This is a genomic window from Chryseobacterium aquifrigidense (assembly GCF_006716485.1).
Taxonomy (GTDB): domain Bacteria; phylum Bacteroidota; class Bacteroidia; order Flavobacteriales; family Weeksellaceae; genus Chryseobacterium; species Chryseobacterium vietnamense.
Map to the genome: position 1 here is coordinate 641,148 of NZ_VFPD01000001.1, position 57,671 is coordinate 698,818.

General features: G+C 36.9%; 58 protein-coding genes, 1 tRNA gene and 1 pseudogene (2 of these 60 cut by a window edge). 26 read left to right on the forward strand and 34 right to left on the reverse strand.

The window, feature by feature from the left end; genetic code table 11:
• The 5 genes from FB551_RS02810 to FB551_RS02830 form a co-directional block, all read left to right on the forward strand.
• A protein-coding gene (locus tag FB551_RS02810; protein ID WP_142014765.1) for a CDP-alcohol phosphatidyltransferase family protein crosses the window boundary here: on the forward strand, positions 1-157 show its 3' portion. 449 nt of this gene lie to the left of the window's left edge; 157 of the gene's 606 nt are visible here — the last part of the coding sequence; its start codon lies beyond the left edge, outside the window; the stop codon is at positions 155-157.
• A gap of 128 nt (positions 158-285) precedes the next feature.
• On the forward strand, positions 286-888 hold the full coding sequence (locus tag FB551_RS02815) for a DUF2911 domain-containing protein (protein ID WP_142014768.1): 603 nt from the start codon (positions 286-288) through the stop codon (positions 886-888).
• Between the two features lie 3 nt (positions 889-891).
• Positions 892-1,419, forward strand: a complete 528-nt coding sequence (locus FB551_RS02820) for a GNAT family N-acetyltransferase (RefSeq protein ID WP_142014770.1) — start codon at positions 892-894, stop codon at positions 1,417-1,419.
• Entirely contained in the window at positions 1,416-1,787 is a 372-nt protein-coding gene (locus FB551_RS02825) for a cupin domain-containing protein (RefSeq protein WP_142014773.1), read from the forward strand. Before FB551_RS02820 ends, FB551_RS02825 begins: the two co-directional genes overlap by 4 nt.
• Positions 1,788-2,033: 246 nt before the next feature.
• Positions 2,034-2,414, forward strand: a complete 381-nt coding sequence (locus tag FB551_RS02830; RefSeq protein WP_142014776.1) for a PEGA domain-containing protein — start codon at positions 2,034-2,036, stop codon at positions 2,412-2,414.
• A gap of 63 nt (positions 2,415-2,477) precedes the next feature.
• On the opposite strand, the gene FB551_RS02835 is transcribed toward FB551_RS02830, so the two are convergent.
• Together FB551_RS02835 and FB551_RS02840 are read right to left on the reverse strand one after the other, a co-directional pair.
• A complete protein-coding gene (locus FB551_RS02835; RefSeq protein WP_142014780.1) occupies positions 2,478-3,221 on the reverse strand; it encodes a dienelactone hydrolase family protein in 744 nt (247 codons plus the stop codon).
• A gap of 196 nt (positions 3,222-3,417) precedes the next feature.
• Positions 3,418-3,849 (reverse strand): type I restriction enzyme HsdR N-terminal domain-containing protein, encoded by a 432-nt coding sequence (locus FB551_RS02840; protein WP_142014783.1) that lies wholly within the window; start codon positions 3,847-3,849, stop codon positions 3,418-3,420.
• A 7-nt stretch (positions 3,850-3,856) separates the two neighbouring features.
• Between FB551_RS02840 and holA the strand changes: the two genes are divergently transcribed.
• The 3 genes from holA to FB551_RS02855 all read left to right on the forward strand — a co-directional run bounded on the left by holA (position 3,857) and on the right by FB551_RS02855 (position 6,996).
• On the forward strand, positions 3,857-4,894 hold the full coding sequence (gene holA / locus FB551_RS02845) for a DNA polymerase III subunit delta (protein ID WP_142014786.1): 1,038 nt from the start codon (positions 3,857-3,859) through the stop codon (positions 4,892-4,894).
• A 320-nt stretch (positions 4,895-5,214) separates the two neighbouring features.
• Positions 5,215-6,156 (forward strand): thioredoxin-disulfide reductase, encoded by a 942-nt coding sequence (trxB, locus tag FB551_RS02850; RefSeq protein ID WP_142014788.1) that lies wholly within the window; start codon positions 5,215-5,217, stop codon positions 6,154-6,156.
• 462 nt (positions 6,157-6,618) lie between these two features.
• A complete protein-coding gene (locus tag FB551_RS02855; RefSeq protein WP_142014791.1) occupies positions 6,619-6,996 on the forward strand; it encodes a VOC family protein in 378 nt (125 codons plus the stop codon).
• Positions 6,997-7,222: 226 nt separating this feature from the next.
• On the opposite strand, the gene FB551_RS02860 is transcribed toward FB551_RS02855, so the two are convergent.
• On the reverse strand, positions 7,223-8,074 hold the full coding sequence (locus FB551_RS02860) for a pepsin/retropepsin-like aspartic protease family protein (protein WP_142014794.1): 852 nt from the start codon (positions 8,072-8,074) through the stop codon (positions 7,223-7,225).
• Between the two features lie 208 nt (positions 8,075-8,282).
• Between FB551_RS02860 and FB551_RS02865 the strand changes: the two genes are divergently transcribed.
• Positions 8,283-8,495, forward strand: a complete 213-nt coding sequence (locus FB551_RS02865; RefSeq protein WP_142014796.1) for a glyceraldehyde-3-phosphate dehydrogenase — start codon at positions 8,283-8,285, stop codon at positions 8,493-8,495.
• Between the two features lie 71 nt (positions 8,496-8,566).
• Here FB551_RS02865 and FB551_RS02870 read toward each other — a convergent pair whose 3' ends face one another.
• Complete coding sequence (locus FB551_RS02870; RefSeq protein WP_310022163.1) at positions 8,567-8,938, reverse strand: helix-turn-helix domain-containing protein; 372 nt, start codon at positions 8,936-8,938, stop codon at positions 8,567-8,569.
• A gap of 160 nt (positions 8,939-9,098) precedes the next feature.
• Here FB551_RS02870 and FB551_RS02875 point away from each other — a divergent pair, with 160 nt between their 5' ends.
• Positions 9,099-10,430: a pentapeptide repeat-containing protein gene (locus tag FB551_RS02875; protein ID WP_142014802.1), complete on the forward strand. Its 1,332-nt coding sequence runs from the start codon at positions 9,099-9,101 to the stop codon at positions 10,428-10,430.
• Between the two features lie 137 nt (positions 10,431-10,567).
• A tRNA-Ser gene (locus FB551_RS02880) sits at positions 10,568-10,652 on the forward strand.
• A gap of 63 nt (positions 10,653-10,715) precedes the next feature.
• On the opposite strand, the gene FB551_RS02885 is transcribed toward FB551_RS02880, so the two are convergent.
• Both FB551_RS02885 and FB551_RS02890 read right to left on the reverse strand, forming a co-directional pair.
• Entirely contained in the window at positions 10,716-11,696 is a 981-nt protein-coding gene (locus FB551_RS02885; protein WP_142014804.1) for a sterol desaturase family protein, read from the reverse strand.
• 11 nt (positions 11,697-11,707) lie between these two features.
• Complete coding sequence (locus tag FB551_RS02890; protein WP_142014807.1) at positions 11,708-12,358, reverse strand: lysoplasmalogenase; 651 nt, start codon at positions 12,356-12,358, stop codon at positions 11,708-11,710.
• A gap of 585 nt (positions 12,359-12,943) precedes the next feature.
• Between FB551_RS02890 and FB551_RS02895 the strand changes: the two genes are divergently transcribed.
• Both FB551_RS02895 and FB551_RS02900 read left to right on the forward strand, forming a co-directional pair.
• Positions 12,944-14,098, forward strand: coding sequence for a cation:proton antiporter (locus FB551_RS02895; RefSeq protein ID WP_226798602.1), 1,155 nt, complete (start codon positions 12,944-12,946; stop codon positions 14,096-14,098).
• 188 nt (positions 14,099-14,286) lie between these two features.
• Positions 14,287-14,739 carry an Hsp20/alpha crystallin family protein gene (locus FB551_RS02900; RefSeq protein ID WP_047433328.1) on the forward strand — a complete coding sequence of 151 codons (453 nt, stop codon included), beginning with the start codon at positions 14,287-14,289 and terminating at the stop codon, positions 14,737-14,739.
• A gap of 136 nt (positions 14,740-14,875) precedes the next feature.
• On the opposite strand, the gene FB551_RS02905 is transcribed toward FB551_RS02900, so the two are convergent.
• Complete coding sequence (locus FB551_RS02905; protein ID WP_142014810.1) at positions 14,876-15,664, reverse strand: PhzF family phenazine biosynthesis protein; 789 nt, start codon at positions 15,662-15,664, stop codon at positions 14,876-14,878.
• 327 nt (positions 15,665-15,991) lie between these two features.
• Here FB551_RS02905 and FB551_RS02910 point away from each other — a divergent pair, with 327 nt between their 5' ends.
• Positions 15,992-17,284: a hypothetical protein gene (locus FB551_RS02910; protein WP_142014813.1), complete on the forward strand. Its 1,293-nt coding sequence runs from the start codon at positions 15,992-15,994 to the stop codon at positions 17,282-17,284.
• Positions 17,285-17,337: 53 nt separating this feature from the next.
• Here the strand turns inward: FB551_RS02910 and arsB are convergent, their stop codons facing one another.
• The 7 genes from arsB to FB551_RS02945 all read right to left on the reverse strand — a co-directional run bounded on the left by arsB (position 17,338) and on the right by FB551_RS02945 (position 23,177).
• Positions 17,338-18,369 carry an ACR3 family arsenite efflux transporter gene (gene arsB / locus FB551_RS02915; RefSeq protein ID WP_142014815.1) on the reverse strand — a complete coding sequence of 344 codons (1,032 nt, stop codon included), beginning with the start codon at positions 18,367-18,369 and terminating at the stop codon, positions 17,338-17,340.
• Between the two features lie 2 nt (positions 18,370-18,371).
• Positions 18,372-18,983, reverse strand: a complete 612-nt coding sequence (locus tag FB551_RS02920) for an arsenate-mycothiol transferase ArsC (RefSeq protein WP_047431775.1) — start codon at positions 18,981-18,983, stop codon at positions 18,372-18,374.
• 19 nt (positions 18,984-19,002) lie between these two features.
• Positions 19,003-19,476, reverse strand: coding sequence for a DUF6428 family protein (locus FB551_RS02925; protein WP_142014817.1), 474 nt, complete (start codon positions 19,474-19,476; stop codon positions 19,003-19,005).
• A 75-nt stretch (positions 19,477-19,551) separates the two neighbouring features.
• Positions 19,552-19,881: an ArsR/SmtB family transcription factor gene (locus FB551_RS02930; protein ID WP_047375646.1), complete on the reverse strand. Its 330-nt coding sequence runs from the start codon at positions 19,879-19,881 to the stop codon at positions 19,552-19,554.
• A 174-nt stretch (positions 19,882-20,055) separates the two neighbouring features.
• Positions 20,056-20,997 (reverse strand): MBL fold metallo-hydrolase, encoded by a 942-nt coding sequence (locus FB551_RS02935; RefSeq protein ID WP_142014821.1) that lies wholly within the window; start codon positions 20,995-20,997, stop codon positions 20,056-20,058.
• 125 nt (positions 20,998-21,122) lie between these two features.
• On the reverse strand, positions 21,123-22,244 hold the full coding sequence (locus FB551_RS02940; RefSeq protein WP_142014824.1) for an agmatine deiminase family protein: 1,122 nt from the start codon (positions 22,242-22,244) through the stop codon (positions 21,123-21,125).
• Between the two features lie 69 nt (positions 22,245-22,313).
• Complete coding sequence (locus FB551_RS02945; protein WP_226798603.1) at positions 22,314-23,177, reverse strand: AraC family transcriptional regulator; 864 nt, start codon at positions 23,175-23,177, stop codon at positions 22,314-22,316.
• 127 nt (positions 23,178-23,304) lie between these two features.
• Between FB551_RS02945 and FB551_RS02950 the strand changes: the two genes are divergently transcribed.
• Positions 23,305-23,553 carry a hypothetical protein gene (locus tag FB551_RS02950; protein ID WP_047431762.1) on the forward strand — a complete coding sequence of 83 codons (249 nt, stop codon included), beginning with the start codon at positions 23,305-23,307 and terminating at the stop codon, positions 23,551-23,553.
• A complete protein-coding gene (locus FB551_RS02955; protein WP_047431760.1) occupies positions 23,554-23,961 on the forward strand; it encodes a YybH family protein in 408 nt (135 codons plus the stop codon). It begins immediately after the preceding gene.
• A gap of 135 nt (positions 23,962-24,096) precedes the next feature.
• Here the strand turns inward: FB551_RS02955 and FB551_RS02960 are convergent, their stop codons facing one another.
• The 5 genes from FB551_RS02960 to FB551_RS02980 all read right to left on the reverse strand — a co-directional run bounded on the left by FB551_RS02960 (position 24,097) and on the right by FB551_RS02980 (position 31,168).
• Positions 24,097-25,551 (reverse strand): sigma 54-interacting transcriptional regulator, encoded by a 1,455-nt coding sequence (locus FB551_RS02960; RefSeq protein WP_142014830.1) that lies wholly within the window; start codon positions 25,549-25,551, stop codon positions 24,097-24,099.
• Between the two features lie 61 nt (positions 25,552-25,612).
• Positions 25,613-26,752 carry a vWA domain-containing protein gene (locus tag FB551_RS02965; protein ID WP_142014833.1) on the reverse strand — a complete coding sequence of 380 codons (1,140 nt, stop codon included), beginning with the start codon at positions 26,750-26,752 and terminating at the stop codon, positions 25,613-25,615.
• A 252-nt stretch (positions 26,753-27,004) separates the two neighbouring features.
• Positions 27,005-27,979: a bifunctional helix-turn-helix transcriptional regulator/GNAT family N-acetyltransferase gene (locus FB551_RS02970; protein WP_142014836.1), complete on the reverse strand. Its 975-nt coding sequence runs from the start codon at positions 27,977-27,979 to the stop codon at positions 27,005-27,007.
• 215 nt (positions 27,980-28,194) lie between these two features.
• Positions 28,195-29,967, reverse strand: coding sequence for a flavin monoamine oxidase family protein (locus tag FB551_RS02975; RefSeq protein ID WP_142014839.1), 1,773 nt, complete (start codon positions 29,965-29,967; stop codon positions 28,195-28,197).
• Positions 29,968-29,980: 13 nt separating this feature from the next.
• A complete protein-coding gene (locus tag FB551_RS02980) occupies positions 29,981-31,168 on the reverse strand; it encodes an FAD-dependent oxidoreductase (protein WP_142014842.1) in 1,188 nt (395 codons plus the stop codon).
• A 706-nt stretch (positions 31,169-31,874) separates the two neighbouring features.
• Here FB551_RS02980 and FB551_RS02985 point away from each other — a divergent pair.
• The 4 genes from FB551_RS02985 to FB551_RS03000 all read left to right on the forward strand — a co-directional run bounded on the left by FB551_RS02985 (position 31,875) and on the right by FB551_RS03000 (position 36,193).
• Positions 31,875-33,581, forward strand: coding sequence for a sensor histidine kinase (locus FB551_RS02985; protein ID WP_226798604.1), 1,707 nt, complete (start codon positions 31,875-31,877; stop codon positions 33,579-33,581).
• On the forward strand, positions 33,559-34,212 hold the full coding sequence (locus tag FB551_RS02990) for a response regulator (protein ID WP_185150197.1): 654 nt from the start codon (positions 33,559-33,561) through the stop codon (positions 34,210-34,212). Before FB551_RS02985 ends, FB551_RS02990 begins: the two co-directional genes overlap by 23 nt.
• 478 nt (positions 34,213-34,690) lie before the next feature.
• Positions 34,691-35,098, forward strand: coding sequence for an ACT domain-containing protein (locus tag FB551_RS02995; RefSeq protein ID WP_142014845.1), 408 nt, complete (start codon positions 34,691-34,693; stop codon positions 35,096-35,098).
• Between the two features lie 147 nt (positions 35,099-35,245).
• A complete protein-coding gene (locus tag FB551_RS03000) occupies positions 35,246-36,193 on the forward strand; it encodes an alpha/beta fold hydrolase (RefSeq protein ID WP_142014848.1) in 948 nt (315 codons plus the stop codon).
• 76 nt (positions 36,194-36,269) lie between these two features.
• Here the strand turns inward: FB551_RS03000 and FB551_RS03005 are convergent, their stop codons facing one another.
• Together FB551_RS03005 and FB551_RS03010 are read right to left on the reverse strand one after the other, a co-directional pair.
• The gene (locus FB551_RS03005; protein WP_047431734.1) at positions 36,270-36,665 is read right to left on the reverse strand and encodes a VOC family protein; all 396 of its coding nucleotides are present in this window, start codon (positions 36,663-36,665) and stop codon (positions 36,270-36,272) included.
• A gap of 101 nt (positions 36,666-36,766) precedes the next feature.
• Positions 36,767-37,453, reverse strand: coding sequence for a Crp/Fnr family transcriptional regulator (locus FB551_RS03010; protein ID WP_047431731.1), 687 nt, complete (start codon positions 37,451-37,453; stop codon positions 36,767-36,769).
• A 369-nt stretch (positions 37,454-37,822) separates the two neighbouring features.
• Between FB551_RS03010 and FB551_RS03015 the strand changes: the two genes are divergently transcribed.
• Positions 37,823-38,548 carry a YoaK family protein gene (locus FB551_RS03015; RefSeq protein ID WP_142014850.1) on the forward strand — a complete coding sequence of 242 codons (726 nt, stop codon included), beginning with the start codon at positions 37,823-37,825 and terminating at the stop codon, positions 38,546-38,548.
• A 49-nt stretch (positions 38,549-38,597) separates the two neighbouring features.
• Here the strand turns inward: FB551_RS03015 and FB551_RS03020 are convergent, their stop codons facing one another.
• Complete coding sequence (locus tag FB551_RS03020; RefSeq protein WP_047431725.1) at positions 38,598-39,413, reverse strand: DUF4249 domain-containing protein; 816 nt, start codon at positions 39,411-39,413, stop codon at positions 38,598-38,600.
• A gap of 3 nt (positions 39,414-39,416) precedes the next feature.
• Positions 39,417-41,747 carry a TonB-dependent receptor gene (locus FB551_RS03025; protein ID WP_142014853.1) on the reverse strand — a complete coding sequence of 777 codons (2,331 nt, stop codon included), beginning with the start codon at positions 41,745-41,747 and terminating at the stop codon, positions 39,417-39,419.
• 412 nt (positions 41,748-42,159) lie between these two features.
• On the opposite strand from FB551_RS03025, the gene FB551_RS03030 reads away from it, so the two are divergent.
• From FB551_RS03030 to FB551_RS03045, 4 genes are all read left to right on the forward strand, one after another.
• On the forward strand, positions 42,160-42,753 hold the full coding sequence (locus FB551_RS03030) for a TlpA family protein disulfide reductase (protein ID WP_226798605.1): 594 nt from the start codon (positions 42,160-42,162) through the stop codon (positions 42,751-42,753).
• Between the two features lie 11 nt (positions 42,754-42,764).
• Positions 42,765-43,253: an SMI1/KNR4 family protein gene (locus tag FB551_RS03035; RefSeq protein ID WP_142014860.1), complete on the forward strand. Its 489-nt coding sequence runs from the start codon at positions 42,765-42,767 to the stop codon at positions 43,251-43,253.
• A 104-nt stretch (positions 43,254-43,357) separates the two neighbouring features.
• Positions 43,358-44,146: an SDR family oxidoreductase gene (locus tag FB551_RS03040; protein WP_142014863.1), complete on the forward strand. Its 789-nt coding sequence runs from the start codon at positions 43,358-43,360 to the stop codon at positions 44,144-44,146.
• Positions 44,147-44,410: 264 nt separating this feature from the next.
• Positions 44,411-47,896 carry a glycosyltransferase family 117 protein gene (locus tag FB551_RS03045; protein ID WP_142014865.1) on the forward strand — a complete coding sequence of 1,162 codons (3,486 nt, stop codon included), beginning with the start codon at positions 44,411-44,413 and terminating at the stop codon, positions 47,894-47,896.
• 59 nt (positions 47,897-47,955) lie between these two features.
• Here FB551_RS03045 and FB551_RS03050 read toward each other — a convergent pair whose 3' ends face one another.
• From FB551_RS03050 to FB551_RS03100, 11 genes and pseudogenes are all read right to left on the reverse strand, one after another.
• Positions 47,956-48,408, reverse strand: coding sequence for a hemerythrin domain-containing protein (locus FB551_RS03050; protein ID WP_047431712.1), 453 nt, complete (start codon positions 48,406-48,408; stop codon positions 47,956-47,958).
• A 61-nt stretch (positions 48,409-48,469) separates the two neighbouring features.
• Positions 48,470-50,713 (reverse strand): nitric-oxide reductase large subunit, encoded by a 2,244-nt coding sequence (locus tag FB551_RS03055; protein WP_142014868.1) that lies wholly within the window; start codon positions 50,711-50,713, stop codon positions 48,470-48,472.
• Between the two features lie 13 nt (positions 50,714-50,726).
• Positions 50,727-51,452, reverse strand: coding sequence for an iron-sulfur cluster repair di-iron protein (gene ric / locus FB551_RS03060; protein ID WP_142014871.1), 726 nt, complete (start codon positions 51,450-51,452; stop codon positions 50,727-50,729).
• A gap of 44 nt (positions 51,453-51,496) precedes the next feature.
• The gene (locus tag FB551_RS03065; protein ID WP_142014873.1) at positions 51,497-51,922 is read right to left on the reverse strand and encodes a c-type cytochrome; all 426 of its coding nucleotides are present in this window, start codon (positions 51,920-51,922) and stop codon (positions 51,497-51,499) included.
• A 12-nt stretch (positions 51,923-51,934) separates the two neighbouring features.
• Positions 51,935-52,498, reverse strand: coding sequence for an SCO family protein (locus tag FB551_RS03070; RefSeq protein ID WP_142014876.1), 564 nt, complete (start codon positions 52,496-52,498; stop codon positions 51,935-51,937).
• Between the two features lie 5 nt (positions 52,499-52,503).
• Entirely contained in the window at positions 52,504-53,268 is a 765-nt protein-coding gene (locus FB551_RS03075) for a formylglycine-generating enzyme family protein (protein WP_226798606.1), read from the reverse strand.
• Positions 53,269-53,384: 116 nt separating this feature from the next.
• Positions 53,385-54,407, reverse strand: a pseudogene (gene nirK / locus FB551_RS03080) (copper-containing nitrite reductase); the annotation flags it as partial.
• 52 nt (positions 54,408-54,459) lie between these two features.
• Entirely contained in the window at positions 54,460-54,915 is a 456-nt protein-coding gene (locus tag FB551_RS03085; protein WP_142014881.1) for a hypothetical protein, read from the reverse strand.
• A 275-nt stretch (positions 54,916-55,190) separates the two neighbouring features.
• Positions 55,191-55,967: a class I SAM-dependent methyltransferase gene (locus FB551_RS03090; RefSeq protein ID WP_142014884.1), complete on the reverse strand. Its 777-nt coding sequence runs from the start codon at positions 55,965-55,967 to the stop codon at positions 55,191-55,193.
• Positions 55,968-56,027: 60 nt separating this feature from the next.
• Positions 56,028-56,459, reverse strand: coding sequence for an RrF2 family transcriptional regulator (locus tag FB551_RS03095; RefSeq protein ID WP_047431685.1), 432 nt, complete (start codon positions 56,457-56,459; stop codon positions 56,028-56,030).
• A gap of 98 nt (positions 56,460-56,557) precedes the next feature.
• Positions 56,558-57,370 carry an AraC family transcriptional regulator gene (locus FB551_RS03100; protein ID WP_047431682.1) on the reverse strand — a complete coding sequence of 271 codons (813 nt, stop codon included), beginning with the start codon at positions 57,368-57,370 and terminating at the stop codon, positions 56,558-56,560.
• 132 nt (positions 57,371-57,502) lie between these two features.
• On the opposite strand from FB551_RS03100, the gene FB551_RS03105 reads away from it, so the two are divergent.
• Positions 57,503-57,671 carry the 5' end (the start) of a TolC family protein gene (locus FB551_RS03105; RefSeq protein ID WP_142014888.1) on the forward strand. Its footprint extends 1,154 nt past the window's final position, so 169 of the gene's 1,323 nt are visible here — the first part of the coding sequence; the start codon lies at positions 57,503-57,505; its stop codon lies off the right edge, out of view.

Consider the following 57,671-nt stretch of genomic DNA (forward strand, 5'->3'; position numbering starts at 1 on the left):
CAACCTTTGTTTCTGGGTTGGATTGCTTACCAGAGCAGAGATTATAGCTATTCTTTTACTATTGAAAACGTGGACGAATGATGTTCCTTCTGTTTTTCATTCCATACAACTCAGAAAAGGGAAAACGATTAAGAAAAGTAAAATGTTCAACAGTTGAAAATATACTTTTTAAACGAATTTGGTTAAAAAAATCCTTCATAGAAAAATATCGGTAAACCAAAATTTAACGAAGTTTATGAAAGCTATTTCGTTTTGAATTTTGTAATTTTAAACAAAAATTTACACGTGAAAAAGTTAATAATAGCAGTCTGTATTTCAGTTTCAGCATTCAGTTTTGCACAGGATTACTCTGTACCGGCAGCAAGCCCGCGCCAGAGGGTAGAGCAGCAGTTTTCAATGTCCAAAATCTCTATTGATTATGGGAGACCGGGAGTAAAAGGACGTAAAATTTTTGGTGAATTGGTTCCTTATGGCCAGATTTGGAGAGCTGGAGCTAACTCTTCTACGAAAATTACTTTCGGACAAGCCGTTAGCTTCGGTGGGAAAACAGTACCTGCAGGAACATACGGATTATTCATCGTTCCTACAGAAAAAGAATGGAAAGTAATTCTGAATAAAGATTTCCAGCAATGGGGAGCGTATACTTATGATCCTAAACAGGATGTAGTAGATGTTACTGTACCGGTTAACAAGCTGGCTGACAAGCAGGAATGGTTTGAAATTACTTTAAATCCTACTGATGAAAATTCAGGAAACCTGGTAATCAAATGGGATATGGCTCAGGCAGAAGTTTCATTGAAGCCATCTAAACTAGACACCGTCATCAAGATTTCTGACAAACTGAAAGAAATCAAGAAAATAGAATCAGATTCCACTAAAAAGAGTTAAACAATGAATTTTTCTGTTCAGCCTGTTTTAGAGAATGAAGAATTTCAATTAATCCCCTTACAGCAAGGGGATTTTGAATCTTTATATGAAGTGGCTTCTGATCCGAAAGTGTGGGAACAACACCCCAACAAAGATCGTTATAAGAAAGAGGTTTTTGAAAACTTTTTCACAGGGGCTATAGAGAGTAAAGGTGCTTTTAAAATTATGGAGAAAGCAACCGGAGATGTATTGGGAAGCAGCCGTTATTATGATTTTGATGAAGAGAACAATCATATTTTCATCGGATATACTTTCTACGGAACAAAATCATGGGGAAAAGGCATTAATCCTAAGGTTAAAAAGCTGATGCTGGATTATATCTTCCAGTTTGTAGACAAAGTTCATTTTCATATCGGAAAAGAGAATTTCCGTTCGCAGACAGCTTTGGAAAGATTGGGAGGACAAAAAATAGCTGAAGAAGAAGTGGCTTATTTTGGTGAACCTTCAAGAACCAATTTCGTGTATGAAATTAAAAAAGAAGACTGGGTATGAAAAAATATAAAATCCAGCAGTCACCATTTGTGGTGCCAACTACAGACGGAAAACTGATTGAAGAACATTGGGGCAGCTCTACAGGGAATTCCAATGTTTCCATTGCTCATATGGTAGCACCTGCGGATTGGAGCGAGCCTCACCAGACTCCCGAATTTGATGAATTTACCTATATCATTTCAGGGAAAAAGCAATTTGAAATAGACGGTGAAACTGTTACCCTGGAAAAAGGGCAGAGCATCCTTATTGAAAAAGGAGCAAGAATCCGTTACAGTAATCCGTTTTCAGAACCCTGCGAATATCTTGCAATCTGTCTTCCTGCATTTTCTATGGAACTGGTCCATCGTGAAGAGGAAGGCGTAGACTAAAAAACGATTAAAAAATATAGAAAAGCAAATCTGCAATACAGTGGATTTGCTTTTTTTTGTGGCAATTTTTCAAAATACAATCTAATCAGATGCTATGGAGTGTTTTGAGAAAGGATTTAAAAGTGACTTTACTGATAATGGCCATCAATACTTTATTTCGGGAGATTTTTTTTCTTTTTCATGCTTGATTGTTTTAATTTATTTTGTAAGTTCGCGGACTTAAAAAAAATGAACTAATTAAGATCTATGAAAAACAAATTATCAGTTGTATTCATGCTGGGAATCGCACTTTCTGCCACTTCATGTGCAACCATTTTTACAGGAACTCAGGATGCAATAGCTTTTTCTTCAAGCCCTGAAGGCGCAAAAGTATTTCACAAAGGAATAGAAAAATGTACAACACCTTGTACAACTAAAATCCCAAGAGCTTTGGGTAAGCAGATGGTTACCTTTGAAAAAGAAGGATTCGAGAAGAAAGAAGTAAAGCTGACAAAAACTTTTAATGCGGTGACTTTGCTGAATATTATTCTGGGAGGAGCAATAGGAGTAGGAATTGATGCTGCAACAGGCTCTCTTACCAAATATTCTCCAAAAAAATATGACGTTGAGCTGCAGGCGAAACCGTAATGAAGCTAACAATATAAACGTAAAAAGGCAAATTCGTGAACTGATGAATTTGCCTTTTTTATGTTATTTCAAAATTTCTTTCAGGAACAGCAATGTGTGGTTCCACGCTCTTTTAGCCATGGTTGCATTGTAATCCGGAGATTTCGGATCTGTAAATGTATGTTTGGAATGGGCATACGTGATGATCTGCCAGTCGGCATTTCCATCATTCATTTCTTTGATGAGGTTGTTGTAATCATCAGGAGTCACGCTTTTGTCATCTGCCGGATTTTCAACAAGAATTTTAGCCGTCAAAGCTTCATTTTTTCTGCTCTGATCTCTGCCCAGACTTCCGTGGATGGAAACAACACCCGCTACAGGAAGATGACCTCTTGCTGATTCCAGAGCTCCCGTACCTCCGAAACAGTAGCCGATAACTGCTACTTTATCAGAAATAGCTCCGTTTTTCTTCAGCTGCTCCAGCGCCAGTGAAATTCTTTTCTGGTATTCCTGATAATTCTGTTTATAATATCCTGAGGTCTTTGCTGCAGATTCGTTATCTGCGGGAATTTTTCCTTCCCCGTAAATATCAGCAATAAAAGCAATGTAGCCTTGTTTTTCAAGTTCAATGGCGGCTGTTTTTGCTTCTTCATCAATGCCTTTCCAGGCTGGAAGAATCAATACTCCGGGAAGTTTTTTTCCTGCATTGGAAGTGACGAGACCATTAAGTTTTTGTGAACCGTCCTGATAGGAAACAGATTTAAGTTTCTGACTGAAAAGATTTCCTGAAGCCATAATCATTGCGGTTAATAAGATGGAACGTATCATATTTTGTAATTTAAGTTAATACAGATTACACGAATCCTTTCACAAAAACCACAAACAACAATTGGTGTAATTCGTGTAAAAATTTGTGATGTTAGTGTTGAAAAGAAATCTTATCGAAATTAATAAAAATAACTCAGAAAGAGTATTAATAGAATATTATTTAAATCCTTTTCAGAATTATCTGATATTGTAAGCCTTACTCAGGTCTGTAAAACTGATACTGTCCGTTTTCATAGTACGCATTGATATGCTGAAGCCCGTTGGTCAGGATAATTTCCTTTGCTCCGATAATGGAATTGTATCGGGCAGTCTGTTCGAATGTTTTTTCTGTTAGTTTGATCTGCGGAGCTTTACATTCAATCAGAATAACGGGTTCTGTTTTTTCTGTAATCAGAAGGTCAATCCGTTTGGTAAGACCATTCAGGATAATTTTTTTTTCGGTAATCAACGCCGATGTAGAGTAGGATTTCACAGTAAGGTAATAATGTACCCAGTGCTGTCTGACCCATTCCTCAGGAGTGAGCAGAAGATAAGTTTTGCGGACCAAATCATAAATAAAAAACTTATCTTTGTCTTTCTTGAATTTAAAATCAAAAGTTTCCTGAAAATTCAGTTTTGGAAGTTCCATTAATAAGATGAAAGAATTAGATTTAATCCTCAAAAATATTAAAAATAAAGAAGTTTTACCTATTTATTTTTTCCACGGAGAAGAAGCTTACTTCATTGATGTTGCTGTAAAAGCCCTTGAGCATAACTTTTTGGAAGAAGATGAAAAAGCTTTTAACCAAACCGTTACTTACGGAAAAGATACTTCATATCAGGAAGTTCTTTCCCTGGCAAGACAGTTTCCGATGATGGGAGATAAGCAGGTGATTATTGTGAAAGAAGCTCAGGATTTACGATTCAATGAAGAGGAAAACAGAATTCTGGAATCTTACGTAGACAATCCTGTTCCTTCTACAGTTTTGGTTTTTGCCCATAAGCACAAGAAACTGGATAGCAGAAAAAAAGCTGCCAAAGCCCTGGATAAAGCCAAAGCGCTTTTCCTTAGTGAATCTGTAAAGGAAAGCAATCTGCCGAAATGGATTTCAGATGAATGTGCAAAGCTTAAAATCAATACAGCTCCCAATATCTCTCATTTGTTGGCAGAATATCTGGGAAATGACCTTTCAAGGATTGCCAACGAGCTGAATAAACTGAAAATGATTCTTAAAGAAGGAGAAACCCTTGACGGAACCATTGTTGAAAATCATATCGGAATCAGTAAAGAATACAATATTTTTGAGCTTCAGAAGGCTTTGGGAACTAAAAATGCCAATGCAGCTTTTAAAATTGCTCATTTTATGGGTAAAAATCCGAAGAATAATCCTTTTGTTATGATGCTGGCAAGCCTTTATAATTATTTTTCCAACGTTATTATCTATCAGACGATGGCCGGGCAGCCTCCACAGACGATTGCTTCACAGATGGGTGTGAATCCTTATTTTATCAAAGACTATGCGGAAAGTGCAAGACTTTATCCTCTTAAACATGCCACAAGAGTGATTTCTATTCTCCGTGAATTCGATATGAAAGGGAAAGGACTTGGAGCGGTGAATATGGGGGAAGCTGAACTGATCAGAGAGCTTGTGTATAAGATTATCAACGTAGATAAGATTAAGATGAAGGTGTGATGCGTGTTGCGGGATACGAGGTAGCGAGTTGCGGGATACGTGTTGCGGGATAGCGAGATAGGTGAGATACGAGATAGGTGAGATGCGCGATTCGAGGTTTGAGGGGTATTGGAGAAGAGTTTTGCGTTTTCTTACCCACCTAAACCCCGTAACGCAATAACCCGAACCCCAAACCCCGAATCCAGGACCACTTAACAGTTACTATCGAAATTCAACATATCAGATATTGACAAGTATCATTAAAATAACTTTAAAAAGAAATTAAAAATTCCGAAATTAGCGGTCTAATTCAAATTAAATCTTTTCGAACAAAGCAAATTATGGAGCAAAACATTTTAGATTGTGTGATCGTTGGATCTGGGCCTTCTGGTTTCACAGCTGCTATCTATGCAGCAAGAGCAGACTTAAAACCTGAATTGTATACAGGTTTGGAGCCGGGCGGACAATTAACTACAACCACGGAAGTGGATAACTTCCCAGGGTATCCAGCCGGGATTACTGGTCCTGAAATGATGATGGATCTGCAAAAACAGGCAGAAAGATTTGATACCAAAGTTCATTACGAAATGATCACTAAAGCTGAATTCTCTAAGGAAGTAGGCGGTGTTCACAAATTATATGCAGGAAACAAAGAGATCCTTGCCAAAACAGTAATCATCTCTACGGGAGCTACTGCAAAGTATTTAGGTCTTGATGATGAAAAAAAATATGCAGGAGGTGGAGTTTCAGCTTGTGCTACCTGTGACGGATTCTTCTACAGAGGAAAAGACGTTGTAGTAGTAGGAGCGGGAGATACAGCAGCTGAGGAGGCTACTTATCTTGCCAAACTATGTAAGAAAGTAACGCTGTTGGTGAGAAAAGATGTTTTCAGAGCTTCAAAAGCAATGGTTCACAGAGTGGAAAGTACTCCGAATATCGAAGTGAAATTTCACCATGAATTAATCGGGATTGAAGGAGAAAACAGCCTTGTGGAAAGAGCGGTAATCATCAATAATCAGACTCAGGAGAAATCTACAGTGGATGTGGAAGGGATCTTTATCGCCATCGGTCACAAACCGAATACAGATATCTTCGTAGGTCAGGTAGATCTTGATGAAAACGGATATATTTTGACTGAAAAAGGGTCTTCAAGAACCAATCTTCCGGGTGTATTTGCTGCCGGAGACGTTCAGGATCATATCTACAGACAGGCTATTACAGCTGCAGGAAGCGGATGTATGGCGGCAATGGATGCAGAAAAATATTTAGCTGAATTACACTAATACTATTCAGTTTATACATACAAAGCGTGCCCTATGGGTGCGCTTTTTTTATTAGGAAACACAAAGGAGAAGAGATATTCAAATGATTTTGAACCATTAAGGAACCTGAAGCTGTGAAGGAAAGTTAAGGAAACATCTAAGATGTTTTAGAAAGTGTTGCGTTTTATCTTAATATTCTTAATTATTTAAGTTTAATATTATAAAATGTTTCAGAAGATTTTCAACGGGAGGCTTAAAATATACGCGATCATCAATTTTATCGGAGATACAATCTTTGCGCCTTATAAACAGTCTTTTTAAGATCATTTGCGTCTTTGCGTTTTCCAACAAAAATATTTCTCCATATCCGATATTTAGTAGAAAATTCATGAAATATCTAATGAAAACATTAATATATTTGTGAAATTGCAAACAAACCCGAATTGCATTCCATTAATATAAACTTAAAAAAACGAATAAAAAATGAAAAGAGTAACCGCGATTGGAGGCATCTTCTTCAAGTGTAAAGACCCGGAACAAGTCAATGAATGGTATAAAACCCATCTCGGATTACCAACGAGCCCTTATGGCGCCAAATTCGACTGGAAAGATGAAGAATCCGATAAGAAAGGATATACACTTTGGAATCCTTTTAAAGAATCTACCCAGTATTTTGAACCTTCTGCTAAAGAATTTATGATCAACTATCATGTAGAAAATATCGAAGCGCTGGTAGAAGAATTAAAGAAAGAAGGGGTAACAATTCTGGATGAGATCGCCACCTATGAATATGGAAAGTTTGTCCACATCCTGGATCCGGAAGGTAATAAAATAGAATTGTTCGAACCGGCAGGGGAGTAGCCAGTTTGTTTTCCGGAGAATTTCTGAAAACTTTACCACCTATATAACAACTGAAGACGTACACATTCCCCTCCGCTGGAGGGGTGGCAAAAATTCAAAGAATTTTTGACGGGGTGGTTTTCCCAGTACATCCTTCCAGATTAATTTTCCGACGAAAGAAGAATCTTACTCAACTTCGAGATTCTTCCTTCGTCAGAATGACAGTTTTACTGTATTGATGTAATTTTTAATCCAAAATATAGATCTTTTTCTCTTTAAGATTGAACCCCAGTTTTTTACCCAGCCAGTTGATACTTGTTTTTCCCTCATAAATAAGGCCTTCTACAAAAAATACAGCCGGTTTTTCTACAGTGGCAAAAGGAGTGGAAATAGAGCCAATATCACTTTTGTAAAACCTGGTGGTTACATCAGGGTTAAATTCGCTTTTTTTCTCCACTACGTTCAGACCTTCTTTTTTGATATCCATTGCTTTCATCAGGCGTTCGTTCAGCCAGAAAGAATCTTTGCCGGATCCGGAATCCAGGAGAATATTGATCCTGTATTTATTGTTAAGCAGAACATATGTGGTAATATCCAGAGACTGGTCTGCATTGGTAGACAGCTGGATGTCCATTACCTTCTTACCATTCAGTTTTTCTTTAGGAAAGATAAGTTCTTTCGTGGTGTAATCGATGATAAATTCCGTATCATAAAGCATGGGAAGGGAAATTAAACCGTCAATTCCTTTGATTTCCATATCATGCGTGGAATACCAGGTATCTTTAAATTTTTTACCATTAAAAATAATCTCTTTTGATTTGTACAAAGGGATAGTCATCTTCTCTCCGGTTGCCCTGAAAGCGGTCAGGTAATTATATGTTTCTTTGGGCTCCAGAACTTTGGAAAAGTTTCCCAGAAAAAGATTGATTCCTCCTCCGGTATCAAAAATGAAATTTCCTTTTTTGCCATCCACTTCGGCACTCACTACGAGGTGACCGGAAGGAAGAACAGACATAGGCATTTTTTGGGCAAAAGCCATGGAGGAGAAAGCTAGTGAGGCGGCAATAACCGTACTTTTAATAAAGGATTGGGTAAGCATCTGAAAATAGTGTTATTAGTTTTTAATTTCTGCAAATATACTCTATTCTGATTCTGATGACTGTCCTTTTAGCTAAGAAACTTCTCGTATTGTAACTCCTGAAGAGTGTATTTCTGTATTCTTTTATACATATCCATTCGTATCTCTTCCTGAAACCACCTTATACCTAAAGTAAAATTCCTAAATTTAGCCTCAAATCAAAAATAAAATGGAAACAAAAATCATAAAGGTTACCCACGTTACCGGAACTTATATCATCGAAGTTCCCAATGGAGCACTTAATGACATGAAAACCCAATTGGACAAATGCCTCAACGATGAACAGGGTGCTATTGTAGTAAAGGGAGAAGATGGAGATCAGTTTGTATACCCGTCTGATCTTTTAAAAAACAGCTTCATCGCCATTGTTGATCGGGAATAGGGTACTTTTCACAGGTATAAAATAAAAACGGCTTCCATTGGAAGCCGTTTTTGTTCTTTATGTGGAGGCGATTATCCTTTTTTTAGTTTTTCATTTTCTTCTTTTAAAACCTTAATCTGTTCCTTCAGAAGATGAATATATTCCTGTTGGTTTTCCAATAAGTAATTTGGAACGTTGCAATTATAGATGCCAGACTGGTGAAATGAACTAGTGTCATTAAATGTTAGGTTTTCATTTTTCTGTACAACATTAGGTTCTCTTTCTTCTTTGATATCTTCTACAGAAACCTCAAAAGCTTTAGCCAGTTTTTCCCATTCGTCATCAAATATTCTGACATCTCCACTTTCTTTTCTGCTGTAGTTGGAGACATCGGTGGCAAGAAGATCAGCAATCTGCTGCTGAGTATAACCTTTCTGCTTTCTTAAAGTTCGTAGTTTTTCCATTGTCATAAGATACCTGTGTTTTTACAAATGTAGTGAAAAATATGTGTTTGTAAATAGAGTTTGGAAGTTTTTGTATTACGGGAAACAGTATTGCTTATATTAATATATTTTGGATATTAGGGAAATATTATATATAAACAAACTAATTGAAACTATAAACATGTCTAAAGATATAATAAATGAGCAGAGAGAATTAATCACTATTTTAAGTAGCATTATTAAAGTAAGTTATGTACACAATGAACATATATTTGAAATTGAAAATAAAATTATTGATTTTGAACTTCGTCTACCTTTAGAAGATTGGGCGAGAAAAGCCATTTTATCAAAAGATAATATGGCTTTAAGAAACCGTCCTAATTCAACGTTTAATTTTCATTTTAAAAATTGTGAGTTCAAAAAGGATATTACTATTATGGATAGGAAAAGTATAATTAAGAATATAAATATTATTAATGAAGATTCGAAAGATTACACTGAAGAAGGTAGCTCCACTTATGAATTCTCTGATTGTGAGTTTGATAATGAAAAAATAATAATAGGAAATACTAAAAGGAATATTATTTTTTCAGGGGAAGGAAAATTTACTAAACTTTTAAGCTTTCGCAATTCTAAATTGATGGGTAAGATTAGATTTAGAAAATGTAATTTCAATAAAGTAGACTTTCATAATACTAAATTTAACGATTTGGCAGATTTTTGGAGCTGTACATTCAATGAAAAAACAATTTTTTACAAAACAGATTTTTTAGGCAATGTTGTTTTTTCCTCTGCTACTTTTAAAGAAAATGTTTTATTTACTTATACTTTAATTGACAAATTAATAATTTTTAGAGGAACCGTTTTTGAAAAAGGATTAGATCTTTCAACTGCAATTATTACAGGAACAATTAGCTATTTTGATGTATCCTTGAAAGATTTTGAATCAGAAAAAGAGAATGGAAAAGTAGAGTATGAATCTTTTATTTCAGTAAATGCTATAATTCCATTAAAAAATAAAAGAGAAACTTATCGCATTTTAAAGAATAATTATGAAAAATTAAGTAATAATTCTGAATCATTGGAAATGAAGGAATTAGAAATGAAAACATTATTGGAAGAAGTTAAGGGCAGATTTATGAGTAAAATTTCTTTGGGAAATTTTTCAGAATATATTTTATTGTTGTTAAATAGGCTCTCAAATAATTATGGTAACTCATATTTGTATGGAATCATATTTACAGCAGTAGTAGCCTTAGTGTTTTTTTATCTGTCAGTAATTAATACCAATATGTTTTTTTTTGATTCAAAATTATGTATAGAAAAGGAGGCATTTATTGAAGGGTCAAAATATTTTTGGCAATTTATCCTTCCAATACATCGATTCGATTATTTAGGAAATGGATGTGGTCTAGAATATTATGCAGGGTTTTATTTATTTGATTTTTTAGGAAGAATATTTGTAGGTTATGGTATGTACCAAACAATCCAAGCTTTTAGAAAACATAAATAAAATTTTAATGAAAATAATTCCCTTGATTTCTAGTCTATTATTAAGTTTTGTTAAAATTTGTGACGGAAAAGTTTTGCAGAAATTAAAAATCGTTCTATATTTGCACCACTGAAAACAACGGTATAGCCGGGGGTTAGGGAGAGTTGGCAGAGTGGTCGATTGCGGCAGTCTTGAAAACTGTTGACTGTAACAGGTCCGGGGGTTCGAATCCCTCACTCTCCGCTTAGGGAGACGTTTATTTTTTAACGTCTCCTTTTTTTATGTCCTAAATGGCTTGATTTCCGGTCAATTCATCTTTTCTTCTAATTCCCGCTTCAAAGTAGAAATCCGCTCATCTTTATCATGATGATGCCAGCCCGGAGCATTGAATATATACCCCAGTTTCGCTTTCCATGTGGGTGCATTCCGGACATCCTTTATCATATTTCCAAACTCATCAAAGACGATATGAAAAACATTATAAGTATGAATGTTATGATAGATTCCGTAATCCGTCGTTTTCTTTTCTTCCGCTTTGTACGTGCCGAAAAGATGATCCCAAATCATCAAAATGCCCCCATAGTTATTATCTAAATCCTCAATTTTTCGGGAATGATGCACCCGATGGTTGGATGGAGAATTGAATACTTTATCGAACCACCCTAATTTTCCAATAGCATTGGTATGCGGCCAGAATTGAAAAATCAAGTTAAATTGATGCATCATTGCAATCATAATAGGATGAAAACCAATAATGATAAAAGGGATATACCAAATGTCCCGATATATGATTTCAAACCATCCCTGACGCAATGCAATAGCAAGACTCAAATGAGTAGCCGAATGATGATTGACATGACCTGTCCAGAATAATCTGATTTTATGACTCAACCGATGATGCCAGTAAAAGCCAAAATCCTGAACAATCATAACCAATAACCAAAGCCACCAGTGTTCTGCATGCCATTTTAAAGTGAAGAATTTATTGAAATCTTTGATCCCGAAAATATCGGTAAGTCTAAAATGATTGTAAATCCAAAAAAAGTACGATAATGAAATAGCTTTCATCCCAAAGTCTAACATTACCGCCCCAATCCCCAATCCTATACTCGATACATTATCTTTGATGAGTCTTTTGGTGAATACTCTTTGAGGAATTTGATACAAAAATATTTCCCCTGCTATCAACAAGATAAATACAGGAATAAAATAAGTAACAGGATCAGTAAAATCCAATGGACAGAATAGGGCAATACTATGAAAAAATCTGTTATCTTTTCTTTTCATAAGCCTTCATTTTATTGAATAATTCTGTTCTTTTTTTCAATACCAACCACTCCCGACACCAACATCAATTGGGCTAAAACATAAGTAATCATCACAACAAGTTCTTTCTCAGTACTATGCTGTACGAACATATTAATGGCCAATACAGAATCTGATATTACAAATAAAATAGCTCCCAGGATTAATAATGAAGAATAAGTACTGATACTAAAATACAGCATCGCAGCAATGGTAATTCCGTAAATCACCACGGGTATCTTCATGTCGTTTAAATAAGGATATATATAATAAAGAAATGAGCCTAAATATAGAAAAACAAAAGGTAGCCAACTCCATGCATTTTTCTTTTTGATCTTAAAAAAATAAACAATGTAACAAATATGAGCCAACAAAAAGCTTCCCAAACCGGGCATAAATCCCCATTCAAATAATAAAAACACATCACCCAAAAAGCTCAAAATTAATCCGGACAAAAACCATTGGTTGATCCGAAAGACATTTTGTTGAGAATAAGTAAAATAAAACCAGATAATAATAGGTAACAACAGTGGCTTGGTAAAAAACCGCCAAGAACTATGATCCATAGCTATAAATACTAAATCAAATGTAAAAACAATGGCAAGAAGGACTAATAACAATTTGATATTGACAGATTTTATCATGGTATTATTTTATTGCAATCTTTTAAGTATCTTTTTTCCTGTTGCAATATGGATATATCTCAGTTTGCACCAGGTCATTCTATATTTGATACTTAGCTCAGATTGTTAAATTACAAATAAAATGAAGATAAAATACTTTTGGAATATAAAAATACAATGCATCACACTTTAGTTTAGGAAATTAAACAGTTATTGCTTGATTTCCTGTCGGCTATATCTCCGGGTAGCTTGGTCTGGATTTTGTATTCAGGTTTGAAAATAACTAATAACCAGAATGTGTAATAAGTTAGAGTTTATTATTATTAATTTTTTATGATAATTAATGAAAATTTTTTACTGGAGTTCGATGTAGAATATGGTGGCTTTTTTTCTAAAGAAGCCATATGCAATAAAGATGGCGACCGTCTTTATTTTTTCCAAATTAAAAACGGTAGAGTTGAATTGATGGTTTACCAGAATGGTAGTATTGGGTTCAATAGCCTTCCAACAGGAAGTCTGAGGAAATCCGGCATCATTCAATAATAAGACAACAGATCATAACTAATATTAAAAAACGAAATTATCTCAATCTAAAACGTTATCAATATGCTTTGGACTGTATGTATTTTGTGTATGACTATCTTAGGACTGATGTTTGTACTGAAAAAAATTAATCAGCCCTATCTTATTGCCTATATTATTGCCGGGGTGTTATTAGGTCCTTATGTACTAAAGCTATTTAACAAACCGGAAGAAATAGAAACGATTGGCGAAATAGGAATATTACTGCTGATGTTTTTTATAGGAGTTGAAATCAATATTCCCAATAAAAAGAGCCTTATCATTAAGCCATTATTGGCTCAGGGAATGAAAGTACTCTTAAGTTGTATATTTGCGTATTTTGTGGGTGAGTTACTCCATCTGAATATTGAAAGTGTGCTCCTCATCGCCATTCTGTTTATGTTCAATAGTACTGCAGTTGTAGTCGAGTTCTTGAAGAAGCACGGAACGCTGCATACTGCCTTTGGAATTATTATCCTCAATATTTTGTTATTACAGGATCTTCTTCTGGCTCCGGTGCTCACGGTGTTGAAATTCTGGAATAGCAAAGAGTTCAGTGTATGGAATATGATGCTTCCCGTTGCCATATGTCTCGGTATTTTTTTGATATTCCGGAAAATCAGACATCTCAAGGAAATTAAATTCTCAAGTACATTCCTTGAAAATGACCATGAGCTTCAGGTATTTTCCGGCTTACTGATCTGTCTTGGCTTTGGTCTTATAGCAGAAACCGTCGGTATGAGTGCTGCCCTGGGAAGTTTTATTGCAGGGGTCTTAGTCGGAAAAATTCAGGCATTTCGATGGCTGGAACATTCTCTGCTTCCATTTAAGGTTTTCTTTGTGGCACTGTTTTTTGTGTCCATTGGTTTACGGCTGGACATCAATTATCTGTTATCCAATTATAAGCTTATCACAATAGGAACTTTAATAGTCCTGATAAGCAACAGTATTATGTCTGCTCTCTTTTTCAGAATGCTGAATTTTAAATGGCAGGATAGTTTTTATGGGGGCGCTCTGCTTTCTCAAACAGGTGAATTCGGAATACTGGCGATTTCTATTGCTTACAAAACCGGTATGGTAGAGTACGATCTCTATAAAGCCGGGCTGGGTATTACCTGCTTATCACTTTTATTGTCCACAATATGGATTAGTTGTGGTACATTTTTCAGATTTCGTAAAAAAAAATTGTATTTAGAATAAAGAATAAAAAACAAACGGGTGGTGAATGTTCGCAGTATCATGATTTTGTGTCAGTGGTACTGAAAAAATGACATAAAACCGGAAAAAATTTCACACTCGGTCAAATGGTATTTTTTTTGTAATTTTTTATGTACAGCTGGCCAGCTGATGTGTTTTAATGATTGTTAAACTTAATTAAAATGATTACAATGAATAATCTAATAAGAAAAAACGGAAACAGCAACTTGGGCTTTTCAAATGTCTTTGACGATTTTTTTGGTCGTGAACTTTTTAACTGGGGCAATAACAATTACTCATCTACCAGTACAACCGTACCATCGGTAAATATAAAGGAGAATGGAGATGCTTACGAAGTTCAGGTCGCAGCACCAGGTATGAATAAAAATGATTTTCAGATCAGGCTGGATGGTAACCTGCTTACTATTTCATCAACGAAGGAAGACCGTAAAGAGTCAAAAGATGACAATTTCACAAGAAGAGAGTTCAGTTACCAATCCTTCCAGAGAAGTTTTGAGCTTCCAAAAGATGTGGTGGATCAGGATAACATTAATGCAAAATATGAAAATGGCCTTTTAATGTTAACCATCCCAAAAAAAGAAGATGCGAAGCAGAAGCCTCCAAGAATGATTGAAATATCATAGAAAAATAATTACAAAATTGGCTGCTAAAAAGCAGCCAATTTTTTTTATAATTTTTGAAAGGGCAGATTAACTTAAATCTTTAAATCGAATGATTCAAGATCTTTAATTGTAGCATATCCGGCAACTGCCAGAAAACCTATTCTATCCAGAAATGCCCTGCAGAATACGTTTGGGCTTTCCCAGCCACAATTACTCTTTCATCTTTATTTTCACAATAGAGCTGGCCGCCCCTTTCTGAAACCTGGCGTGCAAAAAGCTTTTCCTTCCCTAATCTTGATGACCAGAAGGGAATCAGTGAACAGTGTGCAGAGCCTGTAACAGGATCTTCAAGAATAGAGGACTGCGGGGTAAAGTATCTTGATACAAAATCACTGTCAGTGCCTGCTGATGTCACAATAACACCGCCCGGGTCCAGGTTAATAAGGTCAAAAACGGATCTTTCAATGTTGATATTTTTTACATCTTCTTCAGAATCGTATACCAGAACATAATCTCTTGCTTTGAAAACTTCCTTAGGCTGTATATTCAGTGATCTGGATATGATATCCGGAAGAGTAGAGGCTTCGGGCATTCTGGAAGGGAAATCCATATAATAAACTCCATCTTTTACATCTACTGTCAGGTCACCACTTTTGGTGTCAAAAATGATTCTATCACGCTGATAATTGAGGATGGAAACAAGACAATGGGAAGTGGCAAGGGTAGCGTGGCCGCATAAATCCATCTCTATTTCGGGGGTAAACCATCTCAGATGAATGGTATCACCGTTATCAATGAAAAAAGCGGTTTCTGCTACTGCATTTTCACGGGCTATTTTTAAAAGGGTTTCATCGGGTAACCAGTTTTTTAAAGGAACAACACAGGCAGGATTTCCATGAAAAACAGATTCTGTAAAAGCATCTATCTGATATAATTCTAACTTCATTATTAATAAAAATTTCGTTCCCTATAAAGATAATCTATTTCTGAGATAAAGTCCTTATTTGTCCATAATTCTATACAACATTTAATGGGCTCTGATTTATTTTTTATACAAATAAATATTTATTTCTTCGTTCTCCGGTTTGTAATAATTTTTCCACAACCGGATGGCCATTTTATTACAGATGTTTTTTGGGGCTGTAATTGTTCTTGATTGCTGTAATTCATTATATTAGCTTTCTAAAGTATTTAATTTGCATTTATCATATGAGTATTATTGTAGATGCAGCCATCTATTTTAGAGAAAAACTTAACCATAAAGAATTTAACCATGAAGCAGACCGTTGCTACAGCTTTCTTTTTCTTATTTGTATTGGGTGTAAAAGCACAAAAGCAATCTATTTCCCCTGATACTGTTTCTATTTTTTTCGATGAGTTAAAAACAGCTTCAAAGAAGAATATCGGACTTTGGAACAAAGATTTATATGGTCCTATGATTTTAATTGATCCGAAAACCAGAGAGCTTTTTGCCAATGAGCCAGATTCGGAGGGCATTCTGAAAGGTAATGGCACTACTTATTCTGGAATTTTACCTGCTGCTCTCAATATTGCCAATACCGCAGTCAATTGGGGTGGAAAAAGATGGGCAATGGTTATGCTCCCCCTTTCTGAAAATAAAGAAAACAGAATTAATCTTTTAGCTCATGAATCTTTTCATAGCATTCAGCCTTCATTGGGATTTACGCTTAACAATTCGGAAAATAATCATCTGGATCAGAAGGAGGGCAGAATTTATCTACGTCTTGAACTGGAAGCGCTAAAGCAGACGCTCCGATCATCCTCAGAAAAAGATATGAAGCAGCACCTTACCGATGCATTGATCTTTAGAAAATACAGGAATACACTTTACAAAGGTTCTGAGACTACAGAAAACCTCCTGGAACTGAATGAAGGAATTGCTGAGTTTACGGGGTTCATTGTGAGCGGAAGAAATAAAGAGCAGGCAAGATCATCTCTTTTGAATGGCATTGATGGTTTTATGAAAAATCCCACATTTGTACGTTCATTTGCTTATTATACAACACCTGTTTATGGATATTTGCTGTATCAAAAAGATCCGGACTGGAATAAAAAAATTGATGCAAAAACTGACTTGGCCAGCTATTTCAGTAAAGCATTCGATATAAGAATTGAGGCTGACCTGCAAAAAGAAGTTAAAAAACGATCTGATCATTATAACGGACAATCAATTATAAAGGAGGAAACCGAAAGAGAAGAACAGACTAAGAGACTTATTGCTGAATATAAACTGAAATTCATTCAACAACCTCATTTTGAAATCAAATTTGAAAAAATGAATGTTTCATTTGATCCAAGAAATATTGTGCCCTTAGAAGATAAGGGGACGGTATACCCCAATATCTGGATTACTGATTTGTGGGGTATTCTTACAATTGAAAACGGGGCATTAATGAGCCCGAATTGGGATAAAATTTCAATATCAAATCCAGTGAAAACGGAAAATAAAAAAGTGTCCGGTGACGGATGGACCCTGGAACTGACAGATGGTTATGTGATAACTAAAGATGAAGGCAGTGGAAATTATAAATTGATTAAGAACTGATATCCATAAAAAAGCATCCCTGTTTCGGCGATGCTTTTTATTTTATAATGAGATTAATGATACCATTTCTTTTTCAAGAATAGACTTGCTTTTACCAGCAGTATTAGCACTGGAACCTCTACCAATGGTCCTATCACTCCTACAAATGCCTGCGGCGAATGAATACCAAAAACTGAGATGGCAACGGCAATAGCCAGTTCAAAATTATTTCCCGTAGCGGTAAAAGCTATAGATACATTTTTATCATAAGGGATTCTTAGTATTTTATTGATCATAAAACTTACAAAAAACATCAAAACAAAATAGATAACCAAGGGGACTGCTACCTTAATGACATCCATTGGCAATTCCAGTATTTTAGAGCCTTTTAAGCTAAACATCAGTACGATGGTCAATAACAGAGCATACAATGTCACAGGAGAAATCTTAGGTACAAATTTTCTGTTGTACCACTCAGCACCTTTTGATTTCATCAGGACATAACGGGTGATAAAACCTGCCAGAAAAGGTATGCCAAGGTAAATCAATACGCTTTCTGTGATATCCTGCATAGAAACATTAACATTAAAGCTTGCCAGGCCTAATTGACCAGGAAGTACATTGATAAACAACCACACCAGAAAACTATAGGTGAATACCTGAAAGATACTGTTTAAAGCAACCAGCAAAGCGGCATATTCTCTGTTTCCTTTGGCGAGATCATTCCAGACAATCACCATAGCAATACATCTCGCCAGTCCAATGAGGATTAATCCGGACATATAATCGGGTTCATGTCTTAAAAAAAGGATAGCAAGACCAAACATAAGAACCGGACCAATAATCCAGTTGAGCAATAAAGAAATACCGATTACTTTTTTATCTTTAAAAACCAATGGCAGAAGAGTGTAGTCGACCTTGGCTAGTGGTGGATACATCATCAAGATGAGTCCGATTGCGAGAGGAATATTAGTAGTTCCAACCGACTGTGAATTGATAAAGTCAGGAATAGACGGTAAAAGATGCCCCAAAGCAATCCCTATCCCCATAGACAGAAAGATCCATAAGGTAAGATAACGGTCAAGAAATTTTAATTTTGGCTGCATGATTATCTTTTGATTTGAGAAAAAGCATACAACATTTCTTCTGCAATTTGTAAACTTCTTTCAGTATATACTGCAGTCTGTTCCGGGGTATTATCTGAAATTTTAGGATCTTCAAATGTGATCGGAATTCTTTTTTCCGCACCTGGAATAAAAGGGCATCCGCCATCTGCCTGTGAGCAGGTCATAATTGCTGCAAAACCGGATATAGGATTGAATGGGTTCTCATATTTTTTTGAAAAACCAATGATAGGAAGACTATTGTCATCATATTTTATAGCATATACAGGATTGGCTGTATCAGCAATGCTGAAAACTGAAAAGCCATGTTCTGTCAAGACTTCTGCAATTTTAGGAAATAATGCAGTTGTTTCCGTTCCTCCCGAATAGCAGTGAACTAGTGGAATCGTAAAGAAAGAAGCTGCTGCCCGTGCCCAGATCTGTGCCAGATGACTTCGGCGGGAATTGTGAGTGCAGATAAAATTCAGGTTAATTTCTGTGTTGTCATCCACTTTTTGCTGGATAAAATGAATCAATGGTGCCAGAATCTCTTTTCTATGACTCTCTATATTTTCCCATTTAAGAGATTGAATCGTGTTTAATAATTTTGGATACATAAGATTTTAATACAATTAATTAGCAGCATCCTAATCCCGGTGTGCAAGCTGATGTTGGGCTTACAGGTAATTCAGAAAGATTTTTCTTTTGTTTTTCAGTAGGAATTCCGCAGGTTTCCTGGGCAAGGCAGGCTGTTGTTTTGTTTTTCAGTATGAAATTTTTTCCGTTAAATTCCAGATCATACTTGCCAATAGTTTCCCCCTGATATTCAACTTCAATTTCCGAGTTTTCTATTCCTAACTTTTGTTCAGAAAGCTGAATGATATGAAGTAGTTTTTCTGGTTTCAAACGGTGTTCATAATCATCTGCATCCCACAGCTGGAAGTTGACCACTTTTTCATTTCTGATTACCCCTCCGCAATCAATGAAGTTTTTTACAATCTGGCCCACTTCTGTTACATGGAAATGTTCAGGAACAAAATTTCCGTTTTCTAATTGAAATTCAATATTTTCCAGTGTAGGGAGAATTTCTTTGATTTCTGATAGTTTCATAGTAGAGTAAAATTTAGTGTTATAATTTTGTAATGTTATATTGCAATATTACGATGTGTTAGCTCAAAAAAATGCTTAGCAGCATTGTTTAATAGTAACATCCTGATTAAAAAACAGGTTGAATTCATTCTGAAACTGCTTCCAGGTGCTTTCATTGATGCAGTAACATACAGACTTTCCTTCAATGGAACCTTTGATGATTCCAATATTCTTCAGCTCTTTTAAATGCTGTGAGATAGTTGCCTGTGCCAAGCCAAGTTCTTCAACAAGATCATTACAGATACATGCCTTTTGATTGATGATATATTGTAAAATAGCGATTCTTGCCGGGTGTCCCAAAACTTTAAGCAGAGATGCCAGCTTATTTTGTTCTTCAGTATAAATTTCTGTTTTAGTAACTCCCATTGTTTTATTTTTATATTGCAATATTACAATGATAAATCAATTAAACAATAAAAAACTCCAAAATTTTAATAAATTACATGTAAGTATCTGTAATTTAGTTTGTTATATTTGTTATAGGTAATAACGCATGCAATAAAAAAGATGAAGCTTATTACTGCTTCATCTTTTTATTAGTTATGGTAAACTGATTTTTTTACCCTGTTCAGGAAAAATATAATTTACTTTTAGAGGGTTGTTTTTCAGTAACTCTTTTTTGATGAGTTCAGGATTATCACCTGTAGGTTTTCTGTGAGTAACCACAATGTTGAGCCCCTCAAGACTGTTTTGTCCGGTTTTTTCTTTGAGCTTACTCAATTCCTCAATCAGGAGATCAGGAGTAAGGTGTCCGAACAGAAGATGTTCCGGCTGGCTGTTGGGGAAAGAAACTTCAATTAATATCGTATTGAGCTGTCTTTTTTTAACAAGAGGAGCTGCCATGTTCCAAAGTTGATCCAAACGGTCAGATTTTTCTATACGGTCTGCACCAGTATCTCCCAGATAAAGCAGATAGTGGTCATCTCTTCTTACCAATGCAGCACTGCTTTTATATGGATTTACATGGCTTAGTTCATAACCTGTAATGAAAAACGGAGTTTTAGGCGCAGGAATTTCAGTTCCTTCCTGAAGTTCATTATAATGGTATTTCCCAAGGATTGGTTTTTGTCCCTGATCTGCAAAATTGATCCAGGTATCTGTAATAAAGTAATGATTCTGCAAAATCTGAATCACAGGAGCTATCGCAAAAATATCTTTCCTGGAATCAGCCGGAGAATTGATGATAAGCCCTGATAAATGATCCAGATGGCCATGGGATACAAAATATCCTTTTATCTGATCTTTTAAAACCGTTTCTGCTGATCCCTGAAGGCTTTTCAGTTCAATCGCTTTTCGGATTCCTGCATTTACAGTACCGGCATCAAGGCAGAGAAATGCATTGTCTTTTGGAGCGCCTACAAGATAGGCTGATAGATTGTCTTCCTGCTCACCACCATATATTCCTAAGGGAATTACATCAAAATTTTGTGCCTGGCAAACAATATTCAGAAGAACCAATAACGAAAGTGCTGTTTTTTTCATAATATTTATAATAGAAAACCATCTTTTTCAAGATGGATAAAGCAAATTTACGCTATTTTTTGACGACTGATGCCCCGAATCAGTAAAGCCTGCTGATTTTCAGCAGGCTTTACTTTTCTGTTATTTTATTGAGGTTGCTGCTGGGTTACACAATGAACCATTCCTCCATTGGCGAATAAATTACGACAATCGATTCCAACTACCTGTTTGCCAGGATACAACTGTTGGATGATGTTATTGGCAACCGCATCATTCGGGTCGTTATAATTAGGAACCAGTACACGGTTATTGGCGATATAATAATTAATGTATGAAGCGCGGCCTACATTTTTTCCGTAAGTAGTGATCACATCATTTCTTGTTAAAGGTACTTTTACAAACTGATAAGCCGCTCCGGTTTTTGTGGTAGCATCGTACAGTTTATCAATATCTCCATCAGGAACCTGCCAGTAGGCAAGATCATCAGGATTCATTGTAATAATAGTGGATGAATTGGCAAATCGGGCAAACCCGTCAATATGCATGTCTGTGATATCAAGACCTGCTTTTCCATTCAACCAGATAAATTTGGTTACCCCTAGATTTTTAGTAAATATAGCTTCTGCCTGCTGTTGGGTCATACCCGGATTTCTGTTATTATTCAGAATAGAACTTTTACAGGCCATCAACACTCCGTTTCCGTCAATTTCCACACTTCCTCCTTCATTGATCATGACTGAATTAAGATTGATTTTTGGAATATTGGTATCTGCTGATATTTTAGAAGGAATTGTATTGCATTGGCTGTAATCGGCCTTGTTTCCCCAGCCGTTAAATCCCCAGTCCTGAATAAATAACTGTCCGTTTTGGTCTTTTACATAAATAGGACCGTTATCTCTTACCCAGAAATCATCCGTTGGATAAATTCTGAAGTTGATATTGGTAAGAGGAACTCCTGCCGTATTGAGAAGCCCTGTAATACGATTCTTTTCAGTACCGTCATAAGCAATAATGTGAACCTTTTCACTCTGTACAAGCTCTTTGGTCATTGCTACCCAGGTGGCGTCCAGACGGTTTCTGTAGGTAGTTCCATATTGATACTGGTGTGGCCACTGAAGCCAGGTTCCTTCATGGGGAGCTGATTCTTCAGGCATTTTGTAAACAGTCGTTTCCGGATGTACCATACCCGGTAATTCTGTTAAGTCTGCTGATGAGCAGGATAATAGAAGAAGAGGTAATAATGGGAACATGATTTTCTTTTTTTGCATAACTGATCTATTTTTTACAGAGCAAAATTAGATCGATTGTTTTTCTTAAAGTTGTCCCAAATTGACAACTTACTTCAAAGGTAATAAAATATAGGTCAGCTGTTTTTCCTGGTCATCTTCGTTTTCAGCATGATTTTCATACTTTTCGATGATAGGAGTGTGTGAAAATTCAAGTCCTGAATTAAAAATCCAGCCGGCATAGATCTTTGTATAGGTATCGTCTATTGTTTCATAGCTTCCGGAATGGGTAAAGCGGGCATATTTGCCTCCGAATATCATTTTTGAAGGTAACTTTCTAGTTTCGGATTGAACAGATGAACAAGCGTCATAACGGCAGTTGATTTCTGTTTTTATTAACGGTTCGTCGGCTATGACCCCGAAATATTCTGCTCCGGTGCCAGAGAAATCATTTTCCATAAATTTTTCCCACAGTACTTCAATTTCTTCATTGTTATAATAGGTATTTATGCTCTGATAATATACCTGCACAGGCTTCAGATAAACAATTTCCGGTTCCAGTACTACTTTTGAGGTAATGGGGATGATTGCATCTCCACAAAGGAGCTGTTCTTTACTTTGTCTTGCAGCTTTAGGGGAAATCCCAAAATGTTGTTTAAAAGCCTTGGAAAAGGAAGCGATATTGGCAAAACCCACTTCAATGGCAATGGAGGTAAGATTTTCCTGAGTGTACAGAATCCGTTTATAAGCATTTTCCACTTTTAATCTTTGCTGGAAAGCACCTATTGTTTCTCCGCAGCTGTATTTGAAAATACGCTGGATATTCCGGTAAGAATAATGTGAAATATCTTCCAGTTCCTTTACAGAAACAGGGTGGTCATAATTCTTTTCCATGAAATTGATAACTCTGTAGATACAATTCAGGCTGTCTTCCATACGCTTGAAGTTTTCAGAAAAATAAAGTCTGAAATTCATTACAAATAAAAGAAATAAAAAAATATCTCAGCAAAATTGTATTTTAGCTTCTGGTAAAAACAGATCCGGAAACCATAATTTTTACCATTTTAAAGACAAAAAACAACTAAAAAAACTGAAACAAACCATGGAAAAAGAATTATCACAATTAACCGACCAGGAATTATTAGAAAAGAAAAAAGAAGCTAAATCCGGCAATATTCTCAACGCTGTACTTCTGGGAGTAATGGTTGGTATTTCGATTTACAGTACAATAACTGACGGTTTCGGGTTTCTGACTGTCTTACCATTATTTTTTATAGGTTCTATTGCCAGCCGCTGGAATAAAAATAAAAAACAGCTAGACGAAGAGTTAAACTCCAGAAATCTAAAATAAATGCAAAACTTTGACAGAAAAACAGAAGCAGGTGCCGTAGCCTATTTCCGTCACTGTATAAAAAATGGAGATGCTGCGGGAGCATTAAGCTGTTTTCATCCTGATGCTGTCTACATTGACAGGGATGGGAGAGAGCTGAGAGGGCTTGATCAGATAGCGTTGGCTATGAATGAGATTTGCCGCTTAAAAATGGATATCCAGGGCGAAACTCCCCATATAACTGTTGTAAATGATCTGGCCATGTGGCAGGATCAGTGGGAAATGACAGGAACTGCTCCGGATGGACATCCTCTTCATATGACAGGCAATACTTCCTGTATCATGAAAAGAAATGAAGAAGGAGAATGGTTATGGCTGGTGGACAACCCTTTCGGTTCTGCTGTGCTTAAAAATGACAATCTGGTATAAAGTCTAAAATAATCGTTTTGATAATCAAGTTTATGAGACTTTTGATTTCTGATTTCTGGAGACGAAGTCTTTCAGAAACAAAATAAAAAACCTTCAGCTGAACTGAAGGTTTACTTTTATATTATCTTACTGACTTTAGTTACGTAAGAATTGACCAATTCCAGGAGAATCAAAAGTGAAAGCATTCTGATTTTCAGATTTGTCAATTTTATTACTGATGGTTAGTGCCCATAGCACCAGCTCTTTGCAGAAATTCTGGTCTTCTTTGCTCAGCTCGGAGGTATTTTCTTCCACTACAGTGGTTAATGGTTCAATCTTATCAAGTTTAGCATAAAATTCTTCATCCGTATCATTGTAATTAAGCTCTAAATGATTTTTGTTGAACCATCTGATCAGATCAGTGTACGGCGTTTTGATTCCTTCTTTTTCCAGTTTTGAAATACGTGGGAACAGGCTTTCAAATTGGGTCATTACCGCTTTATCAATTAATATTTTGGCAACATAATCTGCACCTTCCTGCTCTCCTTCATATACCAGTTCGATTTTTCCTGTGATGGATGGAATAATCGACATAAAATCAAGCAGACGTACCGTTGTTCTTTCTGCACCGGATTCAATCAAACGTAATTTGGCTGCTGCGATTAAATTTTCCATAGCACTGATCGTAAGACGTGCACTTACACCGCTTTTTGCATCCACGTATTCGCTGACACGGGCAGCAAAAGCAACTTCTTCCAAAAGATCTTTCGCCAGATCAGGAATCTGGATCTGTGCTTTATCTTCAGCTGAAATCAATGCTTCCTGTTCTGTAATCTGTCTTGCAAGCGCGATAGTTTTCGGATAATGGGTAAAAATCTGAGATCCGATTCTGTCTTTCAGTGGAGTTACAATACTTCCTCTGTTGGTATAATCTTCCGGATTTGCTGTGAAGACAAATTGAATATCAAGCGGCATTCTTAGCTGGAAACCACGGATCTGAATGTCTCCTTCCTGCAAAATATTAAACAGGGAAACCTGAATTCTGGCCTGTAAATCCGGTAATTCATTTAAAACAAAAATAGAACGGTTCGCACGTGGAATCATTCCGTAATGTAAAACACGTTCATCGGAATAGGGTAGTTTCAAGGTTGCTGCTTTAATAGGATCTATATCGCCAATTAAATCTGCAACATTCACATCCGGAGTAGCCAGTTTTTCGTAGAAACGGTGAGAACGGTGTACCCATGAAATTGGGGTTTCATCACCCAGTTCATCAATCAGATCTTTGGCATATTTTGAAATAGGATGAAACGGACTGTCATTAATTTCTGATCCTTTTACGATGGGCATGTATTCATCAAGCAGATTAACCATGCTTCTTGCAATTCTGGTTTTTGCCTGTCCGCGCAGTCCCAATAAATTGATGTGGTGACCGGCAAGAATTGCTTTTTTCAATTGGGGCACTACCGTGTCTTCATATCCCCAAAGGCCTTCAAATACAGGTTCTTTAGCTTTAATCCTCGCAATTAAGTTGGCCTGAATTTCCTCATTAATTGTTTTATGAGTATAACCGGATTTTTTTAATTCTTTGAATGTAATATCGTTTTTCATTGTCTTGTAATACTATTTATACAATCTGATTTTTACTTTTAAATGATATAAAATCGGATCTTTATATTCTTCTTATTCTGTTTTTTTCGTAATCTTCAAAAATCATTTGTCCTAAACCGGATAGTCCGGTGAGGAAGGCTTTTCCCTTGTTTTGAGCTGTAAATTCTTCCACAAACTGACGCAGATAAGGGTCCTGAGCAATCATGAAGGTCGTAATAGGGATTTTCAGTTTTCTTGCCTGTGCTGCTCTGTTGAAACATTGGTTAACAATTTTTTCATCCAGACCAAAGCTGTTCATATAAAACTCACCGCTGGGTAGCTGAATACAGCTGGGTTTTCCATCAGTGATCATAAAAATCTGTTTGTTGGTATTTCTTTTTCTGCGAAGGATATCCATAGCGAGCTCCAGACCTGCTACCGTATTGGTATGATAAGGGCCTACTTTCAGATAGGGAAGGTCTTTGATCTTGATGGGCCATGCCTCGTTTCCAAAAACAATAATATCAATGGAATCCTTCGGATATTTGCGCTTAATGAGTTCTACCAGTGCCATGGCTACTTTTTTGGCTGGAGTAATCCGGTCTTCACCATATAGAATCATAGAATGGCTGATGTCAATCATCAGAACAGTACTCATTTGAGCCTTATGTTTGGTCTCCTCTACGATGAGATCTTCTTCCGTAAGCCGCAGGTCTGAGATTCCGTTGTTGATTTGTGCATTCTTTAAACTTTCCGTCATATTCACGGCTGCAAGATCATCTCCATATTGGAAAGAACGGTTTTCGCCATCACGTTCATCCCCGATTCCTGTTTTGTTGGTGCGGTGATTTCCGGCTCCGTTTTTCTTTAGTTTTCCGAAAATCTGATCCAGGGCATATTCACGAAGGGCAGCTTCCAGTTTGGGGGTTAATATATTTTTACCTTTTCCACTTCCCGTATTGCCTTCTTCAGAATCTTCTTCCCTGATGTAGCCTCGTTTTTTCAAATCTTCTTCAAAATCCTGAAGGGTATATTCATCACTGAAAATATCATATTCCTGATCAAGCATGTCCAGCCACTCAAAGGCTTCTTCAATATCTCCGGAGGTATGGGTAAGCAAATCTTTGAAAACATCAAAGACCCTGTCAAAATGTGATAATTCCTCCGGCACATGTTTACTGAATATAAAGCCTTTTCCGGGATTAAAATTTTTATCTGTCATAAGATGATAAAGCGGTTTTGCGGTTAATTGCTTTTGAATATTCAGAAAATAGAATGATTTGTCTGAAGTATTCTTTAATTCGTTTCAAACTGAAAAGTTAGGAAAATATCATTTTAAGATTCCCTTAGAGAAATAGAAAATACTAATGATTGCGATACGGAATAAGAATATAATAGGCTGTTATGATAAACTCTGAAAGTATTCTTACCATAGATTGATATTAAAAAATGTACAAATGAAGATTTGTACATTTTAAATAGTCTTGTAGAATTTACTTTTTAGATCTAATTCCATTTGAATATTACAGCGCTGATAAGGAGTTGAACGTCCGGATACTTTCTGGAAACCCAGTTTGTAATACAGATTAATGGCGGGTTTCAGTATGGTATTGCTTTCAAGATATATTTTTGATGCACCGGATTCCTTAGCAGCATTGATTATTGCCTGTCCCAGCAGCCAGCCTATATTCTTTCCTTGTGCTTTGGGCGATACAGCCATTTTTGCCAGCTCAAAATCATAATCCGGATCTTCCATTTTGATAAGAGCACAGACTCCAAGCGGTTCTTCATTATAGAGTGCGACAAGTATTTTTCCTCCTTTATTTAAGATATATTCTTCAGGGTTATCCAATGCTTTATAGTCGGCATCTTCCATTTCAAAATAAGCGGAGATCCACTCTTCATTAAGTGCTTTGAATGCAGATTGGTATTTCACATCATAATCAACGATTTTTACATTTTTGCTTTCGCGGATTTTTTTCTGTTCCTTTACTCTTGAAAGCAATGATCTCTGTTCAAAAAGGTGTTCCCATTCTGCAAGTGCTTCCCAGAGATTATGAGTTGCTTCGTCAATCATTTCATCAATAGCATGATCAATATCTGTGCACTGGATTTTTATATTTTCAGAAAGCTCTTTTCCTTTTTCCGTAAGTCCGGCAATATTTCTCCTCTTATCATCTGACTGCTGATTGTCTTTAACCAATCCTGCAGTGGTCATTTCTTTGATAATTTTGGTTACTGATGGCTGAGAATGTCCTATTTCTTCAGCGATTTCGGTAATGGTTTTTGAACCACCTTCGGAGAGGACAAAGAATACGGGAAACCATTTTGGTGAAAAGTCAGCACCATAAAGTTCATAAATCTTTGCTGCTTCTTCTGTAATATTTGAAGCCATAAACCGCAACCGGCTCCCCAAAGCAATCTTTCCTGTTTTCTCAAATAAATCCATAAGTATAATTAATTATATAACTAGTTATGTAAATATAATAAATTAATAATTACCATGAAGAAAGAATTGAATTAAAATTTTAATTGAATTTAAAACAATGTCATAGAAGATCTCACAGAAGATTGTCCGGGGAATGTTTACTGGAAATACGGGAATAATAAAGCTCCGGATGATTCCGGAGCTTACTAATACATCACCTTACTATGGATACATGGTTACCATCCTAAATAATATTCAGGATCTAACCAGTAGGGCCAGTCTAATTTAAAGTGGGTCTGAAGCATTTTTTCCGCTTCACAGAAGGCTCCTTCCACCCAGCCTTGCTGATCAGAATACGCTTCCCCGATAATATGAATCTGCTCATCCATCAACGGTTTTCTCATATAAGGCATCACCTCTTTTACGGAAAAGCCTGCTTTCCATGCATGATACCCTGCACCGTACGGATCATCTGTCCAGTCTCTGAAATAGGTTACGTAGGGTTGAGGAATATCTATTCCGTGTAATTCTTTCAGCTGATTCATCAATTCATTCACCATGAATTCTGTAGCCTGAACATCATCAAACTTATGCAGTTCTTCCAGTGAGGCAGATCTTGCAGCTCTTACCTTAAACAGCACTTTGTCATCAGAAAGTGCTTTCCAGAATGTTTCTGTTTCCATATCACCATAGCTTCCCAGCAACATTGAATTTTTGGTCTCAGTATCAGTGCCGAAATAATAACACTGTCTCATAGGTAAGTCTGTAATGGAATGTCCGGAATCAATCCCCAGATCTCTCCACCAGGGACGTTCAAAGCCCATAAGAATTTTAAATGCGGGCTCCATGATGATGGAACGGATATTTTCGTTCAGTTTCTGGTGTCTGTTGGCATCAAAAAAGAAGTTATTCTGATCCAGAAGTTCAAGTGATTTTCTCGGCATACCCAATACGATTGAGTTGGCGTATACTTTCCAGGTAGTGTTACTCTGTATATTCAGGAAAGTCAATTCGTATTTATAAGTAGTGGTCAAGTGATGGTCTTTGGTAAAAGTAATCAGTTTGTTTTCAGACCAGATGCGTGCTCCTTCATATTCCATATACGTGTTGGCTACTGCATAGGCAATGCTGTCGTAGCCTTCCTCAATGGTTTTGTAGGTTGTGTCTGCAGAAAAGTCTCCTACCATGTAAGGAAATGCTTCGGCAGAGTTCCAGTTGATGGTATTGGAATAATATCCTCCGGCGTTCGCTAAGAATTCATACCCTTCCTGAGAAACCTGATCTTTGATTAAGTTCCAGAAACCGATATCATTTACCAGACGCTTGTTATAAGGAGAACCAGTGAAATTGTACATCAGCCTTGGTTTTATTACATCCCAGTCGCGGCTGGTCAGTTTAAATGTATAATCATATCCGTTAGGATCTGCAGTAATCAGTTCTTTATAATTTTCAGCTACCCATGCATCTGCCATTAAAACATTGTAAATGATTTTATTGAATAACTGATCAGAACTGAAACCTTCATCCCCTTCATTCAGATAATAGCGGGTAATCAGTTTGTTATCATGTTTCTGTTCTTCTGTCCATGCATTTTGTTTGAAACGTTCTTTTCTGATGTACATCAACAGTTTTTCAGGTTCTCCCATATGGAATGGAATAGGAGTCATCTTATCTTTCAGAACAGGGGTTCTTTTGCTCAGATCTGTTTCTTTCAGGGGGTAACCTTCTATCAGGGTTGTTACAATTTCCTGAGAAGTCAGATAACGCATTCCTCCAAGTTCTCCCCAGAAATTCATTCCCGGCATAATTACGGATTCCAGTCTTCCGCCTAATTTGTCACTCATATCAAAGATCTGTACTTCATGACCGTTGTATTTCTGGTCTGCTACCAGGCGAAAAGCGGTGTACAATCCGGAAGTTCCGGCACCTATAATGGCTACTTCTACTTTAAGGTCGGGCTGCATACCTGGATACAGCGGTGTATTTTTATTGACGTTTTCTTGATTCATGGTTTTATAATTTTTAAAGTGCTAAGAAATATTTATATCCTAATCGAAATGGAGTGATGTCAAAATCAGTATGCCCGTCTAATGCAAGATCCGACATGATTTTTCCTAAGAAAGGCGTGAATTTGGCAGCCCATCCTGTAGCATACACCGCAATATTTTTATGGTTCGGTACATAAGGCGGTGCAAAATCAATCAGCAGTTCTTTATTAGGGATGGTACTTAAAGCGATGAGGCATGTTGAAGTATATTCCGGAACAATGCTGAGGCCGGTCATATGGTTTTTTATCCATTCGGAAGTGTAGGCCAGTTCCTGGGGGTTGGGAATTAATGTTCTGTCACTTGGTTCTTCCAGAGGTTTGATCACAAAATCCGGTGCTACACGGATGTATTCCGGGTGATCCCATTCCACGGAAGGGAAACCATAAAACTGATTGCCATTGTCTCCCGTTGCGTTCTGAAATACAAACCAGGTTGGATATTGTATTGCCGGATCTGTCTTTTTAAAATAAGCAGAAGACATATTCCAGTAAGTGGCTTCTATTTTAAAATCAAGAAGATTGATCACACTGTTGATATAAGGTCCGGGAATGATGGCCAGTTTTTTTGCGATATAAATTCCATTCGGAGTGGTAAGCTCAAAAAGATCACCGTTTTGTTTAATCTCAAGTACTGGGGAATCTTCTCTGAGTTCTACGGTTTCTTCTTTCTGACAAAGGCTTAAAAGTGTTTCAATAGTTGCCTTGAAATTAATGCTTGCCCCATCGGGTTGAAACAATCCTGTATAATTATCCGGCAGATTTTTGAAATGATACTGTTCTTCAATTTCCTTTGACTTTAAAGTAGTATAAGGAACGCCTAAAGCCTGTAATGCTTTCTCTGCTTCAGCAATATTTCCTTCAGTGGAGTGTACTTCAGGATCTCCAAACCAGAGTGTGCCTACTTTGTCAAGCAATGGCGTATCTGTCTTTTTCTGTAATTCATTCCAATAGGGCTCTGCATCCAGAGCCATTTGTACCATATATTCATCCGGATACGGAATCCGGAACTGACGTGATACTCCTGCAGAGCTGCCCAGCTGATTCACAAAAGTATATTGTTCCAGTACTAAAGTTTTAGCCTGACGCTGGCCAAGATGATAAGCCGTAGCCAGACCTATAGCTCCTCCGCCAATGACGATTACGTCGTAGTTTTCTGTAATCATAGGTTATTTGTTTTATTTTTTATACTCGTAAGAAGAAATACAGAAAAGTAAAGACATCAAAATGAAGGAATGTACCATCATTACTGATTTTAATACTCTGTACTTATTGCTACGATAGGTTAAGTGTAGAGACGAATCTTCCGGTACATGTGAATATTCTGGTTTTCCATTGAATATTGTCACTATTAATAAGCATTTCAAAGTAACAAACAAGAGCATATATGTTCTTAGAGTGTAAATTACCAAATGTGGTATTGAGTAGAAATACGGAATGACAGAAAATCCATATCCGGAGGGTAGTTTCAACAATGAAGAAGAGCGAAAATAATAAGTGGTTTCTGGATTTCCAACTCATTTTTGGGGGCTTATTATCCATTATTTCTATAAAATGAGCAGGAGAAGAACATTTTACTGAGCCTCAACTTTTTGCAATTGATCTAAAAAAAAAGATTTACATACATAAAACTGAATGTGTACAAGGCTTTTTAATAGTAAAAAAAAATAAATTCTGTGAGTTTAATCAAATATTCATTATTATAAGAAGACAAAAATTACTTTAACTTTGCCAATTGAATGATATATGCTTATTATGAAATTATTGAAAATAATGCTATATTGTTAAAGGCTAATATCTAATGGACTTACGTCATCAGGAAATTAATTTAACTGATAAACAAATATGAAAAATAAATTCTTAAATTTTAAATTGAGAAAACTTGTTCATTACTCATTGATCCTTTGTATTTTACTGATACAGGTCATTATTGCCATATTTTTCTACAATGAATTTGTCAACGGGAAGAAGCTGAAATTTATTAAAGATCAGCTTGAGGAAAGCCGTGCATTGGGAGGTTTGACTGATAATTCCAGGAAAGATTTCATGGATGCACAGGATCATCTTCAGAAATATATGGCTACTCAGGATAATAAAGATCTGCAGCTCTATTTCCAGTCGTTGAGAAAGCTTAAGACTAATTTTGATAAAATTGGCGAATACGAAAATACGAGTCCAAGATTGAAAAAAAATCTGGCTCTCCGTAGTCAGGATACCTTAAAGAATGCAAAACTGAAGACTTTAATAGATTCAGTGTACCAGACTTCTCTGAAGCCGCCAACAAAAATTGAGGATAATCAATACGAGCCAGCCAAGTATAAAAATGATTTTGAAGATTTCAAGATTCAAACCCGTACTTATGCTGATACTGTAAAAAAGAAAGGTTTTTTCGGACGTTTAAAAGATGCAGTAACAGGGAAAGTGGATGTTCAGAAGGAGAGTACTGTAATCACAATGACCAATAACAAAACCCTGGATCTTTCTCAGGTAAAAACCAAAATGGATAATACCATAAAATCTATGGACAAGCATTATGCAGCTGAGGTAAAAAAGGTTCAGCTACTTGCAGCCCTGAGTCAGAAGAATAATTTACAGTTTTACAGCAATTTCAGTAAGCTGCTGGTATATAGTAATAATTTAATAGAAGTATACGAAAATGCCATCAACGATTTTAAATCTGAACTGGAAAGAGAGTACAATGAACAGAGTTCCAATAATAACAAGATAAGGACTTACCTGGTATTAGGGCTGATGATTCTGATGTTTATTGTTTCTATTCTGATCATGTATTTTACAAGAATGGCATTTGTCTATGAACAAAAACTGGATGCTGCCAATAAAGAGATTAAAAAGAATCTTAATTTCAAAAACAGAATTCTGGGAATGCTCAGTCATGACTTGAGGTCACCTTTGAAAATTATCAATATTTTCATTGATAAAATCCACAGAACAACTGAAGATGAAACGATAAAGGATTACCTTAAATCCATCAAATTTACCAACAGTACTTTGCTTCTGCAGTCTAACCAGATTCTGGAATATACCAAAAACGAAAATGCTGAAAAAGAGCTTATACAGTCAGTTTTCAATCTTAAAGATGAAATCAGTTCCATTGTAAAGGTGATTACCCCATATCTGGAAACGAGAAACAACAGGTTTGTGGTTACAGACAGAATCCCTGAAAATCTGGTGGTATATTCAGATAATATCAGAATCAATCAGATTTTTATGAATATTCTGGGGAATGCCAATAAGTTTACAGAAAATGGGCAGATTGATCTTGTACTGGCTACAGAATCCCTTGGAGAAAATACAATTTGCCTTATCACAACGGTAGCAGATACCGGGGTAGGAATATCAGAATCAGATCTTGGTAAAATTTTTGATCCTTATTATCAGGGTATTGTTTCTGATGAAGTAGATAATCTGGGAGCAGGGCTTGGGCTGAACCTCGTAAAAGAAATTGTAGAGCTTTTTGATGGCAATATATCGGTAGAAAGCAAATTACATAAAGGAACTAAAGTGACATTCAGGATCAATTTAAATCGTAATAATAATGGAAACACCAATACAAAATAAAGAGATTATATTCCTTCTGGCAGACGATCACAGCATTGTACGCCAGGGAATGGAGATTGTTATCAGTGATATTGTTCCTAACGCTAAGGTATATCAGACCTCATCCTTACATCAGGTATTGGAACTGATAGAATCAAAAGGAATCGAGATGGCTGTCATTGATGCCCATTTCCCGGACGGCAACAGTCTTCATATTTTACCGCAGATGAAAAATGCAAATCCTGATCTTAAAATTTTGATTTTTACAGGACTTGAAGAAGAATTGCATGGCCTTAAATTTATTAAAGCAGGTGCTGACGGTTACCTGAGTAAACTGAGTGAAGAGGAGGAGGTAAGGGAAGCGATTGCCACCTTCATTGAGAAAGGGGAGTACTTCTCCGATCTTTTACGTAACCTATTGGTACAGTTTGTTTACAACCCGGATCTGATAAGTCCGCTCAACAGTTTAACCAAAAGAGAAATGCAGATTGCAGAGCTCTATGCAGAAGGATATGGAAATCTGGAAATTTCAAACAGCTTGAATATCAAACAGAATACAGTAAGCACAATCAAAAAAAATATCTTTGAAAAACTAAAGATTGAAAATATGGTTGAGCTTGTTGACCTTGTCAAAACCCACCATAAACTATAGTGTTTTTAAAGGTGTTCTCCACTTCATATTGTCAGCGTATTATATTTCATCGATAAATATCTATAAGTCGATCGACATGTATCGATGGGGTTTGTAGAAGATTTTATGTGGAAATGTTGTTCCTTTGTAATGTGAAATTTAAGTAATGAAAAAGCAACTGAGAAATGCTTTTTAATTTCTGAAGTTTCATACACAAAACAACAAATGATGATAACTATACAAATAATAAACTATAGTTATAGAAACACAAATGATGAAAAATTAATAAACACTGATGAAATTAAAGAAGTGTATGAATAACCTTAAACGGACTTCTTAAAAAAGCCAAATGATCAGAAAAAAACACAAACACATATAGTGAGGTTCAGTTGATAGGTTACAGTACAAACACAAGAAGGAGGCATTAAGCCTCCTTTTGTGTTTTTTATCATTTGATAAACAAATGCTGGCATTTATCTCTTAGTTTTGTATCAAAAAGATGTCAGGAGAAAAAGACTTAGCGCTACTGATTCAGAATATGGAACCAGTACTGAATACCGGAGAATATGTATTCTGTACTGTTGAAACTTTAGGCGGAATACCGGATATAGAAAAGGTTCTGTTTTTTTTCCGGGAAAATGAAGCCATTACCATTGTGGTAGAAAAACCAATAGCAGATGAATGGAATATGGATTACAATTATATTTCTTCATGGATTACCCTCACGGTTCACTCTTCCCTGGAAGCCGTAGGACTTACTGCTGCTTTTGCCAATGCCTTGAAAAAGGAGAATATCAGTTGTAATGTGGTAGCTGCTTATTTTCACGATCATATTTTTGTAGCTGAAAAAGATGCTGAAAGAGCGATGAAAGCCCTTTTTTCCTTGAGATCAGCTCAGCAGTTTTAAAAATTGTTTTGAATTTTTTCGCTTTTTGTTTTCACCTTTTAAAATGTCTATCTGAGCTGCTAAAATGTCCTGTTGATACAGCTTTTAAGTGTTCTGCGAATTTTTGTGTTTTATGTTTGCATCATAATCATACAAAAATAAACAACAATGAAAACAATTAGAAAAATCTCAGCCTTAAGCTTATTATGTTTAACTCTTTTTACTGTAGTAACAGTTTCCTGTACTGAGGAAAATGAGCCTCCCACGGCGCAGGAGGTACAAAACAGAAGTCATCAAACTGCCAAAACCCAATTCATAACCGTGAAAGGAAATGCCATAGCTTACCGTGTTTTAGGAAAAGAAGACGGGATTCCTTTGGTTCTCCTTCCGGGATTAGGGGGCTCTATGGATGATTGGGATCCTGCAGTAACCGATGGACTGGCTAAAAACTATAAAGTCATTATCTTTGATAATAAAGGTGTATCTTCCTCAAAAGGAACAACCCCTAATACTGTTCAGGCAATGGCCGATGATGCAGTAGATTTTATTAAAGCCTTACATCTGACCCAAGTGAATATCATGGGATTTTCTATGGGAGGGTTCATCGCGCAGAGAATAGTGCTCACCAATCCGTCACTGATCAATAAAGTGATTTTAACGGGTACAGGTCCTCAGGGAGCAATCGGGCTGTCTAATCTGCCTAATATTATTGCCGGAACAGCTGGCTTAAGTCCGGAGGCTTCATTCCTGAAATTTGGTTTTACAGAATCTGCTCAAAGTATTGCGGAGGGAAAAGCATCCTTTGCAAGGGTTCAGCTTCGTACGACGGATAGAGATCTTCCGCTAAGTGATGCCGCATCCGGTGCCCAGTTTACTGCGGTACTGAGCTGGGCTCAACCTAATGCTGATGCCCTTACAGAAATACAAAAAATCAAAAACCCGGTACTGATTGTGCATGGTGAAAATGATCTTCCCGTATCTGTTCAGAATGCAAAAAATATGGCTCAGCATTTAGACCATGCAGAACTGGTGATTTTCCCGGATTCAGGACATGCTTCTTTTTATCAGTATCACGATACATTTGTTGCGAAAGCTACAGAATTCCTCGGGAAATAAATTGTATTCTTAAAAATTATAACTAAAAGACTCGCTGTTCATCAGCGAGTCTTTATTTTTTTACTCATATCGGAACTTAGCTGAATTTCTTCACAGCTTCTTCGCTTACAGGAGTAAAAAAGTTAATCATATTTTCATCCGGATCACAGAACAGGAGAGATCTGTTTCCCCAGGGCATCGTTGTTGGTTCCTGAATAATTCTGGAAGCTATACTTTTAATCCTTTCATATTCTTCATCAACATTTTTAACCATAAACTCAATAATGGTTGACTTTGAACCTGCGAAATTTGTAAGACCTTCCGAAAACATTTGCATAGTCCGGGTACTTCCTATAGCGATTGTGATAGAACCCGTAGAGAGTTCTGCGAAATCTTCCGTATACCATGTGGCAGTTATACCCATGATCTGTTCATAAAATGCTACTGCTGCTTTAATGTCTTTGCTGATAATTCTTAATGAGGTAAGTTTCATAAGGATGCTTATTTGTTTAAACTAATTTTAAACAAAGATAATGGGTACATGTGACAACAGGCTGTCAGCAGAAATGATTGATTTTATTCTGAATGACTGTACTAATAAAAATTAGCAATATGAATTAAACGCTTAAAGTCTGTGATCTGTATTTTCCGTCCTTCAGATCTGATCAGTTTTTCCTGCTTAAAATCATTAATGATACGGGCTAAAGTTTCTCTGGCAGTTCCTACCATATTGGCGAGATCCACACGGGAAAGAGAAATGAATACTTCATCATCAGAGGCATCATTTGATTTATATTTATCATGAAGTATCAGTAAACTGAGGGCTGCTCTTTCACGGACTGTACGATGAGATAAAACCGCAATAAGATTGGCCATCACACTGAATTCATGACTTAATGATTTCAGTAGCAGTCCTGAAAGCACTGATGATTGGCTTAGAATATCCAGAAAACTGTCTTTTGAAATAAATGAGATGACAGAATTTTCCAGGGTTGAGGTCGTATCTCCATAAGATTCATTGCTCAGAATAGCAGAATATCCGAAAAATTCGCCGGAACTGTATATGTAAATAATCTGCTCTCTTCCATCATTATCAACCTTGTATTTCTTTATTTTACCTTCGTTAAGGTAATAAACGCCATTTGGTTTTGTTCCGTCAGTAAATATCGGCTCATTTTTACGATAGTTCCTGGTTTTCATAGCTCCTGTAAGCAGGTTTTTATCATATTCAGGGAGTTCATCAAAAAGATACTGATTATTAAAAATAAATTTTGAGATCATAATTTTTCTATACAGGGTATGGGATGTACGCTCAGTTTTTTAACTTAAATCACATTTTAAACCGATCTAAATCACAAGATTTTTTTCCTGAACGAATTACTTTTACAAAAGTAATAAAATTGATTCTGAAATAAGAAACAGGCCAATTTATTGAGGTCTGTAGATGTCTTTTAAGGGTAATCATTCATTACGGGAATAGGATTTTACGTTAAAGGGGAAAGAGTAGATCTATAAAGAACACTGGATAAATATTTAAGCGGACATGTTTTTCACAGTTTGACGCTGACATTTCTAATTATTTTTTTTTACTTATTTATTGTATCCAGCTGTTCCTTTTCCTGGAAGGTTAAGTTCTTACATAAATTTACAATGTTCAGACACAGAGGAAAAAACAGAACCTATTTTCACAACCTTAAGCTTGCATCAGTACTTTCATTTGTTGCAGGAATAGTGAATATTGCCGGTGTTTTGTCTGTGAAAGTCCTTACGACGAATATAACCGGACATTTTGCTTTCTTTTCAGAGGAAATTTTACTCGATCATTATGGCAAAGCTTTCACTTATTTTATTTTCATTATCTGTTTTTTGGGAGGTGCATTTTCTTCCAGTTTTATGGTTGAGTTTTCATCCGGACATAAAATGTTCCGTCCCCATCTCATTCCTTTGATTACCGAAATTCTGATATTAGGTTTTGTGGGAATAGCAGGTGATGAAAGATTGGAAATCTCAATATCTCCTAACACAGTTGCAGGGCTTTTACTTTTTGCAATGGGTGTTCAGAACTCTCTGGTAACAAGAGTATCACAATCTGTGGTAAGAACGACTCACCTTACGGGATTATTTACTGATCTGGGAATAGAGCTTTCAAAACTCTTTTTTAAAGAAAGGGAAAATGAAAAGAGGCAGCTTAAAAAGAATATTGCCCTGAAACTCGTGATTATTGCCTGTTTTTTTGCAGGAGGTATGATTGGTGGTTTAGTTTATAGCATAATTCAGCTCAAAACACTGCTTGTGACTGCAGGATTACTGTTTGGCGTAATAAGGTATGATAAGTTCCTTTACAGGTATTACGCTTTGAAAAGAAAATTCAGATAGAAATACAATAAAAAAGGATATTCCGTTGTTGCGAATATCCTTTTTAAATTTATGGAGTAACAGGCTGGATCACAAAAGTTTCCGTATCTGTTGTATGGGCTGAAAAATACCCCAATGCTCCGTTGCTGATATTACTCGGAGGATTGGCTGGGGTAGCGCTTCCGCCATTACCGCCAGAAATCTGAAGTAATGCACTGTAATAAGTAAAGACATTGGTATCGATAGACTGCATTTCCACATGGATTTTGTCTCCTGGCACTACTTCATGGTCCCGGCCTTTGTTATCGTCATTGGGAAGAATGAGAGGCTGCTGGTTTGGTAGGCCGTTATTTACATTGTCTGAAAAAGTATTCATGTATTTTTTAGGCAGATCATTAATGGTAAAACTAAAAAGATAACGGTTTCCTAAAGGCATTGGGTCTGTAAAAAGCGGTAAAAGAGTATAGGTGGTCTTATCACCAAATTTAAAAGAACTTTGCTCCAGACCGTCAAAATAGACCACCTCAGGCATTGTACTTTGGGCAGTATATTGTTTTCCTTCTGCCTGTATTTTCAATGTATACGTTCTGCCGGGTGTTCCTGCAAAAGTGGTGGTTTGATAGATACCGTTTCCTGTATAATGAAGTGTTTCAGTCTGGCCTGTATCATCGCTTAAAACTACCTGAGCTCCGGTGACTGCCGGATACTGATTGGGTTCGGAAAACCCGACTGATTTTGTGATTTTCACTGTATAAGGCCCTGACTGATTGGTTACATTCCCTTCAATGACGATATTTCCGCTTTGATCATTCAGATCAAGATCGATCTCCTTTTCACAAGAAGTTAATGCAAAGAGAGATAATATGATATAAAATGTATTTTTCATGATTTAGAATTTGAAATTATAAGTGATGTTAGGTACCCAACGGAATAAAGAGGTCTGCATGGCGCGTGTTGTTCCGGGACGATCAGAATTGTCTTCAAAGTTGATGGTATAAGCATTTTCTCTACCGTATAGGTTGTAAATACCAAAGGTCCATGAACCACGGAATCGTTTATTGGTACTTGGTTCATAAGTAGCACTCAAATCCATTCTGTGATAGGCCGGCATTCTGTCTTCATTTCTGTTGCTGTACTGGAATATGGTTTGGCCGTTGAGCTCATATTTTCCGGTAGGGAAGGTAACAGCATTTCCTGTACTGTAAACGAATAGCCCTGAAAAACTCCATTTCGGATTAAGCTGGTAGGTGGCAACAATGGATAAATCGTGGGTTTTATCCATTCTGGCGTTGTACCATTCATTATTATTGATGCCGTTGATCTTTCTTTCCGTTTTAGAAAGGGTATAGGAAATCCATCCTGTCAGTTTTCCGCTTTTCTTTTTGGCAATAAGTTCCAGCCCATACGCTCTTCCTTTTCCGAACAGCAGCTCGCTTTCTACATCTGCTCCTGTATCAAAACCAATCTGAGCACCATTTTTGAAGTCGATCTGGTTTTTCATGTCTTTATAATAAACCTCAGCGTTCAATTCGTAATTATTGTTGTTGAAGTTTCTGCTGTACCCTAAGCTGATCTGATCTGCAATTTCCGGTTTTACCGTGTAACTGCTTCCTATCCACTGGTCGGTAGGGTTTCCACTGTTGCTGTTGCTCAAAAGGTGAAGATTCTGGGTATTTCTTGAATAACCTCCTTTCACACTGCTGACTTCGTTGATTCGATAGTTGGCACTAATACGTGGCTCAATATTAACATAGGTTTTCCCGAATTTTCCTTTCTCCAGGAACTTGCTGTCAGTAAGCACACCATTTTCATAAGTATTGAATGTATCGCCTCCCAGTACACTGAACATGGAAAGTCTTGCTCCATAATTGATGGTTAACTTTTCCGTTGCTTTATAATCATCATTGATGTAAACAGCATTCTCCCATGAATATCTCGGATTTCTTGCAAAACTGCTCACTGTGGTACCGGAAGCACTGCTTGGGGTAAGGGTATGATAAATAGCCTGCAGACCGAAACGTACAGAATGCTTGTTTCCTGCAAACCAGGTAAAATCCTGTTTAAGATTCCAGTCACGGATTTTTGAATTTAAATCAAATACGGTATCGTCATTCTTCAGACTGATTTTATAATCATAATTGCTGTAGATGAATGATGTATTGGAGAATAATTTACTACTGATGATACTGTTCCATCTCAAAGTTGCTGTTGTATTTCCCCAGTCTGTATTGAAAGTATCTCCCAATCCCAGAACATCTCTTCCAAAATATCCGGAAAGGTAAATACGGTTGTTCTCGTTGATCTGATAATTGGCCTTCAGATTCAGATCGTAAAAGTATAATTTGTTGTCTTTGTAATCTTTATTGGTTTTAAGAAACAAATCGGCATACGTTCTTCTTCCTGAAACAATGAATGATGATTTTTCCTTTTGAATAGGACCTTCTACGCTCAGTCTGCTGCTTATCAGGCCAATTCCTCCATTTACATTATAGTCTTTGTTGTTTCCGTCCTTCATTTTAACATCCAATACAGAAGAAAGGCGGCCTCCGTATTGTGCGGGACTGTTTCCTTTAATGATGCTGGCATCTTTCAGGGCATCACTATTGAATGTACTGAAAAATCCAAGAAGGTGAGAGGCATTATAAACAGGTGCCTCATCCAGTAAGATCAGGTTTTGATCGGTAGCACCACCTCTTACACTGAACCCGCTGCTTCCTTCACCGTTACTTTTAATACCTGGTAAAAGCTGTATGGTTTTCATAACATCCTTTTCTCCGAATAGAACAGGAAGTTTTTCTATATTTTTAATGCTTAACGTTTCTGCTCCCATCTGAGCTGATGTTAAGTTTTTATCCTTTTTAATGCCGGTTATCACCACCTCGTCAATGGCTTTTTCTACAGATTCTGATGGAAGCAGGGGAAGATCGAGTTTTATATTCTGGTCCACGTTTATCTTCTGCTCAAAATCCTGATATCCCGGATAGGAAATAATCAGGGTATAATTTCCTTCAGGTAATGAAAGAGAATAAAACCCATATTCGTTGGCAACAACATTGATGGAGGGATCTTCACTTACTTTTACAGAGACTCCGATGAGCAATTCACCGTTTTTTTTGTCTTTCACGGTTCCACTTACAGAATACGTTTGTTGGGCCATTGCCAGTGTACTGAAACAGAGCGCAGCGGTGGCAGCGGTAATTTTTAGAAAGGATGTTTGCATTAGTTTATTTTAAAGTAGTAGATCTCTGGTCTATGAGTTAATATTTTAAGGATGTTCAATGAGTTGGATGAATAGGGGATTTGTTACATGTAATGTATTAATTATGAAATAAATCCGTTAGAAAATCAGATTTTTGAAAATGTAAAGAGCAATTAAAAAATAAGTATGTTGCATAAAAGATAATATTATGCATAGTATATTGAATAATCTCTTTGTTTTTCATTGATTATATTAAAAACTAAATTATTAACGGTTGTATGGTTAATTTTATTACTAACAGGGTGTAATTACAGGTTATTGTTGTTTAAATCCCAGGGATTAATGCTTATGGCTTTAAAAACTGTTCTTATGGCTTTTGATCAAAATATTAACCTTATATTGGCAGGGAATTAAGCGGAAGAATATGGAAAATATGAAGACCTGGTCAAGAAAAAATGGCTCTACTGTAGTACTTACACTATTGTTTATTATCATTTTAGTAAATAAGGATGCAAAGGCATGGCTGATGAGGCAGGTTGCTTCTACAGGAATCCTTAATTCCAGTATATCAGAGTCAAAAGAAACGCAAAATGTTTCAGCTAAAGTTTCCTATGCCGGATTTATGCTGAAAAATGAGGAAGGAAAGATAATAGATACTCCTGCATTACAGAATAAAGTGGTTTTTATTAATTTCTGGGCATCATGGTGTCCTCCGTGTCGTGCAGAATTTCCGTCTGTCCAGAAACTGTATGATCAATACAAAAATAATCCGGATATGGTATTTCTTACCGTAAATCTGGATGATAATGTTAACCTGGGAAAATCGTATTTAAAAGAGAAGGGCTTTACGGTTCCTTTTCTTACACCAGCTGGAAATATTCCTGATGTATTGTATAGTGGATCTTTACCAACAACCGTTGTACTGGATAGAAAAGGAGAAATCCGTCTGCATCATAAAGGACTTGCTGATTACAGTAAAGATTCATTTTATAAACAGATTGATGAACTGTTGAACCAAAAGCCATAATTTGCAATCCAATGATGATTCCCTTTATCCTGCCTGCTCTTACAGAAATAAAAACTGAAATCCTGAAAGAAAAAAGCAGCGTGCAGAATTTTCCAAAGACTGTAGTGTTTCCTTTCTCTGAAAGGTATAAAACTTTGGTTACTCAAATAAAAACAATGGAAATTTCTTCTGAGACCATTCTGTATAATTCAGTAGATGCAGTCAATGAAAATAAAGAAAGTAACTTACCAGATTACTGGTGTTTTGCCGCTAACGGACAAGGTGACCGATGGTTTATGGACAGAGATCATCAGATATTTTTCTATGATCATGATGATGAGAAACTGAAACCGATGCCTATTAATTTTGAAGAATGGCTGCAAATGGCGTTCATTATCCGTCAGCTGGATGACTGTTTGGATGAATATGACCATATCCCGGAACCGGTCCGGCAGGAGTTTGATAAAGCCCTGAATACTGTTCATCCTCAATTAAGCGAGGTGTATCCGTTTGTATTTTAATGCTGTTTTCTGTCAGCAATGAATTTAAAAATTAAACTTTCAAAATATAATCCGAAGGTTTTTTCTTACATTTATCTATACCAATTATTATATCCAAAGATCTTATGAACATTCAACTTTTTTCAAAAAATGCTTTAGTAGGGGGAGCTACACAAGGTATAGGCGCCGGAATTGCCCTCGAACTGGCAAAATGTGGAGCTAATGTTACCGTTATGGCCCGCAATGAAGCCAAACTTAAAGATTTCGTTTCTTCACTGCCGGTCATCAATCCCGAACAGGAACATGGATATCTGGTAGCTGATTTTTCGGATTTTGAAAGTTATAAGAAAATTATAGCGGGATTTTTCAATGATCATTCGATAGATATTCTGGTTAATAATACCAATGGTCCTGAACCTGGTTTAGCACTGGATAAAAGTACAGATGATTATCAGAAAGCATTTGATCTTCTCTTTAAAACGGTTTGTGAAACAACATTGCTGGCTTTGCCTCATATGATCCAACAGAAAAAAGGGCGTATCATTAATGTTTCTTCTTTATCCGTAAAAGAACCCATCGGAAATCTGGCCCTGTCCAATTCTATCCGTTCCGCAGTAATCGCCTGGGCAAAAACGCTTTCCAATGAAATTGCACAACACAATATCACGGTAAATAATGTTCTAACCGGATATTTTGATACTGAAAGGATTCAGAGACTGGTTGCTCATGAAGCTCAGCAAAGTGGTACAGCAGCAGAGGAAATAAAAAAGGCTAGAGAAAATAAGATTCCGATGAAAAGATTCGGACAGCCTGAAGAATATGGTCATCTGGTGGCTTTCCTGGCTTCAGAATATTCAAATTATCTTACCGGAACAAGTATTCCTTTGGATGGAGGATTGAATAATACATATTAAAATTTTACCATTTAAGAAATATAAATTCCTTTAAACAACAAAAGTTACAAAAGTTTTTGAATTTGTTTCTAAACTTTCTATTTTGAGTGTTAAAGTACACTTAAGTTATTTGAAATCTTTGATTTACTTCTTATATCAACTTTTTGCAGCATTGTTTTTAAAATTAATTAAACTATACTAAGACTTTTGTGACTTGAGAATAAAATAAGATAAATGTAATAAACCCTTTCGCTCAATTGTCATATACATATTGGAAAATATGATATGAAAAACTGGTCTTTTAAAAAATGGAACACCGTATTGGGATGGTTTCTTTTCGCTATTGCGCTTATTACTTATCTTTCAACAATAGAACATTCCTTAAGCTTTTGGGATTGCGGGGAATATATCTCTTCAGCCGTGAAGCTGGAGGTAACTCATGCCCCGGGAGCCGCTTTATTCCAGCTTATGGGAGCTGTGGCAAGTATTTTTGCGTTGGGAAATGCTGAAAATTATTCTATTGTAATCAATGCCATGTCAGCATTATTCAGTGCTTTTACTATTTTGTTTCTATTCTGGACAATTACCCATTTTTTACGAAGACTTTTACATAAAGATGTTGAACAAATTGCAAAACATCAGGAAATATCGGTGCTGTTTGCCGGAGTGATTGGTGCTTTATGTTTTACTTTTTCAGATACTTTCTGGTTTTCAGCAGTAGAAGGAGAGGTCTATGCAATGGCTTCTATGTTTATAGCGTTGCTGGTATGGCTCATTACCAAATGGGAAAATGAATATAAATCAGCTGACAATGAGAGATGGATCATCCTTATTTTCTTCATCATTGGGCTTTCCGTGGGAGTGCATATGATGTGTATGCTGGCTATTCCGGCCATATGTCTGATTTATTATGCAAGAAATTATACTTTTTCGTGGAGGGGTTTTATAGTGGCGAATTTGATTACGCTTGGAATTCTGGCCTTCGTATTCAAGATTATTTTCCCTCTGATTATGACAATGTTCGGAAAGCTTGAAATTTTCTTTGTGAACGGGCTGGGACTTCCTTTCCATTCAGGAACAATTGTGGCATTTGTTGTTATGGCTGTAATAAGCTATCTCCTTATTAAGTATGCCGGAAAAACCAAAAAGAAGATATACCAGACTGCAGTTTTATCCCTTGTTTATATGATTATTGGATTCTCATGCTGGCTCGTAATTCCCATCAGAGCTAATGCTAATCCTCCAATGAACCTTAATGATCCCGATACAGCCATTGGAATGAGAGATTACTATAACAGAGCACAATACGGTGACTGGCCTACCATGTACGGACAGAATTACACCGCATTTCTTGATAAAAACGGAATGGAAAAAGATGAAGACGGAAGTTACAAAAGAGACATCACCGGAGATATTTACGAAAAAGATGAAAAAACCGGAACTTACAGAAAAACCGGGGAAAGATTCAATTATGTTTTTAATAAGTCTCACATCAGTTTTATGCCAAGAATGTTCAATGAAGATAAAGAGGTGATGGCTAACTATATTTCTTTGTACGGAGCTCCAGATTTTACTTTCAATTACGATAACGAAGACGTTGCAGACAATCCGGAAGCACAAAGGATTTTCGAAGAACTGAGAGCAAAATATGAAGGCGATTCTATCACGGCAGAAGATTATCTGAAAGTGAAACCTTATGATTTGATCAAGGTGCAGCGCCCGTCTTTTGCTCAGAATATGGATTATTTTATATCATTTCAGAACGGATATTACTTTGTAAGGTATCTGATGTGGAATTTTGTAGGAAGACAGAACGATCTTGAGGGGCATATGGAAAATACCAATGGGAACTGGATCTCAGGATTTTCTTTTATTGACAATGCTTTGCTGGGTGACCAGGATCGTATGCCAGCCCAATTTAAAAATGAAAGTACCGTCAGATTTTTCTTTTTACCATTGATTCTGGGGTTGATTGGTTTCTTTTTCCAGCTGAACAGAGACTTCGGAAGATTTTATGCGATGCTTTCGCTGTTTGTTCTGACAAGTATAGGAATTGTTTTCTACACCGGAGTAAAACCGTTTGAAGTAAGGGAAAGAGATTATGCTATGGTAGGCTCATTCTATGCCTTTGCCATCTGGATAGGTCTGGGAGCAGGAGCAATACTTTGGCTTGCTCAGTCTAAGATTAAATCCAATGCGGTCAATATAATGCTGGGAGTTGTATTGCTGGGAATTCCTTTTATGATGGGATTCCAGAATTATACTTCCCATGACAGAAGCAAGAAGACAGCAGCCCGCGATTATGCCTGGTCATTTTTACGATCGCTGCCTAAAGATGATATTATTTTTATTTATGGCGATAATGATACTTTTCCGGTCTGGGCCATTCAGGAAACAGAACGATTCAGGGATGATGTGAAAACGGTCAACTTTACTCTTTTAGCCACTCCATGGAATATTGATCAGATGAAAAGAAGAACTTACAATGCCATGGGAATTCCGGGTGAATTAACGCATGAAGAATATAGAGATGGCGTTAATGATCAGGTCTATCTGATGAAAAAAGATGATTGGGAAGGACTTTTCCAGATGCTGAAAGAACAGGGAGCTCCGGATACTGCTTTCCAGGAATTCAGAAAATACCTGACCGAGGATTCAATGACCCTGAAGGATGCCATGAAATTCCTGAAATTACAATCATCCGAAAAAGATGAATTGCTGAAGATGTATTTTGGAGAAAAGCAATATGAAAAATACAACATTCTTCCGGTGAGCAAATTTATCCTTCCAGTCAATAAAGAAAATGCAGTGAAATCGGGAATTATTACCCAGGAAGATCTTCCAAAAGCAGTAGACAGGATTATGATCAACTATGAAGCCAATACCCTTTACAAAAGCAATCTGATGATGCTGGATATGCTGGCCAATTTCGAGTGGAAACGGCCTGTCAATTTCTCGTCAGGAGGAATGTATGACAGCGAAAATATTTTTTATCTGGATGAATATCTTCAGTTTGATGGCTTCAGCTACAGGCTGGTTCCTATTCATACTCCTCAGAGTCCGGATGGAGATAAAGGAAGGGTGGATCCTAATTCTCTTTACCAGGTGGTGAAAAATTTCAGATGGGGAAATTTTAAAGATCTGAGTATTCATTATGATGAAACGGCTACTTCCAATATTTTGGGCTACAGAACGTCGGTAAGCAGGGCCGTATCAGCACTTGTAGTAAGCGGGCAGAAAGCTAAAGCGCTGGAGTTACTGGATCTTGCCGCAAAAGAAATCCCTGTTGAGAAATACAATGACCCGCGTTCATTAAGTGCTATGGTGAACGGATATATTGTTGCAGGAAAGGAACAGAAAGGGCTTCAGTTGGCAGAAAAGCTCAAAAAAGGAATATTTGAAGAATATGATTATTATCAAAATCTTTCTCCTTCATTTAAGTCAGCAGCCAAAAGACAAATGAGATCAAAACCGATGGAGTATGCGCTTGTTGTTGCAGCTGTTACAGATGCTTATAAAACTTTGGGTCAGAATGAAAAAGCCCATGCTTACCTTTTAAAATCAGTAGAGCCTGTAGATAAGAAATTCAGTGTTTTTATAAAGGGACTTCAACAGATGGGCAAAGAAAAAGCGGGTAAGGCAGCTGACAACGTACGCCAGATCGCTCCTTTTTATCAATATTTATTCAATGTCATGGAGCCGTTTGATTCTGCATATTCAAGGAAAAAAGAAATTGAAATTAGAGATGCGATGATCAGTGTAACACAATAAATAATAAATGAGAAAGCCTTTAAATTGAATGTTTAAAGGCTTTTTAATATACTGCAGGTTTATTTCCAGAACTCATCTTCATAATCGTCCTGTTCTTTGTTATGAATTTCTTGCAGTCCGGATCCTATTTTCTCAAGAGCAGAAGTATCCAGTTTTTCCTCCAGATGGGGAAACCAATCACGTTCTTCAAAACGGATATGCTGCTCCAGAAGATCTGCAAAATCTGAGATAAGATCTGTATTTTCTGAGGAACTCATTGCTGAAATAATATCCTCAATTTCTCTATGTTCTTTCTGTATACGAATTGTATATTCATCTTCAAGATAAAGAAACAGAATTTCTTCTTCTTCTCTGAAATGCTGCTTCAGATGCTGTTTCCAGAAATACAGGATATAATTTCTGATCCGGGAAACTTCAGTTTCTTTTTTCAGTCCCTGTCTTACTTTCCAGCTGCAGAGAAGCCCGAAATGATGATCTTTGGAAAGGGGGACAATATTTTCATTACGTTTCATGAATTTTTATTTAAAATAATCAAACCCCACAAGTTAACTCATGAGGCTTGAATAAAGAATGCTAACGTTTTTCTTTCAACGACCAACCCAATTTAAGTCCGATGATGAAAATTACCAGAAGCAGCTCACCTGCAGCCAGTAAAATATCTCCCGGAACACGCATCCATCTCAGGAAGTGCATAATGTCTGTCTGCATGAATTCTGCAGAACGTGCATACCAGTAACCTTCTTTTATAGAGGCTACAGACTGCATAATACCGATTGGAAGAAGACTTATCGTTACCATGACCAGCAGTCCGATATTAATCATCCAGAAAGCCCAGCCAATTAATTTGTCGTTCCATTGTCTGTCGGGATAAAGTCCTCTCAGAACAAACATCATTAATCCTATCCCCAGAATTCCATATACACCGAACAAGGCAGCATGACCGTGTACAGCGGTGGTATTTAATCCCTGAATATAGTATAATGCAATAGGAGGATTGATGGCAAATCCAAAGATTCCCGCTCCCAGAAAATTCCAGAAACACATGGCTATGAAACAGTAGATCGGCCATTTGTAGGCCTGAATCCATTTCGTTGATTTACTCAACTGATAATTTTGATACGCCTCATACCCAATCAATACAAGCGGTACAATTTCCAGGGCGCTGAAAGTGGCTCCCAATGCCAATACAGCAGTAGGCGTTGCACTGAAGTACAGATGATGGAAGGTTCCAAGGATACCTCCGGCAAGGAAAATAATGGTAGAAAACAATACCGCATTGGTGGCATGTTTTAATCTCAATAATCCTAATCTTGTAAATAAAAATGCAGCGACTACGGTTGCGAATACTTCAAAGAAACCTTCTACCCAAAGATGAACTACCCACCATCTCAAGTATTCTGCAATAGCCATATGGGTTTGTCGGCCATACATTAATCCTGCTCCATAAAATAATGCAATAGCTACGGCTGAAAGGGCAAACAGTGTCAATAAATGACGGTCATCATCTTTACGTCTTAATGCCGGAAGAAGGGCTCTAACCATTAAAATCAGCCATAGAATAAGGCCAGCCAGCAGCAAGATCTGCCATACTCTTCCCAGTTCTACATATTCATACCCCTGATGTCCCCAAAGGAAATTGTCTACCAGCCCAAGTTTTTGCATAACCCCAAGCCATTGCCCGGTTAAAGATCCGGATACAACAATCAGTAAGGCTCCGAATAATATATTCACTCCCAGTTTCTGATACTTTGGTTCATGTCCCGAAACTGCGGGAGCAATATAAAGTCCTGTGGCGAGCCATGAGGTAGCAATCCAGAATATCGCGAGCTGTACATGCCAGCTTCTGGAAACCGACTGCGGTAAAAACTGATCCAGAGGAATGCCATAAAATCCGCTTCCCTCTACACCATAGTGAGCGGTAACAACTCCTGCAAGCATTTGAACAAGGATCAGTAAAGCAACCACCCAGATATATTTTAATGTAGCTTTCATGGAAGGAGTGGGCTTCATATTTCGCAGCGGATCTTCCAGCGGAAGTGTTTCACTGATTTCCTCTTCCTTATTTCTTGCATGATAAAATACCAGGAGACCCACACATCCCAACAGGAGCAATACACTGAAACCGGACCATAAATGCAGTGAAGGCGGAGGAACGTTTCCTACCAGTTCATCATGCGGCCAGTTATTGGTGTACGTCACATCATCTCCCGGTCTTTCCGTGATACATACCCATGTGCTCCAAGCGAAGAAGGCATTCATTTTAGCCATTCTGTCAGGGTCCTTGATGGTATTTTTCGGGATGGCGTACTGATCACGGAGTTGTGCCATGGAAGTATCATTCATGAATAATTTTGAATAATACCGGGAAAGCTGTTTCTGTACTTCTGCCCGTTCAGGAGAGAATACAATTTCATTTTTACTTTCATTAAAGGTATTGGTGCGAAGTTCCTTTTTAAGCAATACCTGATATTTAGCCTGTTCATCATCCGGAAGTTCTTTGTAAACTTTATGATCCTTTTTCGCCAGCTCATCAAGCAGCAGAACAGATTCTCTGTGAAGGTAATCTGCCGTCCAGTCTGGAGCAATATAAGCACCATGTCCCCAGATACTTCCTACCGTTTGTCCTCCAATAGACTGCCACACGTTCTGCCCGTCTTTGATATCCTGTTCGGTAGCGATCACAGTTCCGTCTGTGCTTACTACTTTCTCAGGAATCGGGGGGATTTTTCTGTAAATTTCAGTTCCATAGAAAATAAGAACAGCAAACGAAGCAACCATTACTACAGCAAGCCATATCCAAAGTTTTTTAGGTGTCATTCTGTATTAGTTTTTAAGATTCAACAGCAAATTCTTTTTCCAGTCGGATTGCTTTTGGGAAAAGGATATTATTTTCAAGATGAATATGTTGATGTAAATCATTTTCAAAATCCTGAAGCATGGCAAAAGCTACTTTATAGGTATTGCAGGCATCTGCAGGTGGCAGATATTCATCCGTAATTTCTGCGATTCTTCTGAAGCGGTCACCTTCCACCGTGTGCTCATGTTTCATCATATTCACAGGGTTTTCAACGGTCCCGAAAGCAGGCTGAGGCAGAGCTTCACCGGATATTCCTGCCTTGATCATATTTCTTACAAATGGAAACAGAATCAATTCTTCCTTTTTCATGTGAGCGGCCAGATCATGTGCAGATTCATTGAAGATGGTATTGATTTCGAATAATTCGGGATGTCTGTCTCCGTGAACTTTGCATAATTTATCAAGAAAAGCTTGTAAAATGGGAGTTTTTTCTTCTACATAACGATGGTGGGTCTTCTCAATATAATCAGCCAGGAGGTCGAGAGGCCAGCTGTTGAAGTCAATTGAAGAACCTTCATTTTTTGGCAGGGCTTCCAGTTCTTCATAAATTTTTTCCGGAGCCAGTTTTTTATTGCTGCAGGCTTCTTCAATTGTTCTTCCACCTTTACAGCAGAAATCAATGCCATTTCTTTTAAAAATTGCGGCTGTTCTGAAATCTTCAGCAACCATATTTCCTATAAAGTCTGTTCTTGTATTCATAATATAATACTTTTTTGTCTTTTATTATTTTAAATTTTTTTCACCTATTTCTTAAGGGACAGGATATATTTTACCATCAGTTTGGCGTTATCTTTACTTAATCCTGCATGAGGTGTCATAGGAATTTCTCCCCAGTTGCCTTTACCGCCGTCAATAATTTTCTGTGCAAGCATATCAACGTCTGCTTCTTTGTATTTTGCTGCCACTTCCTGATAGGCGGGGCCAACAAGTTTTGAATCAATTTTATGACATGATAAACAGTCTGTTCCTTCTACAAGGGATTTTCCTTCTGCGATTTCTGCATCAGCTCCCGAAAGAGGAGCGGCTGCCGGGGCTGCTTCCTGAGTTTTAGGCTCTTCCAGCATTACATTGGTTTCTGATGCCTGAGGAATGGGATTTGTATCTTTTTTATCTGAACATGAAGTTACAGCAAGTGAAAACAGCGCAGCTGTTACAAGTAATTTTTTCATAATCTTATCCATTTAAAGTTGTATTTGTTTTTTTATTTCGTGTACAATAGCTTCGTAACCGCTATCTAAACCTTCTTTTTGAAAAGCCAGAGTTCCCTTTTTTGAATACACTGTAATGATATTGGAGTGGGAGAATTCTATAGGAGAGATCTGTTTATATTTTACAGCCATTATATTGGCCAGTTCCCGGGTATCTTCTTCACTACCACGGATGAAAGTCCATTCTTTTTCATCAAATCTGTTCACATACAGGTATCTCTTCATGACTTCTGGAGTATCATTTTCCGGATCAATGGAGATTAATATATATTGAATATCCTTTGGATCTACTTTCCCTACTTTCCGGGAGATGGTTCTCATTTCCGCGGTCAGTTTTGGGCAGGCCGTTTTGCAGGAAGTGAAAATCATTGCGGTTACCAGTACTTTTCCTTTCAGATCTGAGAATGTAATGTTTTTACCATCCTGTTTTTCCCAGTTTGTCTGTACATTATAGATAGAATCAGGGCTTACTTCTTCATTTTTCTTACCGCACGATATCATCATCAAGGCCAGTACTGTCAGGGTTATATTTTTCATAAAGATCAATTTTTGTTTTTAGCACATCTGAATCCGAGATTATTAAGGCAGTAATTTGCTTTTATACTTCCTCTTAATGCGTACCGGATAAAGGCAGCATAGTTTCTTAAATCAGAAGAAGTTACTGCTGCTCCGGCACAGAAAAGGTTGTCATTCACCGTATTGTCTTTCCTGGATTCTCCACTCATCATTACTGAATTAAAGTCATAAGTCCATTCCCAAACCATTCCGTACATATTGTAGATTCCATAATAATTGGGTGGCTCTTGTTTTATCGGTTGTTTGTTTTTATCCTTTTTTTGGTAAGCTTTCAGAATATAGTCAGTAAAAGCGGGATCTTTTGACGCATTTGGCGTTTTTTGATCTGCTAATGCAGCATATTCCCATTCATCAATATCGGGGAGCCTTTTTCCAGTACTTTTTGCATAGGCCTCAGCTGCAAACCATGAAATATTAGTGACTGGAGTATCCGGACTTATTCCTTCCGGGATTTCATAATCGCTTTTCCAGTGTTTCAGGTAATTGCTGTCTGCATAAAGTCTTACTACTTTGCTTCTTGTCCATTGAGGATTTGCTTTAAGAAACTCAAGATATTCCCTGTTTGTAACAGGGCTGTCATCCAGATAGAAAGTCTGTACTTTTACAATCCTTCCTGAATCTTTTCCTACGAATGCTTTATAGGTTCCACCTTGTATTTTTATCATTTTTTTCTGGCTGACAATCAGGTTTAAACGGTTTTGTGCATAGGTTTTGTCCTCAGGATTTTTCATCTTTTCAGAACAGGATATCATTCCTGAACATATAATCCAACATAAAATAATTGCAACGGCTCTCATTGTTTCTTTTTTGAAATCCAATGAATCTCAATTTATTACTGATTCTTTTTATACACTGCCGGATTTTCCGGTCCGGTTACCTTAATCTTACCTAAAGCTCCCTTGTTGAATGCCCTGAAGATGGCATGATCTACAATCACATATTCTCCGGGAACTGTTGCTTTAAATTCTACTATTGATGCTCCTCCGGGAGGGATAACGGTAGTCTGTACATTGTCGTTTATTTTACTGCCTCCTTCTATATACACTTTGTCAAAAATTTCCCCGATAATATGGAATGAGGAGGTCAGGTTCGGGCCGCCGTTTCCCACAAAGAACCTTACTGTTTCCCCTGTTTTTACCTGGAGTTCTTTATCGCCTAAAAGGGAGGCTGTATTGCCGTTGAAGACTACATATTCGGGATGCTCAGCAATTGCTTTATCCATATCAAATTCCTGCAGTCCTTTATCCCCGAATTTTCCTTTGGTATAAAAATCTCCCTGCATGATGTAGAATTCTTTGTCTACTTTTGGAAGACCACCTTCAGGTTCTATAAGAATGAGTCCATACATACCGTTGGCAATGTGCATTCCTACCGGTGCCGTAGCACAATGATAAACATACAGTCCGGGATTTAATGCTTTAAAATTAAAAACCGCTTCTTTGCCGGGAGCTACAAATGTTGCTTCAGCTCCGCCACCAGGTCCATTCACGGCATGAAGGTCTATATTGTGTGGGAAGGTATTGTTTTCGTGGTTTTTAAGATGAAGTTCGATGTCATCTCCAACTCTTGCGCGGATAAAACTTCCCGGAACTGTTCCGTTGAAAGTCCAGAAATTATATTCTGTTCCATCTGCGAGTTCACCTGTTTTTTCTATTGTTTCCAGTTTTACAATAATTTTTTTAGCCGCGCGGTTTCCTACAGGTGCCGGAACCAAGGGTGGAGGGGGCATTTTTAATTCTTCACTTGTTCCATCTGTTTTGATGTTTTCGGTATTGGTGATATCGGAGGTATCTCCTGAAGAACTCTGTTTACAGGCGCTGAGAGTTATTACCGTCAATAAAGTTGCGGTAAATAATAGGGTCTTTTTCATAATGCGAGTATTAATGATTTGAATCTTTTTGCCGGATAAATACCATCAGAATTTATTCAGCATTTGCTTTTTGTCTGGTAAATTGCAATGCTATAATGATACACAGAAAGAGCGCTTTAACAGATTCTGCATAGATAAAATAGTTATGCATTTCTGAAGACGGAACTGGCTTTCCTGCGGATAGCAACTGAGCCCGTGTGTCAAGAACAGGAAGCATCCAGAACTTTTCCAGCAGTAAAATAATCAATACAAGGAGAACCATCATAAAATCTGCTTTCGTATAACTTTTCCGGCTGATGAACATTAGTCCAATGATCAGAATAAGAAAAATGAACTGTATTTTGGTGGATATTCCGAACATCATCATTCCCAGCTCAAGCGCTACAGGAAGAGTCATCCCGGTGACCTGAAACTTCATAGGTGTTTCCAGAAAACTGATGGTGATAAAAATACCAGTCATCAGACAAAGCATCATTAGCACAAGGGGATTTTTTACATGCAGTTTCATTATTTTATTATTAGGATATAAATACCTTTTTATCTTTTATTGAATTGATTTTAAAAAATCAATAATGAGAAAGGTCTTTTACATTGTTGTGATTAATACTTAAAATAGGTATGCAATTACATCAATTCTGAATTGCAGATAACCAACAGAATGTATTGGTTTTGAGTACTTAATTCTTTTTTTCAGTACAAATATAGAATCTATTTTTATGAAAAAAGAGTATTTTGACTTTATTTATTCTGACTTTTATCACCTTATTTTTTCACTTTCAAAAATTATTCTTTTCTTGCAATAATAGTGACTGCGCACATATTTTTTTCATGCTTTCTGAATATTTTTTTCATTTGAAAAACTCTCTTTCTGATAGAGGGATTGAATAATATATTTTTAGCTATTTGAATGGCTCCGGTAACCCCTTCGTCATCTATAATCCTATCAGGTTCTAAGAGATGCATGGGGGCAGTTTCAACTTTCAAAATAGTAAATCCTTGCTTTTCTAATAAGTCTGTCCATTCGGAAACAGTGAGCGGGCGGGCATTGACTTTAATGGCTAATGCCAGCTCTTTCTGAATATGCAGCTTAACATTACTGTCCAGATGATCCGGTCTTAAAGCCAGCTCATGAATGGCATAATATCCCTGCGGTTTCAAAATTCTGTAAGCTTCCTGAATAATTTCTGCTTTTCTGTGATCTGCATGCATGCTCAGTAGGGCTTCTCCATACACTTTACTGACTGATTGCCCATGTAAAAAACTGTGTGCTGCATTTCCCAGTTGAAACAGGGCAGAAGTATGGTTAAATTTTTTGTTCAGATGATCTACAGCATTTTGTTCAGCATCAATCCCTATATAAGAGTGAGGATTTTTTTCGAGTGTAAGATGTGTTGTAAAACCGAGACCAGGCGCAAATTCCACTACATCATCAGCAGGTGTTATGTCCAGCATCGACAACATCTTTTGGGTCAGGAAAACACCGCCCGGACGCAAAACTTTTTTACCAATTCTGGCTAATAACCAGTGTCCGGACATTTTTTCAATATTTTCTGTATGCATTACTTTATGATTAAATTAATATATAAATACCTTTTTATCTTTTATTGTTTTAAATTTTTTTTACACCTTTAAATGGGTCAGTTTTAAGTCCAGGTTATCTACAAATGCTTGTATTTTTGAAGTTTCAAGCATAATACGAAGATCCTGTCTGATGCTTTTAAACTGGTCATGAAGAGGGCATGGATGCGTTTCCGAGCATTGTTCAAGTCCAAGTCCGCAACCGGAGAAAAGCTTATCACCGTCAATTTCTTTAACAATATCAGCAATGGAAGTGTTTAGATTTTTCTGATCCATATAAAAACCTCCGTTCGGTCCCTTAACAGACTGCACAAAACCTTTTCTGCTTAAGTCCTGTAAAATTTTGGCAATAAAATGTTCCGGCGAATGAATGCTCTTTGAAATATCCTTAATCCCGACCCTGCTGTCATTTTTAGACTGCTGGGCAATATAGATTAAAGCTCTTAAGGCATATTCACAGGTTTTTGAAAACATTGTACTGAGTTTTATGTGACAAAGATAGAAAGATATTTTTAATAAAAGACAAATAAGTCTTTTATTTTTTTTAAATCTGATGAAGATCATCCGGAAGGTTAGCCTATCATATTTTGGGTAGCCTTATTACTTTTTCGCAGATCTGACGGTCTTGATTGGGTAAATTCATGAAAGGTATCACTGAAGGCACTGATAGAGCTATAGCCCACGTCATCGGCAATTTCATTGATCGGTTTGTCTGTATTCAAAAGTAATTCAATGGCTTTGATAATTCTTAATGTTTTTAAATACTGAAGGAAAGAAATATCCATATCAGCTTTGAAAAGACGGGATAGAGAACGCTCACTCAAACCAAATCTGCTGCTGACATTAGACAGTGTAAGTTTCTCACTGATATTCCATTCCAGATATGATACAATCCGCATCATCTGTTTATTATGGGTTGCCGGAAGAATAATAGGTAAGGGCTGTTGATGGGTTTTGGGAAGGATTTTTTTTAGAGCAACTAAAAATTCGAAATTTTCATCCTGAGCAGTAACATGTTTTTCATCCCAGATTTCAGAATATTTAATCATCTGGATCAGAAGTTCTGAGGCAGGATAGATCCCCAGTCTGCCATAGAAAGGATCTGAAGCATCATCATGAGCATAAAAATAGAGAGAGCGCAGAACCGTTGCTGTATGTCCGATCTCTAAAATATGTTCCATTCCCTGCGGAATCCAGAAGAAATGTCTTGCCGGAACTACATAGGTTCTGTTATCAATCGTAATATAGGCGATACCACCTTCCACATAACTCAGCTGTCCTTTCGTGTGTTTGTGAAAAGGAATCAGTTTTTCGGATTTTTCGTGCATGACAAATACACTTTTGTCATCTTTATCAATATCAGGAAGTGCAGCAATGAGTCCCATAAAAAAGTTTAGAATACCAATGAAAATACAAATATAATCATTTGGCCGGAATCATGTAAAAGTTGACTATTTTAGATAAATAAAATTTCCGGATTGCCAATAAATTTGCAGTGCAATAATTCAAAAATTCAAATGAAAATTTATGTCGCCGGATTGCTGATGCTTGGAATTTCCTCCACGATATCAGCCCAGACCGGTAATCCAGTAAAGGATACCATACGACTCTCCCTAAAAGACGCATGGCAAAAAGCGGAAGAAAACAGCCGTCATATCAGAATCAATACCATCAATGTAGACATTG

Excerpts from the sequence above, each read along its gene's own strand:
- FB551_RS03045 (WP_142014865.1), top strand. The coding sequence starts at position 44,411 with ATGAAAAACTGGTCTTTTAAAAAATGGAACACCGTATTGGGATGGTTT.
- FB551_RS03040 (WP_142014863.1), top strand. The coding sequence starts at position 43,358 with ATGAACATTCAACTTTTTTCAAAAAATGCTTTAGTAGGGGGAGCTACA.
- FB551_RS03095 (WP_047431685.1), bottom strand. The coding sequence starts at position 56,459 with ATGTTTTCAAAAACCTGTGAATATGCCTTAAGAGCTTTAATCTATATT.
- FB551_RS02830 (WP_142014776.1), top strand. The coding sequence starts at position 2,034 with ATGAAAAACAAATTATCAGTTGTATTCATGCTGGGAATCGCACTTTCT.
- FB551_RS02940 (WP_142014824.1), bottom strand. The coding sequence starts at position 22,244 with ATGCAAAAAAAGAAAATCATGTTCCCATTATTACCTCTTCTTCTATTA.
- FB551_RS02960 (WP_142014830.1), bottom strand. The coding sequence starts at position 25,551 with ATGAAAAACGATATTACATTCAAAGAATTAAAAAAATCCGGTTATACT.
- FB551_RS02995 (WP_142014845.1), top strand. The coding sequence starts at position 34,691 with ATGTCAGGAGAAAAAGACTTAGCGCTACTGATTCAGAATATGGAACCA.
- FB551_RS03075 (WP_226798606.1), bottom strand. The coding sequence starts at position 53,268 with ATGAAAAATCCTGAGGACAAAACCTATGCACAAAACCGTTTAAACCTG.
- ric (WP_142014871.1), bottom strand. The coding sequence starts at position 51,452 with ATGAATACAAGAACAGACTTTATAGGAAATATGGTTGCTGAAGATTTC.
- FB551_RS02840 (WP_142014783.1), bottom strand. The coding sequence starts at position 3,849 with ATGGAACTTCCAAAACTGAATTTTCAGGAAACTTTTGATTTTAAATTC.
- holA (WP_142014786.1), top strand. The coding sequence starts at position 3,857 with ATGAAAGAATTAGATTTAATCCTCAAAAATATTAAAAATAAAGAAGTT.
- FB551_RS03035 (WP_142014860.1), top strand. The coding sequence starts at position 42,765 with ATGATGATTCCCTTTATCCTGCCTGCTCTTACAGAAATAAAAACTGAA.
- FB551_RS02910 (WP_142014813.1), top strand. The coding sequence starts at position 15,992 with ATGAAGCAGACCGTTGCTACAGCTTTCTTTTTCTTATTTGTATTGGGT.
- FB551_RS03055 (WP_142014868.1), bottom strand. The coding sequence starts at position 50,713 with ATGACACCTAAAAAACTTTGGATATGGCTTGCTGTAGTAATGGTTGCT.
- FB551_RS03085 (WP_142014881.1), bottom strand. The coding sequence starts at position 54,915 with ATGAAACTGCATGTAAAAAATCCCCTTGTGCTAATGATGCTTTGTCTG.
- FB551_RS02895 (WP_226798602.1), top strand. The coding sequence starts at position 12,944 with ATGCTTTGGACTGTATGTATTTTGTGTATGACTATCTTAGGACTGATG.
- FB551_RS03025 (WP_142014853.1), bottom strand. The coding sequence starts at position 41,747 with ATGCAAACATCCTTTCTAAAAATTACCGCTGCCACCGCTGCGCTCTGT.
- FB551_RS02870 (WP_310022163.1), bottom strand. The coding sequence starts at position 8,938 with ATGGAAAAACTACGAACTTTAAGAAAGCAGAAAGGTTATACTCAGCAG.
- FB551_RS02860 (WP_142014794.1), bottom strand. The coding sequence starts at position 8,074 with ATGCTTACCCAATCCTTTATTAAAAGTACGGTTATTGCCGCCTCACTA.
- FB551_RS02905 (WP_142014810.1), bottom strand. The coding sequence starts at position 15,664 with ATGAAGTTAGAATTATATCAGATAGATGCTTTTACAGAATCTGTTTTT.
- FB551_RS02950 (WP_047431762.1), top strand. The coding sequence starts at position 23,305 with ATGGAAAAAGAATTATCACAATTAACCGACCAGGAATTATTAGAAAAG.
- FB551_RS02975 (WP_142014839.1), bottom strand. The coding sequence starts at position 29,967 with ATGAATCAAGAAAACGTCAATAAAAATACACCGCTGTATCCAGGTATG.
- FB551_RS02900 (WP_047433328.1), top strand. The coding sequence starts at position 14,287 with ATGAATAATCTAATAAGAAAAAACGGAAACAGCAACTTGGGCTTTTCA.
- FB551_RS03100 (WP_047431682.1), bottom strand. The coding sequence starts at position 57,370 with ATGGGACTCATTGCTGCACTTCCTGATATTGATAAAGATGACAAAAGT.
- FB551_RS02885 (WP_142014804.1), bottom strand. The coding sequence starts at position 11,696 with ATGAAAAGAAAAGATAACAGATTTTTTCATAGTATTGCCCTATTCTGT.
- FB551_RS02855 (WP_142014791.1), top strand. The coding sequence starts at position 6,619 with ATGAAAAGAGTAACCGCGATTGGAGGCATCTTCTTCAAGTGTAAAGAC.
- FB551_RS02925 (WP_142014817.1), bottom strand. The coding sequence starts at position 19,476 with ATGAAACTATCAGAAATCAAAGAAATTCTCCCTACACTGGAAAATATT.
- FB551_RS03005 (WP_047431734.1), bottom strand. The coding sequence starts at position 36,665 with ATGAAACTTACCTCATTAAGAATTATCAGCAAAGACATTAAAGCAGCA.
- FB551_RS03030 (WP_226798605.1), top strand. The coding sequence starts at position 42,160 with ATGAAGACCTGGTCAAGAAAAAATGGCTCTACTGTAGTACTTACACTA.
- FB551_RS03010 (WP_047431731.1), bottom strand. The coding sequence starts at position 37,453 with ATGATCTCAAAATTTATTTTTAATAATCAGTATCTTTTTGATGAACTC.
- FB551_RS02890 (WP_142014807.1), bottom strand. The coding sequence starts at position 12,358 with ATGATAAAATCTGTCAATATCAAATTGTTATTAGTCCTTCTTGCCATT.
- FB551_RS02835 (WP_142014780.1), bottom strand. The coding sequence starts at position 3,221 with ATGATACGTTCCATCTTATTAACCGCAATGATTATGGCTTCAGGAAAT.
- FB551_RS02970 (WP_142014836.1), bottom strand. The coding sequence starts at position 27,979 with ATGGATTTATTTGAGAAAACAGGAAAGATTGCTTTGGGGAGCCGGTTG.
- FB551_RS03015 (WP_142014850.1), top strand. The coding sequence starts at position 37,823 with ATGTTCAGACACAGAGGAAAAAACAGAACCTATTTTCACAACCTTAAG.
- FB551_RS02825 (WP_142014773.1), top strand. The coding sequence starts at position 1,416 with ATGAAAAAATATAAAATCCAGCAGTCACCATTTGTGGTGCCAACTACA.
- FB551_RS03070 (WP_142014876.1), bottom strand. The coding sequence starts at position 52,498 with ATGAAAAATATAACCCTGACAGTACTGGCCTTGATGATGATATCGTGC.
- FB551_RS02865 (WP_142014796.1), top strand. The coding sequence starts at position 8,283 with ATGGAAACAAAAATCATAAAGGTTACCCACGTTACCGGAACTTATATC.
- FB551_RS02935 (WP_142014821.1), bottom strand. The coding sequence starts at position 20,997 with ATGAAAAAAACAGCACTTTCGTTATTGGTTCTTCTGAATATTGTTTGC.
- FB551_RS02955 (WP_047431760.1), top strand. The coding sequence starts at position 23,554 with ATGCAAAACTTTGACAGAAAAACAGAAGCAGGTGCCGTAGCCTATTTC.
- FB551_RS02945 (WP_226798603.1), bottom strand. The coding sequence starts at position 23,177 with ATGAATTTCAGACTTTATTTTTCTGAAAACTTCAAGCGTATGGAAGAC.
- arsB (WP_142014815.1), bottom strand. The coding sequence starts at position 18,369 with ATGCAGCCAAAATTAAAATTTCTTGACCGTTATCTTACCTTATGGATC.
- FB551_RS02875 (WP_142014802.1), top strand. The coding sequence starts at position 9,099 with ATGTCTAAAGATATAATAAATGAGCAGAGAGAATTAATCACTATTTTA.
- FB551_RS03000 (WP_142014848.1), top strand. The coding sequence starts at position 35,246 with ATGAAAACAATTAGAAAAATCTCAGCCTTAAGCTTATTATGTTTAACT.
- FB551_RS02980 (WP_142014842.1), bottom strand. The coding sequence starts at position 31,168 with ATGATTACAGAAAACTACGACGTAATCGTCATTGGCGGAGGAGCTATA.
- FB551_RS02820 (WP_142014770.1), top strand. The coding sequence starts at position 892 with ATGAATTTTTCTGTTCAGCCTGTTTTAGAGAATGAAGAATTTCAATTA.
- FB551_RS03090 (WP_142014884.1), bottom strand. The coding sequence starts at position 55,967 with ATGCATACAGAAAATATTGAAAAAATGTCCGGACACTGGTTATTAGCC.
- FB551_RS02965 (WP_142014833.1), bottom strand. The coding sequence starts at position 26,752 with ATGACAGATAAAAATTTTAATCCCGGAAAAGGCTTTATATTCAGTAAA.
- FB551_RS02990 (WP_185150197.1), top strand. The coding sequence starts at position 33,559 with ATGGAAACACCAATACAAAATAAAGAGATTATATTCCTTCTGGCAGAC.
- FB551_RS02930 (WP_047375646.1), bottom strand. The coding sequence starts at position 19,881 with ATGGGAGTTACTAAAACAGAAATTTATACTGAAGAACAAAATAAGCTG.
- FB551_RS03050 (WP_047431712.1), bottom strand. The coding sequence starts at position 48,408 with ATGAAACGTAATGAAAATATTGTCCCCCTTTCCAAAGATCATCATTTC.
- trxB (WP_142014788.1), top strand. The coding sequence starts at position 5,215 with ATGGAGCAAAACATTTTAGATTGTGTGATCGTTGGATCTGGGCCTTCT.
- FB551_RS03020 (WP_047431725.1), bottom strand. The coding sequence starts at position 39,413 with ATGAAAAATACATTTTATATCATATTATCTCTCTTTGCATTAACTTCT.
- FB551_RS02920 (WP_047431775.1), bottom strand. The coding sequence starts at position 18,983 with ATGTATCCAAAATTATTAAACACGATTCAATCTCTTAAATGGGAAAAT.
- FB551_RS03065 (WP_142014873.1), bottom strand. The coding sequence starts at position 51,922 with ATGAAAAAATTACTTGTAACAGCTGCGCTGTTTTCACTTGCTGTAACT.